Annotated in this window: 52 protein-coding genes (2 of these 52 running past the window's edge); 26 read left to right on the plus strand and 26 right to left on the minus strand. The window is 73.6% G+C overall.

The window, feature by feature from the left end; all coding sequences use genetic code 11:
- A protein-coding gene (locus ACIF8S_RS09590) for a Gfo/Idh/MocA family protein (protein ID WP_399998360.1) crosses the window boundary here: on the plus strand, positions 1–361 show its final stretch. Its footprint begins 803 nt before the window's first position; the window shows 361 of its 1,164 coding nt (coding positions 804–1,164); its start codon lies off the left edge, out of view; it ends in the stop codon at positions 359–361.
- Between the two features lie 24 nt (positions 362–385).
- Here the strand turns inward: ACIF8S_RS09590 and ACIF8S_RS09595 are convergent, their stop codons facing one another.
- Positions 386–961 (minus strand): TMEM175 family protein, encoded by a 576-nt coding sequence (locus tag ACIF8S_RS09595; RefSeq protein ID WP_399998500.1) that lies wholly within the window; start codon positions 959–961, stop codon positions 386–388.
- Between the two features lie 93 nt (positions 962–1,054).
- Complete coding sequence (locus ACIF8S_RS09600; RefSeq protein ID WP_399998362.1) at positions 1,055–2,089, minus strand: LacI family DNA-binding transcriptional regulator; 1,035 nt, start codon at positions 2,087–2,089, stop codon at positions 1,055–1,057.
- A 109-nt stretch (positions 2,090–2,198) separates the two neighbouring features.
- On the opposite strand from ACIF8S_RS09600, the gene ACIF8S_RS09605 reads away from it, so the two are divergent.
- Genes ACIF8S_RS09605 through ACIF8S_RS09620 form a run of 4 tightly spaced genes read left to right on the plus strand, consistent with a single transcriptional unit; the run spans position 2,199 to position 6,224 of the window.
- Positions 2,199–3,374 carry a phytanoyl-CoA dioxygenase family protein gene (locus tag ACIF8S_RS09605; protein WP_399998363.1) on the plus strand — a complete coding sequence of 392 codons (1,176 nt, stop codon included), beginning with the start codon at positions 2,199–2,201 and terminating at the stop codon, positions 3,372–3,374.
- Positions 3,375–3,401: 27 nt separating this feature from the next.
- Positions 3,402–4,178: an SDR family oxidoreductase gene (locus tag ACIF8S_RS09610; RefSeq protein WP_399998364.1), complete on the plus strand. Its 777-nt coding sequence runs from the start codon at positions 3,402–3,404 to the stop codon at positions 4,176–4,178.
- A 34-nt stretch (positions 4,179–4,212) separates the two neighbouring features.
- Positions 4,213–5,217, plus strand: a complete 1,005-nt coding sequence (locus ACIF8S_RS09615) for a Gfo/Idh/MocA family oxidoreductase (RefSeq protein ID WP_399998366.1) — start codon at positions 4,213–4,215, stop codon at positions 5,215–5,217.
- Positions 5,214–6,224 carry a Gfo/Idh/MocA family protein gene (locus ACIF8S_RS09620; RefSeq protein WP_399998367.1) on the plus strand — a complete coding sequence of 337 codons (1,011 nt, stop codon included), beginning with the start codon at positions 5,214–5,216 and terminating at the stop codon, positions 6,222–6,224. Before ACIF8S_RS09615 ends, ACIF8S_RS09620 begins: the two co-directional genes overlap by 4 nt.
- Positions 6,225–6,695: 471 nt before the next feature.
- Here the strand turns inward: ACIF8S_RS09620 and ACIF8S_RS09625 are convergent, their stop codons facing one another.
- Entirely contained in the window at positions 6,696–7,772 is a 1,077-nt protein-coding gene (locus ACIF8S_RS09625) for a WxL protein peptidoglycan domain-containing protein (RefSeq protein ID WP_399998368.1), read from the minus strand.
- A gap of 499 nt (positions 7,773–8,271) precedes the next feature.
- On the opposite strand from ACIF8S_RS09625, the gene ACIF8S_RS09630 reads away from it, so the two are divergent.
- Both ACIF8S_RS09630 and ACIF8S_RS09635 read left to right on the plus strand, forming a co-directional pair.
- Positions 8,272–8,874, plus strand: a complete 603-nt coding sequence (locus ACIF8S_RS09630) for a hypothetical protein (protein WP_399998369.1) — start codon at positions 8,272–8,274, stop codon at positions 8,872–8,874.
- A 199-nt stretch (positions 8,875–9,073) separates the two neighbouring features.
- The gene (locus tag ACIF8S_RS09635) at positions 9,074–10,141 is read left to right on the plus strand and encodes an RNA ligase (ATP) (RefSeq protein WP_399998371.1); all 1,068 of its coding nucleotides are present in this window, start codon (positions 9,074–9,076) and stop codon (positions 10,139–10,141) included.
- A gap of 29 nt (positions 10,142–10,170) precedes the next feature.
- Here ACIF8S_RS09635 and soxR read toward each other — a convergent pair whose 3' ends face one another.
- Positions 10,171–10,647, minus strand: a complete 477-nt coding sequence (gene soxR, locus ACIF8S_RS09640; RefSeq protein WP_399998372.1) for a redox-sensitive transcriptional activator SoxR — start codon at positions 10,645–10,647, stop codon at positions 10,171–10,173.
- Between the two features lie 131 nt (positions 10,648–10,778).
- Between soxR and ACIF8S_RS09645 the strand changes: the two genes are divergently transcribed.
- Positions 10,779–11,240 carry a MaoC family dehydratase gene (locus tag ACIF8S_RS09645; RefSeq protein WP_024885228.1) on the plus strand — a complete coding sequence of 154 codons (462 nt, stop codon included), beginning with the start codon at positions 10,779–10,781 and terminating at the stop codon, positions 11,238–11,240.
- Here the strand turns inward: ACIF8S_RS09645 and ACIF8S_RS09650 are convergent.
- The 3 genes from ACIF8S_RS09650 to ACIF8S_RS09660 form a co-directional block, all read right to left on the minus strand.
- Entirely contained in the window at positions 11,231–11,875 is a 645-nt protein-coding gene (locus ACIF8S_RS09650) for a TetR/AcrR family transcriptional regulator (protein WP_399998374.1), read from the minus strand. The two genes, ACIF8S_RS09645 and ACIF8S_RS09650, sit on opposite strands and share 10 nt — an antisense overlap.
- Positions 11,876–12,318: 443 nt before the next feature.
- Positions 12,319–12,606 (minus strand): YiaA/YiaB family inner membrane protein, encoded by a 288-nt coding sequence (locus ACIF8S_RS09655; RefSeq protein ID WP_349790677.1) that lies wholly within the window; start codon positions 12,604–12,606, stop codon positions 12,319–12,321.
- A gap of 73 nt (positions 12,607–12,679) precedes the next feature.
- The gene (locus tag ACIF8S_RS09660; RefSeq protein ID WP_399998376.1) at positions 12,680–13,831 is read right to left on the minus strand and encodes an acyl-CoA dehydrogenase family protein; all 1,152 of its coding nucleotides are present in this window, start codon (positions 13,829–13,831) and stop codon (positions 12,680–12,682) included.
- 97 nt (positions 13,832–13,928) lie between these two features.
- Here ACIF8S_RS09660 and ACIF8S_RS09665 point away from each other — a divergent pair, with 97 nt between their 5' ends.
- Together ACIF8S_RS09665 and ACIF8S_RS09670 are read left to right on the plus strand one after the other, a co-directional pair.
- Positions 13,929–14,570, plus strand: a complete 642-nt coding sequence (locus tag ACIF8S_RS09665) for a TetR/AcrR family transcriptional regulator (protein ID WP_399998377.1) — start codon at positions 13,929–13,931, stop codon at positions 14,568–14,570.
- A 75-nt stretch (positions 14,571–14,645) separates the two neighbouring features.
- A complete protein-coding gene (locus tag ACIF8S_RS09670; protein ID WP_399998378.1) occupies positions 14,646–15,356 on the plus strand; it encodes an ArsR/SmtB family transcription factor in 711 nt (236 codons plus the stop codon).
- Between the two features lie 533 nt (positions 15,357–15,889).
- Here ACIF8S_RS09670 and ACIF8S_RS09675 read toward each other — a convergent pair.
- The 8 genes from ACIF8S_RS09675 to ACIF8S_RS09710 all read right to left on the minus strand — a co-directional run bounded on the left by ACIF8S_RS09675 (position 15,890) and on the right by ACIF8S_RS09710 (position 26,527).
- Complete coding sequence (locus ACIF8S_RS09675; RefSeq protein ID WP_399998380.1) at positions 15,890–16,975, minus strand: Zn-dependent alcohol dehydrogenase; 1,086 nt, start codon at positions 16,973–16,975, stop codon at positions 15,890–15,892.
- A gap of 16 nt (positions 16,976–16,991) precedes the next feature.
- Positions 16,992–18,380, minus strand: coding sequence for an aldehyde dehydrogenase family protein (locus tag ACIF8S_RS09680; protein ID WP_399998381.1), 1,389 nt, complete (start codon positions 18,378–18,380; stop codon positions 16,992–16,994).
- A gap of 92 nt (positions 18,381–18,472) precedes the next feature.
- Positions 18,473–19,843, minus strand: coding sequence for an ABC transporter ATP-binding protein (locus ACIF8S_RS09685; RefSeq protein ID WP_399998383.1), 1,371 nt, complete (start codon positions 19,841–19,843; stop codon positions 18,473–18,475).
- 278 nt (positions 19,844–20,121) lie between these two features.
- Positions 20,122–21,360: an MFS transporter gene (locus tag ACIF8S_RS09690; protein ID WP_399998384.1), complete on the minus strand. Its 1,239-nt coding sequence runs from the start codon at positions 21,358–21,360 to the stop codon at positions 20,122–20,124.
- A gap of 43 nt (positions 21,361–21,403) precedes the next feature.
- Complete coding sequence (locus ACIF8S_RS09695) at positions 21,404–22,831, minus strand: CitMHS family transporter (RefSeq protein WP_399998386.1); 1,428 nt, start codon at positions 22,829–22,831, stop codon at positions 21,404–21,406.
- A gap of 135 nt (positions 22,832–22,966) precedes the next feature.
- Positions 22,967–25,231: a molybdopterin oxidoreductase family protein gene (locus ACIF8S_RS09700; protein WP_399998388.1), complete on the minus strand. Its 2,265-nt coding sequence runs from the start codon at positions 25,229–25,231 to the stop codon at positions 22,967–22,969.
- 103 nt (positions 25,232–25,334) lie between these two features.
- On the minus strand, positions 25,335–25,955 hold the full coding sequence (locus ACIF8S_RS09705; RefSeq protein WP_399998502.1) for a TetR family transcriptional regulator: 621 nt from the start codon (positions 25,953–25,955) through the stop codon (positions 25,335–25,337).
- Positions 25,955–26,527 (minus strand): hypothetical protein, encoded by a 573-nt coding sequence (locus tag ACIF8S_RS09710; protein WP_399998389.1) that lies wholly within the window; start codon positions 26,525–26,527, stop codon positions 25,955–25,957. Before ACIF8S_RS09710 ends, ACIF8S_RS09705 begins: the two co-directional genes overlap by 1 nt.
- A 189-nt stretch (positions 26,528–26,716) precedes the next feature.
- Between ACIF8S_RS09710 and hmgA the strand changes: the two genes are divergently transcribed.
- From hmgA to ACIF8S_RS09730, 4 genes are all read left to right on the plus strand, one after another.
- Positions 26,717–28,069 carry a homogentisate 1,2-dioxygenase gene (gene hmgA, locus ACIF8S_RS09715; RefSeq protein WP_399998390.1) on the plus strand — a complete coding sequence of 451 codons (1,353 nt, stop codon included), beginning with the start codon at positions 26,717–26,719 and terminating at the stop codon, positions 28,067–28,069.
- A gap of 27 nt (positions 28,070–28,096) precedes the next feature.
- A complete protein-coding gene (locus ACIF8S_RS09720; protein ID WP_399998391.1) occupies positions 28,097–28,846 on the plus strand; it encodes a GntR family transcriptional regulator in 750 nt (249 codons plus the stop codon).
- A 26-nt stretch (positions 28,847–28,872) separates the two neighbouring features.
- Entirely contained in the window at positions 28,873–30,072 is a 1,200-nt protein-coding gene (locus ACIF8S_RS09725) for a type ISP restriction/modification enzyme (RefSeq protein WP_399998393.1), read from the plus strand.
- Between the two features lie 178 nt (positions 30,073–30,250).
- The gene (locus ACIF8S_RS09730; RefSeq protein ID WP_399998395.1) at positions 30,251–31,780 is read left to right on the plus strand and encodes a discoidin domain-containing protein; all 1,530 of its coding nucleotides are present in this window, start codon (positions 30,251–30,253) and stop codon (positions 31,778–31,780) included.
- Positions 31,781–31,799: 19 nt separating this feature from the next.
- Here ACIF8S_RS09730 and ACIF8S_RS09735 read toward each other — a convergent pair whose 3' ends face one another.
- Entirely contained in the window at positions 31,800–32,513 is a 714-nt protein-coding gene (locus ACIF8S_RS09735) for a TetR/AcrR family transcriptional regulator (protein ID WP_399998397.1), read from the minus strand.
- Positions 32,514–32,576: 63 nt separating this feature from the next.
- On the opposite strand from ACIF8S_RS09735, the gene ACIF8S_RS09740 reads away from it, so the two are divergent.
- Both ACIF8S_RS09740 and ACIF8S_RS09745 read left to right on the plus strand, forming a co-directional pair.
- Positions 32,577–33,554 carry an ATP-binding cassette domain-containing protein gene (locus ACIF8S_RS09740; protein ID WP_399998398.1) on the plus strand — a complete coding sequence of 326 codons (978 nt, stop codon included), beginning with the start codon at positions 32,577–32,579 and terminating at the stop codon, positions 33,552–33,554.
- Positions 33,551–34,333: an ABC transporter permease gene (locus tag ACIF8S_RS09745; RefSeq protein WP_399998399.1), complete on the plus strand. Its 783-nt coding sequence runs from the start codon at positions 33,551–33,553 to the stop codon at positions 34,331–34,333. Before ACIF8S_RS09740 ends, ACIF8S_RS09745 begins: the two co-directional genes overlap by 4 nt.
- A gap of 271 nt (positions 34,334–34,604) precedes the next feature.
- Here ACIF8S_RS09745 and ACIF8S_RS09750 read toward each other — a convergent pair whose 3' ends face one another.
- From ACIF8S_RS09750 to ACIF8S_RS09760, 3 genes are all read right to left on the minus strand, one after another.
- Positions 34,605–34,877, minus strand: coding sequence for a hypothetical protein (locus tag ACIF8S_RS09750; RefSeq protein WP_024885250.1), 273 nt, complete (start codon positions 34,875–34,877; stop codon positions 34,605–34,607).
- Positions 34,878–35,003: 126 nt separating this feature from the next.
- Positions 35,004–35,816: an anti-sigma factor domain-containing protein gene (locus ACIF8S_RS09755; protein WP_399998400.1), complete on the minus strand. Its 813-nt coding sequence runs from the start codon at positions 35,814–35,816 to the stop codon at positions 35,004–35,006.
- Positions 35,813–36,355 (minus strand): sigma-70 family RNA polymerase sigma factor, encoded by a 543-nt coding sequence (locus tag ACIF8S_RS09760; protein ID WP_215212902.1) that lies wholly within the window; start codon positions 36,353–36,355, stop codon positions 35,813–35,815. The genes ACIF8S_RS09755 and ACIF8S_RS09760 overlap by 4 nt, the downstream gene beginning before the upstream one ends.
- A gap of 243 nt (positions 36,356–36,598) precedes the next feature.
- Between ACIF8S_RS09760 and ACIF8S_RS09765 the strand changes: the two genes are divergently transcribed.
- From ACIF8S_RS09765 to ACIF8S_RS09780, 4 genes are all read left to right on the plus strand, one after another.
- On the plus strand, positions 36,599–38,131 hold the full coding sequence (locus ACIF8S_RS09765) for a DUF4331 domain-containing protein (protein WP_399998403.1): 1,533 nt from the start codon (positions 36,599–36,601) through the stop codon (positions 38,129–38,131).
- 111 nt (positions 38,132–38,242) lie between these two features.
- Positions 38,243–40,006, plus strand: a complete 1,764-nt coding sequence (locus ACIF8S_RS09770; protein WP_399998404.1) for a hypothetical protein — start codon at positions 38,243–38,245, stop codon at positions 40,004–40,006.
- On the plus strand, positions 40,003–41,616 hold the full coding sequence (locus tag ACIF8S_RS09775; protein WP_399998405.1) for a nickel transporter: 1,614 nt from the start codon (positions 40,003–40,005) through the stop codon (positions 41,614–41,616). The genes ACIF8S_RS09770 and ACIF8S_RS09775 overlap by 4 nt, the downstream gene beginning before the upstream one ends.
- A gap of 78 nt (positions 41,617–41,694) precedes the next feature.
- The gene (locus ACIF8S_RS09780) at positions 41,695–43,335 is read left to right on the plus strand and encodes a serine/threonine-protein kinase (RefSeq protein ID WP_399998503.1); all 1,641 of its coding nucleotides are present in this window, start codon (positions 41,695–41,697) and stop codon (positions 43,333–43,335) included.
- A gap of 10 nt (positions 43,336–43,345) precedes the next feature.
- On the opposite strand, the gene ACIF8S_RS09785 is transcribed toward ACIF8S_RS09780, so the two are convergent.
- Positions 43,346–44,152, minus strand: a complete 807-nt coding sequence (locus ACIF8S_RS09785) for an SGNH/GDSL hydrolase family protein (RefSeq protein ID WP_399998406.1) — start codon at positions 44,150–44,152, stop codon at positions 43,346–43,348.
- Positions 44,153–44,321: 169 nt separating this feature from the next.
- Between ACIF8S_RS09785 and ACIF8S_RS09790 the strand changes: the two genes are divergently transcribed.
- Both ACIF8S_RS09790 and ACIF8S_RS09795 read left to right on the plus strand, forming a co-directional pair.
- Positions 44,322–45,416 carry a DUF5925 domain-containing protein gene (locus ACIF8S_RS09790; protein WP_399998407.1) on the plus strand — a complete coding sequence of 365 codons (1,095 nt, stop codon included), beginning with the start codon at positions 44,322–44,324 and terminating at the stop codon, positions 45,414–45,416.
- Between the two features lie 16 nt (positions 45,417–45,432).
- Complete coding sequence (locus ACIF8S_RS09795) at positions 45,433–46,170, plus strand: DUF72 domain-containing protein (protein ID WP_399998409.1); 738 nt, start codon at positions 45,433–45,435, stop codon at positions 46,168–46,170.
- Positions 46,171–46,303: 133 nt separating this feature from the next.
- On the opposite strand, the gene ACIF8S_RS09800 is transcribed toward ACIF8S_RS09795, so the two are convergent.
- The gene (locus ACIF8S_RS09800; protein WP_215212895.1) at positions 46,304–46,669 is read right to left on the minus strand and encodes a GntR family transcriptional regulator; all 366 of its coding nucleotides are present in this window, start codon (positions 46,667–46,669) and stop codon (positions 46,304–46,306) included.
- A 70-nt stretch (positions 46,670–46,739) separates the two neighbouring features.
- Here ACIF8S_RS09800 and ACIF8S_RS09805 point away from each other — a divergent pair, with 70 nt between their 5' ends.
- The gene (locus ACIF8S_RS09805; RefSeq protein WP_399998411.1) at positions 46,740–47,672 is read left to right on the plus strand and encodes a GNAT family N-acetyltransferase; all 933 of its coding nucleotides are present in this window, start codon (positions 46,740–46,742) and stop codon (positions 47,670–47,672) included.
- Entirely contained in the window at positions 47,653–48,171 is a 519-nt protein-coding gene (locus ACIF8S_RS09810) for a DUF402 domain-containing protein (RefSeq protein ID WP_399998413.1), read from the plus strand. The genes ACIF8S_RS09805 and ACIF8S_RS09810 overlap by 20 nt, the downstream gene beginning before the upstream one ends.
- A gap of 71 nt (positions 48,172–48,242) precedes the next feature.
- Here ACIF8S_RS09810 and ACIF8S_RS09815 read toward each other — a convergent pair whose 3' ends face one another.
- Positions 48,243–48,863, minus strand: coding sequence for a class I SAM-dependent methyltransferase (locus ACIF8S_RS09815; protein WP_399998414.1), 621 nt, complete (start codon positions 48,861–48,863; stop codon positions 48,243–48,245).
- Between the two features lie 138 nt (positions 48,864–49,001).
- Here ACIF8S_RS09815 and ACIF8S_RS09820 point away from each other — a divergent pair, with 138 nt between their 5' ends.
- Positions 49,002–49,136 (plus strand): hypothetical protein, encoded by a 135-nt coding sequence (locus tag ACIF8S_RS09820; protein WP_399998415.1) that lies wholly within the window; start codon positions 49,002–49,004, stop codon positions 49,134–49,136.
- 17 nt (positions 49,137–49,153) lie between these two features.
- Here ACIF8S_RS09820 and ACIF8S_RS09825 read toward each other — a convergent pair whose 3' ends face one another.
- Positions 49,154–49,630 (minus strand): GNAT family N-acetyltransferase, encoded by a 477-nt coding sequence (locus ACIF8S_RS09825; RefSeq protein WP_399998416.1) that lies wholly within the window; start codon positions 49,628–49,630, stop codon positions 49,154–49,156.
- A gap of 187 nt (positions 49,631–49,817) precedes the next feature.
- Here ACIF8S_RS09825 and ACIF8S_RS09830 point away from each other — a divergent pair, with 187 nt between their 5' ends.
- Positions 49,818–50,843: a lytic polysaccharide monooxygenase gene (locus ACIF8S_RS09830; RefSeq protein WP_399998418.1), complete on the plus strand. Its 1,026-nt coding sequence runs from the start codon at positions 49,818–49,820 to the stop codon at positions 50,841–50,843.
- A 74-nt stretch (positions 50,844–50,917) separates the two neighbouring features.
- Here ACIF8S_RS09830 and ACIF8S_RS09835 read toward each other — a convergent pair whose 3' ends face one another.
- From ACIF8S_RS09835 to ACIF8S_RS09845, 3 genes are all read right to left on the minus strand, one after another.
- Positions 50,918–51,781, minus strand: a complete 864-nt coding sequence (locus ACIF8S_RS09835) for a lipase family alpha/beta hydrolase (RefSeq protein ID WP_399998419.1) — start codon at positions 51,779–51,781, stop codon at positions 50,918–50,920.
- Positions 51,782–52,019: 238 nt separating this feature from the next.
- Positions 52,020–52,988, minus strand: a complete 969-nt coding sequence (locus tag ACIF8S_RS09840; RefSeq protein ID WP_399998420.1) for a DNA polymerase thumb domain-containing protein — start codon at positions 52,986–52,988, stop codon at positions 52,020–52,022.
- Positions 52,985–55,588, minus strand: partial view of a DNA polymerase III subunit alpha gene (locus ACIF8S_RS09845; protein WP_399998504.1) — the 3' portion only. Its footprint extends 975 nt past the window's final position; the window shows 2,604 of its 3,579 coding nt (coding positions 976–3,579); its start codon lies beyond the right edge, outside the window; the stop codon is at positions 52,985–52,987. The genes ACIF8S_RS09840 and ACIF8S_RS09845 overlap by 4 nt, the downstream gene beginning before the upstream one ends.

The raw sequence follows: 55,588 nt of genomic DNA on the forward strand, positions 1-55,588 counted from the left end.
CGGCGAGCAGAACAACTACGGCTTCGAGGTGCACGGCACCGAGGGCGCGGTGTTCTGGGACTTCCGCCGGATGAACGAGCTGGGGGTCAGCCGCGGCACCGGCTATCAGGACCAGCCGGTGAGCACCGTGTACGTCGGGCCGGGCGACGGGGAGTTCGGGGCGTTCCAGCCGGGCGCCGCGAACGCCATGGGGTACGACGACCTGAAGGTGATCGAGGCGTACCGCTTCTTGCGGTCGGTGGCCGAGGGCGTCCCGTACGGCGCCACGCTCGCCGACGCCGTGCGCAGCGCGGGCGTGCTGGACGCGATGGTGCGGTCGGCGGACAGCGGATCCTGGGTGACGGTGGACGCGCCGGCGTAACTCCCCCGCCCGGCACCACGGCACTCACCCCGCCGCCGCGTTCTCCTTCCGTCCCAGCCACACCTTGAGCGGCAGCAGCACCAGCCACCACCACATGGCGGCGGGCCCCACCAGCAGGGCCAGCGGAATGGTCACCACGAACACCACCACCGTGGCCCCGAGGTCGACGGCGTAGAGGAACTGGTCGCGGACGGGTTCGGCGCCGCCGCGCAGCCAGGGCCGGCGGGCGATGACGGCGGCGAGCGCGAGGTGGACGGCGCCGAGGGAGGCCACCGCCGCCGAGTAGACGACCACGGAGACGCGTTCGTCGCCGTACTCGGAGACCAGCGCGGTGGGGAACGGCAGCAGCGCGGCGAGGCCCAGGCCGAGGACGGTCAGTCCGATCACGTCGGGGTCGACCTGCCGCACCGGACGGAAGATCGCCCGCTGGTCGCGCCAGAAGCCGCCCAGCACCGCCAGACTGACGGCGTAGGCGCCCAGGTTGGGCAGGGTGTCGGCGAGCGCCTGGTGGAACTGCGCCGGGGCCAGGTCTCGCGGCACGGAGATGTCGAGGACCAGCAGGGTGATGGCGATGGCGAAGACGCCGTCGGAGAGCGCCACCAGTCGGTCGGGGCCGCCTTCCGTGATCGGTTTCCTCATGCGCACGACGGTAGGCACCGTGCACCCGGCGGACGGGGATACACGCCAGGCGGGTCACCCGCCCACGGCGGGGGCCGGCATGTTGTAGGGGGTCACCACCTGGATCGCGGACGGCAGGGTCGGTCCGGCGGGCGGCAGCGCGCCGTGGGCGCGCATCACCAGATGGCAGGCCTCGCGCAGGTCGTGGCGCAGGTCGTGGTGGAGGACGGCGGACAGCCGGTGCTCGCGCAGCAGCCGGGTGTTGTCGTGGTCGAGGTCGTGGGCGACGAAGACGGCGCACTCGCGTCCGGCGTCCTCGAAGGCGCGCAGGGTGGCGATGTTGCCGCCGCCGATCGAGTAGACGGCGCGGATCTCCGGGTCGCGTTCCAGGGCGGCGCGGACCAGGTCGTACTGGGTGGCGTCCAGGCCCTGGCCCTCGGCTATCTCGACCAGGGTGCGCGCGGGGTGCCGGGCGCGCATGGTGCTGCGGAAGCCCATCTCACGCTCCTCCTCGTTGCGGAAGAAGCCGCTGGAGAGGCTGGTGAGGACGTTGCCGGGACGGTCGCCGAGCCACTGCCCCATGAGGTAGGCGGCGGTGGCGCCCGCCGCCCGGTTGTCGCTGCCGACGTGGCCGACGCGGGCACTGACGGGCAGGTCCGTCACCAGGGTGACGACCGGGATGCCGGCCGCCGCGAGCCGGCCGACGGCGGCGGTGACCTCGGGGACGTCGGGTGCCTTGAGCAGCACGCCCTGTGAGCCGCGGCGGGCGATCCGGTCGAGGACGGCGACCAGTTCCTCCGCCGGGCCGGTCTCCCGGAAGTGGAAGCGGGAGCGCACCACCGCCGGGTGCAGGGAGGGCAGTTCGGCTTCCAGGGCGGCACGGACGGCCGTGGAGAACCGCTCGGGCGACTGCATGACGATGTCCACCATGAACGTCCGGCCGACCAGGCGGACCTGGGTGCGCTGCCGGTCCAGGTCGGCGATGGCCCGGTGCACCTCGCGCTCGGTGCTCTCGCGCACCCCGCCGCGGCCGTTGAGGACCCGGTCCACCGTGGCCTCGCTCAGTCCGGCCTGACGTGCGATTTCCCGGATCGGGAACGGGTGGCCCATGCGGCTGCTCCTGAGGGGTTTTTGATGGCTTCCTGATGGTGGTGCGAGGGGTTTGTTCTGACAAGAATGACATCACCCGCGTCGCTCCGTGACCCGAAGGGACGACTCCATGTCCGCATCGTCTTCCGTGCAGAACCCCGCGCCGGCCGCCTGGCTGTCGCAGCGGGACTGCGATATGGACGCCTTCCGCACCCTGGTCGAGCAGTCGACCGACGCCTCCGCCTACCCGCTGTCCTCCGCCGTCGAGCGTGACGTGCTGCTCTACGACGCCGAGCGGCTCGCGCTCGCCGACCGCCGCACCGCCCAGTCCGAGCTGGTGCGCGCCCTCGCCGACGGCCCCGGCATCGTGGTGATCCGCGGCGCCTTCTCCGACACCTCGGTGGTGGACCGGACCACCGCCGTGTTCGACGCCCTGATCGCCCAGCAGCGCGCCTCGGGCGCCACCGCCGGCGACCACTTCGCCAGGCCGGGCGCCAACGACCGGGTGTGGAACGCGCTGGAGAAGGCCGCCCTGCACGACCCGGAGGCGTTCGCCGACTACTACGCCAACGACATGATCGCCCTGGTGTCCACGGCCTGGCTGGGCCCCGGCTACCAGGTCACCTCGCAGGTCAACGTCGTCAATCCGGGCGGCGCCGCGCAGACGGTGCACCGCGACTACCACCTGGGTTTCCTCTCCGACGAGACCGCCGCCGCCTACCCGGCGCACGTGCACCGCCTCTCCCCCGTGCTCACCCTCCAGGGCGCCGTCGCCCACTGCGACATGCCGGTGGAGTCCGGGCCGACGATGTACCTGCCCCACTCGCAGAAGTTCGAGGCCGGCTACCTCGCCTGGCGGCTGCCCGAGTTCCAGGCGTACTTCGACGACCACCACATCCAGCTCCCCCTGGCCAAGGGCGACACGGTGTTCTTCAACCCGGCGCTGTTCCACGCCGCCGGGGCCAACCACTCGGCGGACATCCGGCGCGCCGCGAACCTCCTCCAGGTGTCCTCCGCGTTCGGCCGGGCCATGGAGACCGTGGACCGGGAGGCCGTGGTGGGCGCCGTCTACCCGGTGCTGCTGGCCCGCAGGGCCGAGGGCGCCTCGGACCAGTGGCTGGAGAACGTGATCGCGGCGAGCGCCGAGGGCTACCCCTTCCCCACCAACCTGGACAACGACCCGCCGGTCGACGGCCTCGCCCCGCCCTCGCAGGCCGACGTGGTACGCCAGGCGCTGCGCGAGATCTGGACCCCCCGAGCCCTGCGAGACGCACTGCGGGCCGCTGCCGCACGCCGCGCGAGCTGACCCGAAACCACCACCGGGAAGGACATCATGGGACTCCTCGACGACAAGGTCGTCCTCGTCAACGGCGGCAGCCAGGGTGTGGGGGCCGCCGTCGCACGGGCCGCGGTGCGCGAGGGCGCGGTCGTGGCGGTCAGCGGCCGCCGCCCGGAGCCGGGCGAGGCGCTGGTCGCCGAGCTGGCCGGGCAGGGCGGCAAGGCCATGTTCGTACGGGCCGACCTGGCCGACGCCGACCAGGCCAAGGACTCGGTCGCCCAGGTCGTCCAGGCGTACGGCCGCATCGACTGCCTGGTCAACTCCGCCGGACTGACCTCACGCGGCACCCTCCTCGACACCAGCCCCGACCTGTTCGACCAGCACATCGCGATCAATCTCAAGGCGCCGTTCTTCGCCATGCAGGCAGCGGTGGCGGACATGGTGCGGCGCGCCGAGCCGGGCACGATCGTCAACGTCATCACCTCGTCGGCCCACGGCGGACAGCCGTTCCTCGCGCCCTACGTCGCCGCCAAGGCGGGCCTGATGGGCCTCACCCGCAACGCGGCGCACGCCCACCGGTGGGACCGGATCCGGATCAACGGCCTGAACATCGGCTGGACCGCGACCGAGGGCGAGGACGCCACGCAGCGCACCTTCCACGGCGCCGGCGACGACTGGCGGAAGCAGGCCGCCGCACGGCTGCCGATGGGCAAGCTCGGCCAACCCGACGAGATCGCCGACTTCGTGGTCCTGCTGCTCTCCGACCGCTCAGGGGTGGTCACCGGCTCCGTCATCGACTGGGACCAGAACGTCCTCGGCGGCCTCGACTGATCTGCCCCTCCCCCTCACCAAGGAGCACCGCCCCATGCGCATCGGAATCCTCGGCCTCGGCCGCATCGGCGCCTTCCACGCCGAGACCCTGTCCGGGCTCGACGCCGTCGAGTCCCTCGTCGTCTCCGACCCGTTCGCGGACGCCGCGAAGGCCGCCGCGGAACGCTTCGGCGCGCAGGTCGCGGACTCCCCCGAGGCCCTGCTGGCGGCCGGGGTGGACGGCGTGGTCGTGGCCGCCGCGACCGACGCCCACCCGCACCTGATCACGGCCTGCGTGGAGGCGGGCGTCCCCGTCTTCTGCGAGAAGCCCGTCGCCCGCACCATGACCGAGGGCATCGAGGTACTGAAGGCCGTCGCCGGCCGGGACGTACCCGTCCAGATCGGCTACAACCGCCGCTTCGACGCCGGTTTCGTCGCCGCCCACGCGGCCGTCCACTCCGGTGAGCTGGGCACACTCCACACCGTACGCTCCACGACACTGGACCCGGCACCCCCGCCCGCCGCGTACATCGCCGCGTCCGGGGGCATCTTCCGGGACTGCTCGGTGCACGACTTCGACATCATCCGCTGGGTGACCGGCCGTGAGGTGACCGAGGTGTACGCGGTCGGAGGCAACCGGGGCGCCGACTTCATCAAGGAGGCGGGGGACGCCGACACCACCGGCGCGATTCTCACCCTGGACGACGGCACCATCGCGGTGGTGTCCAACAGCCGCCACAACGCCCGCGGTTACGACGTCCGCATGGAGATCCACGGCTTCACCGACTCCATCGCGGTGGGCCTCGAGGACAAGCTGCCGCTGCGCTCGGTCGAACCCGGCGTCGCCTTCCCGGCGGGCGTGCCGCACGACTTCTTCATGGACCGCTTCACCGACGCCTACCGCGCCGAACTCACTGCCTTCACCGAGGTGGTGGCGGGCTCCCGCCCGTCACCGTGCACGATCGAGGACGCACTCGAAGCGGGCTGGATCGCCGAGGCGTGCACACTGTCGCTGCGCGAACACCGCCCGGTCACGCTCGAGGAGGTACGGCAGGCATGAGCGAGTCCGCTCCACTGCGCATCGGAATCCTGGGGGCCGCTCGCATCACCGAGCGCTCCCTCGTCGCCCCGGCCCGGGCCGGCGACCACCGCCTGGTCGCGGTGGCCGCCCGCGACCGCTCCCGCGCCGAGGCGTTCGCGGCCGCGCACGGTGTGGAGCGGACGCACGGCTCCTACGCCGACCTGCTCGCCGACCCGGAGGTCGAGGTGGTCTACAACCCTCTCGCCAACGGACTCCACGGCCCCTGGAACCTGGCCGCGCTGGCGGCCGGCAAACACGTCCTGACGGAGAAGCCGTCGGCGAGCAACGCGGCGGAGGCCGAGGAAGTGATGCTGGCCGCGAGGGCGTCCGGCACCGTGTTCATGGAGGCCTTCCACTACCTCTTCCACCCGGTGACCCGGCGGCTGCACGAACTGCTGGCCTCCGGCGAGCTGGGCGAACTCCGCCACGCGGAGGCGATGGTGGCGATCCCCGCCCCCGAGCCCGAGGACCCGCGCTGGTCCCTGCGTCTTGCCGGCGGCGCCCTGATGGACCTCGGCTGCTACGGCCTGCACGCGCTGCGCGTGCTCGCCCCGTACGCAGGTGGCACGCCGCGCCCGGTGGCGGCGCGGGCCGGTGAGCGGGCGGGTGCGCCGGGCGTGGACGAGTGGCTGGACGCCGACCTGTCGTTCCCGGGGGGCGCCGGCGGCACGGCACGCTGCCACATGGCGTACGACCGCCTAGAGATGAGCCTGCGGATCGTCGGCACGCGGGGCGAGGCCACGGCGCCGAACTTCGTGCTGCCGCACCAGGACGACCGGGTCGTGATCCGCACCGGCGACGGCGAACGCACGGAGCACCTGGGCACGCGCTCGTCGTACGCGTACCAGCTGGATGCCTTCGCCGCCCGGGTACGTCACGGCACGCCCCTGCCCCTCGACGCGGACGACGCGGTGGCGACGATGCGGCTGATCGACGCGTGCTACACGGCCGCGGGACTCTCCCCACGGCCTCGCACCGCACCCTGACCTGACGCGCGGGCCGCAACCGGGGCCGGGAGGTTCGCGCACCTCGACACCGGCGTTGGTGCGGGCCGGGAGGGAGTTCGCGCAGCTCGGCGCCCACCGGGTGCCGCCGCGCCCACCCTCCCCCACTCTCGGCTCCGCTCGAGCGGGAGGTACCCCCATCGCCCTGGGGGCACCTCCCAGGCCCTTAAGGCACTGGGGGAGGCACGAATGCCCGCGATTTGCACGGCGTGTGCCGCCACCGGTGATGGTGTAGCCGCCGACGGCGGGGAGGGGACGGGGTGGGGGTGGGCGCCCGCAGCGGCTGGCGCGTCCGCGCCCTCCCCTATCCAATTGGCTTCATCGCGCCAGACCGAGGACGACCGCCCCCACCGCAGCCCCGCACCACCCACCCAGCTTGGGCGCTACGCCCGCCCCCACCACACCGCACCCCTGCGCCGCAGGCACACGACCTCAACCCCCACCGGCGCGACCTCAGCTCAGGGCTGCCTGTACCGCGTCGCGGACCAGGGCTGCCTCGCGGGCCTTGCGGCGGGTGCGGTTGCGGCGGGCGAGGAGCACGACAGCGACGACCGCCGCGAGCAGCAGCAGAACGATCAGCGCGAGCGTCCACGGCACGGCCCACGCCCCCACGCTCGCCTCGACCGGGTCGAGCGGCGTCGTGGACCCGGAGGCGTCCGTCAGCAGAGGCAGCACCGTCGCGGTGGCCGTGAGCCGGACCCCGGGCGCGACGTCCGGCACGGGCACCGTCACCTTCCACCGCTCCCCCGGCAGCAGCGCGGGCGTGTCGGGCAGGTCGCCCGCGGCCGTACGGAACCATCCGAACGGCCCCCGCACGGCAACCTCCTGCCGCCCCGAAAGCAGGGCGTTCCCCGTGTTGTGGACCGTGTAGGTGACGGTGGCCGAGCCCTTCGAGAAGGGACCCGCGCTGCCCTGGTAGTCGAGGTGCGCGTCCTCCACCGCGAGGCGCGGCTTCAGCTCGCCGCCGACCCGGACGGCGACACGGAGGCCGAGGCGCCGGTCGACGTTGATGCCGGCGGCGGTGTCGGCCTGCTTGAGGGAGGTGAGGAGACCGCCCACGTGGTCGCCGGGGGTGGCGTTACCCGGGACGGTGACGGTGAAGGGGACGTCGGCCGACTTCCCGGGCGGGACGGTGACGGCGGTGACCTTCGGGTGGGTCCACACGCCCACGCCGGTGGACTTCTTGTCGCGGGTGAGCAGGTCGAGCTGTCCGGCGTCGGTGGTGTAGCCGTCGGAGGCGTAGACGGCGAGCCGCAGCGGGGTCTTGCCGCGGTTGGTGACGACCATGGTGTCCTCGACCGTGCCGCCCGGGTTCACCGCGTAGCTGAAGCTGGAGCGGTCGTCGCCGTAGGCGTTGGCGCCGGTGCGGACCCGCCAGCTGACGTCGCCGTCAGCGGCCGCCGCGGGTGTCGGGTGCGCGCAGACGAGTGCGAGAGCCGTCAGCAGGCCGAGGACGGCGGCGCGAACAAGGACGGGGAGCCGAACGAGAAGGCGGGGTGGTGTCCGTCGAGAGACGGCGAGCACGTGCATGGGGGGTTCTCCAGGAGCGGGAGGCGGGGGGGGGGGGGGGGGGGGGGGGGGGGCCGCCCCCCCCCCCCCCCCCCCCCCCCCCCCCCCCCCCCCGCCGCCCCGGCGCCCCGGAAGACCACCTCACCACCACCATGACCTGCGGTTTCACAGCGGCACCCGGCGTCACGCGGCACCCCTCGTCCGGCCGCCCCGTGATCGGCGTGCATATCGGCGGAGTGTTCAGGAACCCGTGGAAGCCGCGGGGAGTTCTCAGAGCGTCGGGGAGAGTTCCTCCCCCGCCGGGAGAGCACGGAGTTCGTTACCGCCGGTATCCCCGCGGGCGACGACAACTGAAGCATGGGCCAAGGGAGTTGGCGAGACGCCCCCGCGGCCGGCTGAGGGGGGCCATCGGAAAAAGGATGGAGCCGAATCGCGTGCCGGCGCGTCTATTCGGCGACGTCCGTTCGACGACGCCGAAGTGACCGGATTACAGGTGCAGGTGTGACGGAGGTGCAGGACGATGGCCGGTTTCCGGAGTCTGGCGAGACAGGTCCGAGATCCCCGGTGCGATCTGGCGCTGCGGCGCTACTCGCTGCGCAAGTGCCTGGAGCGGTTCGCCCCGTACGGGCACCGGGCGACCTGGGACCATCTGTGCTCGCGGGCCGGGTTCGATCCCGAGGACCGCTCCGTCGACCCGGCGCGGCTCGTGGCCGCACTGGACGAACTGGAGGAGGCCCGGGCGGTCTGGCTGGCCTACGAGGTGGAGTTCGCCGAGCGCCGCAGGAAGGAGAAGCACGACGGTCTGCGCAGGCCGGGCAGCGTGGACGACTGGCACCGGATGACCTGGGGCGGTTTCGGGGTGGCCTGGTGCGACGACCCGCGGGTGCACCCGCGGGAGCCCCTGGCGGAGGTGCTGCGGCGGCTGATCGACGCCCTGGAGCGTGAGCCGGGCTCGTCCTGCCCCGTGTGCCGGGGGGAACGGCTCATGTGGCGGCACGACCTCGACCACGAACCCTCCACGGGCCCGGTGTGCACGGACTGCGGGATCCTGGTGCCGCGCCCCGTGCTGTCCACGGAGGCACTGGCGGAGGCCCGCCGGGCCAGGCTGCTGGTCTCGGCCTGAGAGCCGGGGCGGCGGAAGCGGCATGAGCGACGGGGGCAGCGAGGACGACGGAGGCCTCGGGGTCACGGGGGTGCGCCGGGGATGCCGCACCCCCTGGGCTCCGGGGACCGTAGCAGCTGGTAATCCGCTCGTTCCAGGGTTTTGTTCCGCGGACAGTTGGGGCGATGCATCGCACCCGATGGCCCGAGGAGCTGTCCCCATGTCGACGCTGCGCGTCACCGCCGAGATCCTGACCGTCCACGAACACCCGAACGCCGACGCCCTAGAACTGGCGCAGGTGGGCCTGTACCGGGCCGTCGTCGCCAAGGGCGCCTACCGCACGGGCGACGCCGCGGTGTACATCCCCGAGCAGTCCGTGCTGCCCACCGCGCTGATCGACGAGCTGGGCCTGACCGGCCGCCTGGCGGGCGCCAACCACGACCGGGTCAAGGCGGTCCGGCTGCGCGGTGAGCTGTCGCAGGGCATCGTGTGCCGGCCGAAGGCGCTCGCGGACGTCGACCTGGTGCGGGCCGCCGCGGACGGCACCGACTTCGCGGAGCTGCTCGGCGTCACCAAGTGGGTCCCGCCGGTCCCGCCGACCATGAGCGGCGAGGTGGAGTCGGCGCCCGACCTGCTGCCGTGGGTCGACATCGAGAACGTGCAGCGCTATCCCGGCATCTTCGCCCCCGGCGAGCCCGTGGTGCTCACCGAGAAGCTGCACGGCACGGCCTGCCTGCTCACCTACTGCGTGGAGCAGGACCGGGTGTACGTCTCCTCCAAGGGATTCGGCGCCAGGTCCCTCGCGCTGAAGGAGGACCCGCGCAACCTGTACTGGCGCGCGGTGCGCGGTCACGGCGTCGCCGAGGCCGCCGCCGACCTCGCCGGCCGGCTGGGCGCCAAGCGGGTCGGCATCTTCGGCGAGGTGTACGGCGCGGGCGTGCAGGACCTGTCGTACGGCGCCGACGGGCGGCGCGACACGCTCGGGTACGCCGTGTTCGACGTGTCGGCGGAGATAGACGGCGAGGTGCACTGGCTGGACGCGGCGGACCTGCTCGACGGCCGCCTGCCACTGGTGCCCCGGCTGTACACCGGCCCGTACGACAGCGAGCGGGTGCTGGAGTTCGCCAGTGGCCGGGAGACGGTGTCCGGACGGCGGCTGCACCTGCGGGAGGGCGTCGTCATCCGGCCGGCGGTCGAGCGCCACAGCCCGGCGACGGGCGGCCGCGCCATAGCCAAGGCCGTGAGCCCGGCGTACCTGACCCGTAAGGGCGGCACGGAGTACGAGTGAGCGACGGCGGCCGGGAGCGGGATCCGCCCTCAGCCGCCGGACCCCTTCCTCCGGCTCTCCGTCAACAGCCTGGAGCCGGTGAGACGCTCACCGAAGACGTCGTCCGGGTTGGACAGCACGCAGCCCTCCAGCGACAGACAGCCGCAGCCGATGCAGTCGGTGAGGTGGTCGCGCAGCCGGTTCAGCTGCCGGATGCGCTCGTCCAGCTCGGAGCGCCACGCCTCCGACAGCCGCGCCCAGTCGTCACGGGTGGGCGTACGCTCCTCGGGCAGCTCGGCGAGCGCCTCGCGGATCGTGGCGAGCGGGATGCCGACGCGCTGCGCGGCGCGGATGAAGGCGACCCGGCGCAGGGTGTCGCGGGTGTAGCGGCGCTGGTTCCCGGAGGTGCGCCGACTGCTGATCAGCCCCTTGGACTCGTAGAAGTGCAGGGCCGACACGGCGGCGCCGCTGCGGGCGGAGAGCTGCCCGACCGTGAGCTCGTGGATCTTCTCTGGAATCCGGTGCACTCCCCGAAGCCTACCGACCCCGTACGGCGCCCGGTCCGTTGACAGGGACCCCTCGGCCGACCATGCTAAGCAGTTGCTTAGGCATGCGCACGCGGATGCGCCTGCGACTACGTGACGCGAGAGGCCGGGACATGGCAGAGCCGAGGATCTTCACGTCCGTCGACGACCTGAAGGCGGCGGTGGGCGAGCAGCTGGGGTACACCGACTGGCTGGAGGTCGACCAGAAGCGGATCGACCTGTTCGCCGAGGCCACCGGGGACCACCAGTGGATCCACGTCGACCCGGAGAAGGCCGCCGCGGGGCCGTTCGGCACGACCATCGCGCACGGCTACCTGACGCTGTCGCTGCTGCCGCTGTTCGGCCCGCAGCTGCTGTCCGTCGAGGGCGTGAAGATGGGCGTCAACTACGGCACCAACAAGGTGCGCTTCCCGGCCCCCGTGCCGGTCGGCTCGCGGCTGCGCGCCACGGCGAGGATCAGCGCGGTCGACGAGGTGCCGGGCGGCGTCCAGGTGGCCACCGCCTTCACCGTCGAGCGCGAGGGCGGCGACAAGCCGGTGTGCGTCGCCGAGTCGGTGGCCCGCTACTACCTCTGAGCGGACCCGGCGCCCTTGGCCCCCACCATCCGGAGCACGAGGTCGGCGTAGAGCGCGCCGACCTCCTCGGGGGTGCGGGGCCCGTCGACGTTGAACCAGCGGGCCACGTCGATGCACAGGGAGAGCACGGCGAGCGTGGTGCCCGGTACGTCGGGGACGTCGAACTCGCCGGAGCGCACCCCGTCCTCGATGACGCCGCGCACCTCGGCGTCCACCTGCCGGCGCAGGCCGACGATCTCCGCACGGGCGTCGGGGCCGAGGGAATCGAGTTCGTACTGCACGACCCTGGCGGTCGTACGGCCACGCGCGTGCCAGCGGACGAAGGAGCTGACCGCCCCGGCGAGCCGCTCGGCCGCGGTGCCCTCCTCGCGGGCGGCGGTGCGCAGGATGTCCAGCGCCTTCTCGTGCCCGATCCGGCTGATGCGGTGGAGCAGCTCTTCCTTGGTCTTGTAGTGGATGTAGAGCGCGGCCGGGCTCATGCCGGCGCGGCCCGCGATGTCGCGGGTCGTCGTGGCGTGGTAGCCGCGCTCCGCGAAGGCCTCCACGGCGGCGAGCAGCAGCCGCCGGGCCGCGTCGGGCGTGACCTCACCCCACGGCTGCGCCTCACCGCCGGCCGTCTCCTCCGCCGTACTCATCGCTCACCCCATTCACTGGCAGGGACGACATCCTACCGGCAAGGGTGAGCGAGCGCTTAGGGCACGTCCGGCGGACGTGTCCTTCTTGGGTTGCCGGCACCATGGCGCTGCCGTCCCCCTGAACCATCCGGCGTGGGGGCCGGCTTTCCGCGGGACCCGACACTGACGGGGTGCCGGGTGCCGCCGCGCCCACCACTCCCCATCGCCCTGGGGGCACCTCCCAGGCCCTTAAGGCACTGGGGGAGGCACGACTGCCCGCAGCTAGGCGCTGCTGTGGTCGCCGACGGCGGGGAGGGGACGGGGTGGGGGTGGGGGTGGGCGCCCACAGCGGCTGGCGCGTCGGCACCCCGCACCCCACAAGCACACCTCATCGCGCCAGACCGAGGACGACCACCCCCACCCCGGCCCCGCACCACCACCCCACCGCAGGCGCCACGCGCACCTCAAAGCTTCTGCAGCGGGTCGTAGTCGGCCAGCATCTTCTCCAGCCGGGCCTGATCCACCCGGTTCACGATCTGCCCCGCCTCCTGCCGGTCACGGATGACCTTGGCCAGCGTGAAGGCGGAGGTGACGAGGTACAGGACCGCGATACCGAGGAACGCGCGGACCCAGGCGTCGGTCTCCAGGTTGAAGATGCCGACCGCGGTGGCCGTGATGGCCACTCCGAAGGACGCCACGGCCTGACCGTAGAAGGCCGCCGTACTCTGCTGCTTGACCGGTGTGTCGCTCATGGGGAAAAGAATCGGCCGACGCAACGTCGGCCACATCCGCACGGATACTCAGCCGGTACTCATCCCCCGCCCCTCAGAACGCCGAAACCCCCGTCAACGCCCGCCCGATGACCAGCTTCTGGATCTGACTGGTGCCCTCGTACAGCGTCATCACGCGTGCGTCCCGCAGTAGTTTGCCCGCCGGGTACTCGTCGATGTAGCCGTAACCACCGAACACCTGCAGCGCGTTGTTCGCGGCACGCACAGCCGCCTCCGACGCGAACAGCTTCGCCTTGGAGGACTCCACGGCGAACGGCTTCCCCCGGTCGATCAGATCGGCGACCCGCCAGGTCAGCAGCCGCGCCGCGTCCACGTCGACGGCGATGTCACTGATCAGCTCCTGCACCAGCTGGTGCCCCGCGATCGGCTTGCCGAACTGCTCCCGCTCCCCCGCGTAGCCCACCGCCGCGTCCAGCGCGGCCTGCGCGATGCCGACGCAGCCGGCCGCGACCGACATGCGCCCCTTGGCCAGGGCGGACATGGCGACCGAGAAACCACGCCCCTCCTCACCGAGCAGCGCCGACGCGGGCACCCGCACCCCGTCGAACACCAACTCGGCCGTGGCCTGCCCCCGCAGCCCCAGCTTCCCGTGCACGGTACGGCGCGTCAGCCCAGGGCTGTCCGTGGGCACCAGGAACGCGGACACGCCCTTGTGCCCCGGCGCGTCGGTGGACCGCGCGAACAGCAGCACCACGTCCGCCCACGTCCCGTTCGTGATGAACATCTTCGAGCCGTCGATGACGTACGCGTCACCGTCCCGCACCGCCCGCGTGGCGAGACTCCCCGCGTCGGAGCCGGTGCCCGGCTCGGTCAGACCGAAGCAGCCGACGTACTCACCGGAGGTCAGCCCCGGCAGCCAGGTCCGCTTCTGCTCCTCGTCGCCGTACGCCGCGATCGTCTTGGCGACCAGGCCGAGGGAGACGGAGACGATGCCGCGCACCGACGAGTCCCCGCGCCCCAGCTCCTCGGTGACCAGGCAGTACGCGAGATGGTCGCCGCCCGAGCCGCCGTACTCCTCGTCGATCGTCAGCCCGAGGAAGCCGACCTCGCCGAGCTTCTTCACGATGCCCCGGTCGACCTCCTCCGCACGGTCCCAGGCGGTGGCGTGCGGCGCCACCTCGCGCCGTACGAAGTCCCGGGCGAGCCGGCGTACGGCCTCCTGCTCGTCACTCAGCTCCAGGTTCATCCCGAGTCACCCCATGTGAGACGCGCGTGGTCGTGGTCGTTCGTGCACCAATAAATTAGCACTGCTAGTTTAGGGCCGCAGCCCTACTATGTGCGCCATGGCCCGACCGCGCAAGCCCTTGCTCAGCACCAACCGGATCGTCGAGACGGCGCGTGCGCTGGTGGACACGGAGGGGCTGGCCGCGGTGTCCACCCGCCGGCTGGCCGCCGAGCTCGGGGTGAGCGGGCCGTCGCTGTACAACCACTTCCGCACCAAGGACGAGATCCTGGAGGCGGTGGCCGACTCGGTGAGCGCGCTGGTCGACCTGTCGATGTTCGAGGACGGCCGGGACTGGCGGACGGCGCTGCACGACTGGGCGGTCTCCTACCGCGGCGCGCTGCGCGACCACCCGAACATCGTCCCCGTGCTGGCCCGCGGCCCCGGGCGGCGTCCCGCGGCGCTGCGGCTGGCCGACGCGGCCTACGGCGCGATGGTCGAGGCGGGCTGGCCGCCCGCCCAGGCGACGTCCATCGGCGCGCTGATGCGGTACTTCATCATGGGCTCGGCGCTCGGTTCGTTCGCCGGCGGCTTCGTGGACGACGCGAGCGCCTACGACCCCGCCGACTACCCGCACCTCGGGCAGGCGCACCTGCTGGCCGAGCAGCAGGAGAAGATCGACGAACGGGCCTTCGAAACCGGCCTCACCGCCCTGCTGGACGGCTTGGCCCTGCAGTACGAGCAGGTACGGCAGCACGGCTGAGCGTGCGCGACGGCGTCACCGGCCGCCCGGACGCTTCGGTCCGCACCGAACCGTCCCTGCCGCATGCTGGAGGGCATGACCTCGAAGGATCCCCGGGCAGCCGCGCTGGCCCGCCTCGCCGCACTGATCGCCGACGAGACCCGCGCCGGGTGCCTGCTGGCGCTGCTGGACGGGCGGGCATGGACGGCGGGCGAACTGGCCCGGCACTGCGGGGTCGCCGCGTCCACGCTCAGCGAGCACCTGGGCAAGCTGGTCGGCGGCGGGCTGCTGACCGAGGAACGGCAAGGGCGGCACCGGTACGTGCGGCTCGCGGACGCCCGGGTCGCGCAGCTCCTGGAGGACCTGACCGCGCAGATCGCGCCGGGCGCCGCCGAACCCCCGCGCGGGCTGCGGCAGTCGGGCGCCGGCTCCGCGATGGCGCGCGGCCGCACCTGCTACGACCACCTCGCCGGGCGGCTCGGCATCGCCGTCACCGACGCCCTCACCGCGCGGGGCCTGCTGCGCCAGGACACGGGGTTCGCGCTCACCGACGCGGGGCTGGGCTGGTTCGGCGCGCTGGGCATCGGCCTCGACCGCCGGGGCCGGCGCCCGCTGGTCCGCGCCTGCCTGGACTGGACGGAACGGCGCCCCCACCTCGCCGGGACGGCGGGCGCGGCCCTGTGCCGGTACGCCCTGGACGAGGGCTGGTGCGTCCGCATCGGCTCCGAGCGCGCGGTGAAGCTGACCGCCACCGGCGAACACGCCCTCGCCACCCACCTGGGACTCGACGCGGCCGCGCTCCGCTGAGGGATCGGCCCCACCCGCGGGTCCGCGGGAACTCCCCGGACAACTCCGGCTCGACCCGCCGCACGGCCCGCCGGCACCGTGTGGAGCGGTTCGCCACGGGCTTTCGCTCGCCGAGGGCGGGTGCGGCGACGTGGGGGCTGGTCGCGCAGTTCCCCCCGCCCCTGCGGGCGCGTCCGCAGCGGCGTGGGAAACGCTGAGGCTTCGAAGCCACCAGGGCGCGGCCTCCCTTGCCGCGCCCGGCCGTCGGGCACCTGCGGCAGCGTGGGGGTTGGTCGCGCAGTTCCCCGCGCCCCTGCGGGCGCCTCCGCAGCGGCGTGGGAAACGCTGAGGCTTCGAAGCCACCCTTGCCCCGCCCGGTCGTCGGGCACCTGCGGCAACGTGGGGGCTGATCGCGCAGTTCCCCCCGCCCCTGCGGGCGCCTCCGCAGCGGCGTGGAAAACGCTGAGGCTTCGAAGCCACCCTTGCCCCGCCCGGTCGTCGGGCACCTGCGGCAGCGTGGGGGCTGGTCGCGCAGTTCCCCGCGCCGGCGTGGTTCAGAACACGACGAGGGCGCGGCCCCCCTTGCCGGAGAGCATGGTGTCGAAGGCGGCCGGGATGCCGTCCAGGGTGATCCGTTCGGTGACCAGGGCGCCCAGGTCGAAGGCGCCGGAGCGGATGTGCCCCGCGAGGACCGGGAGATCGCGGGCGGGGTCGGAGTTGCCGTAGACGCAGCCGGAGAGGGTGCGGCCCCAGTGGAAGATCTCCAGGGCGTTGAAGGTGACCTGCTCGTCCTTGCCGCCGATACCGACGACCGTGGTACGTCCGCCGCGCCGGGTGGACTCCCAGGCGGTGCGGATGGTGCGGGCCCGGCCGACGCACTCGACGGCCACGTCCACGCCCTGCTTGCCGGTGAGGGAACGGATCTCCCGGGCGGTGGTGTCGGAGGCGACCACGTACTCGGTGGCGCCCGCGGCGCGGGCCAGTTCCTCCTTCTCCGGGGAGACGTCCACGGCGACGATCGTGGAGGCGCCCGCGATCCTCGCCGACTGGAGCGCGGCGAGGCCCACTCCCCCGACGCCGAACACGGCGACGGTCTCACCGGCGCGGACGCGGGCGGAGTGGTGGACCGCGCCGTAGCCGGTGAGCACGGCGCAGCCCAGCAGGGCGGCGTCGGCGAGGGGGACGCCGTCCGGGGCGGGCAGCACACAGGCCCCGGGCACCACGGTCTCCTCGGCGAATGCGGCCACGTTGAGGCCGGGGTGCAGATCGGTGCCGTCGTCGGCGCGGCGGGCGTGCACCCGGGCTGCGCCGTCCAGGGCGTGGGCGCACAGCCAGACCTCGCCGCGGACGCAGGCGGGGCAGCTGCCGCAGGAGGGCGCCCAGTTGAGGACGACCGCGTCGCCGGGGACGACATGGGTGATGTCCTCACCGACGGCGACGACGGTGCCGGCACCCTCGTGGCCGAGGACGGCCGGGACGGGCACGCGCATGGTGCCGTCGGACAGGGACAGGTCGGAGTGGCAGACCCCGGCGGCGGCGAGCCGGACACGGACCTCGCCGGGTCCGGGCTCGGGGAGGTCGATGCCGGTGACCTCGAGCGGGGCACCGACGGCGGGCAGAACGGCGGCACGTACGGCCATGGCTGTCATGACTCCCTTAGAACTGGAGGGACTTGGTCTGCAGGTACTCGGTCAGGCCGTGGGAGCCGAGTTCGCGCCCCACGCCGGACTGCTTGTAACCACCGAACGGCGCGAGCGGGTTGAAGCGGCCGCCGTTGATGTCCACCTGTCCGGTGTCCATGCGGCGGGCGAAGGCCACCGCCTCGGACTCGTCACCGGCCCAGACGGCGCCGGCCAGGCCGTACACGGTGCCGTTGGCGATGCGCAGGGCGTCCTCCTCGTCCTCGTAGCGCAGGACCGAGAGCACGGGGCCGAAGATCTCCTCCTGGGCGATGGTCATCTCCGGGGTGACGTCGGCGAAGACCGTGGGGCTGACGTGGAAGCCCTGCGGCTGCGGGGACTCGGGGCCGCCCGCGACCAGGCGGGCGCCCTCGGCGACGCCCTTCTCGATGTAGCCGCGCACCCGGTCCCGCTGCCGGGCGCTGACCAGGGGGCCGATGCGGTCGGCGTACTTGCCGGCGGCGGCCGCGGCGAGCTCCACGGCCTCGTCGTACCGGTCGCGGTGGACCAGCATGCGGGTCCAGGCGCTGCACGTCTGCCCGGAGTTGGACATCACGTTGGCGACGCCGACGTTGACGGCGCGGGCCAGGTCGGCACCGGGCAGGATGACGTTGGCGGACTTGCCGCCGAGTTCCAGGGCGACCTTCTTCACCATGCCGGTGGCGATCGCGCCGATCCGGCGGCCGACGGCGGTCGAGCCGGTGAAGGAGAGCAGGTCGACGCCCGGGTGCTCGGCGAGCGCCTGGCCTGCCACCGGGCCCAGGCCGGTGACCAGGTTGAACACGCCCGCCGGGACGCCGGCCTCGTGGACGCACTCGGCGAAGACCCGGGCGACCAGCGGGGTGTCCTCGGCGGGCTTGACGACCAGGGTGCAGCCGGCGGCGAGGGCGGGCGCGGCCTTGGCGACGATCTGGTGCAGCGGGTAGTTCCACGGGGTGATCGCGCCGACCACGCCGACGGGTTCGTGGAACACGGTCGAGTTGCCGATCTTCTCCTCGAAGGAGTACGTCGAGGCCAGCTCGGCGTAGGAGCCGGCGACCGCGACGGGCACACCGGCGTGGACGGTCTGCGACAGCTTCTCGGGCGCGCCGAGTTCCGCGGTGACCGTCGCGGCGATCTCGTCGCGGCGGGCGTGGAGCTGGTCCCGCAGGGCGGTGAGGCGGGCCGCGCGCTCGGCGGGCGGGGTGGCGGCCCAGCCGGGGAGGGCGGCGCGGGCGGCGCGTACGGCGGCGTCGACGTCCTCCCCGGTGCCCGCCGGGACGGTGGCGATCACCTGCTCGTCGGCCGGGTTCACCACCTCGATCACGTCCGGGCCGGCGGCGGGGCGCCAGGCGCCGTCGATGTACATGCCGTCGTATGCCTTCATCGCGCTTCCTCCGGGGCGGGGGCGTCCTGTGCGGACACCTAAACTAGCGATGTTAGTTTTTCCGCGCCAGGGGGTCGGCCGCGTGCCCCCGCTCACTCCTCCAGATCGGGCAGCCGGTCCGGGTTCGGGCAGATCCGCTGACCGTGCTGGTCGAAGACGAAGAGGTGCGCCAGATCGACCAGCAGCGGGACCTGCATGCCGTACCGCAGCCTGATGTCGGGGGTGGTGCGGACGATGAGGTCACCGGGCACGCGCGGCTCGGCGGAGGCGGTGGACGTGTCGGCGGGGCCCGGGCCGTCGGGTCCGTCCAGGGTGGCCACGGCGCCCGTGCGGACGGTGCTCGCGCGCAGGGCGCCCGCCCGCTCCCGGAGGCGTTCCAGCACCGTCGCGCCCTCACGGCGGCGGCGCCGGACGCCCGGACGGTCGGGGGCCGGCCGCGGTGCCTCCAGTTCGGGCACGACGGCGGGGCGGGAGCCGGTGTTGAAGTGCACCAGCACCTCGTGGCCCTGGAACTCCAGGTGTTCCACCAGACCGGTGAGGGCCACCTCGCCGGGGCGCGCGACGGACGGCTTGGCGATCCGCACGGCCTCGGACCTGAGGCCCACGATCACCTCGCGGCCCTGCTGCACCCGTAGCAACTGATGGTCCAGGGACAGCGGTTCGGGCAGTCGCAGGAACTGCTTGCCGAGGCTGATCGTCATCGCCCCGTCCAGGGGGGCGCGGACCAGCCCGCGCAGCAGATTGATGCGCGGGGTACCGATGAACGCGGCGACGAAGACGTTGTCGGGCAGGGAGTACACCGCGCGCGGTGTGCCGACCTGCTGGAGGACTCCGCCACGCAGGACGGCGACCCGGTCACCGAGCGACATCGCCTCGGACTGGTCGTGGGTGACGTAGACGGTGGTGACCCCCAACTGCCGGGTGAGCTGCGCGATCTCGGCCCGCACATGGTTGCGGAGCTTGGCGTCGAGGTTGGACAGCGGCTCGTCCATGAGGAACGCGGAGGGCCGGCGGGCGATGGCCCGGCCCATCGCGACCCGTTGGCGTTCGCCGCCGGAGAGCTGGGCGGGGAAGCGGTCGAGGAGGTCCTGGATGCCCAGCATGCGGGCGGTGGCGTCCACCTTGGGCGCCGGGTCGTCGCCGGGCGACTCGATGCGCAGGGGGAAGCCGATGTTGTCCCGGCTGGTCATGCTCGGGTACAGGGCGAAGTTCTGGAACACCATCGCCATGTCCCGGTCGGAGGGGGGCAGTTCGTTGGCGTACTCGCCGTCGAGGAAGAGGGTGCCCTCGTCGATCTCCTCCAGGCCCGCGATCATCCTGAGCACGGTGGACTTGCCGCAGCCGGACGGGCCGAGCAGCACGAGGAACTCGCCGGGGGTGATGGCCAGGGACAGCCGGTCGACCACGCGCACACCTCGCGCGTAGGACTTGCTCACGTCGTGCAGGGTGATGGCGCGTGTCATGAAGGTGCCCCCGGGGCTCATCAGGGCGCTGCTGCTCCGCGGTCGGACGCCTCGTGCGGGTCGTACGGGGCGTGTGAGTCACGGAAGCTAACGGAAAGTAGGCGGCCGGGGAAGACGGCGGACACGATCGGAGGGCTCTGTCCGCCGACTGAGAAAGCGGACGCATGTATGCGGGGCGGGGCCCGGCGGACGCCGTTCCGACGGGGCGGGTCCGGGTGCCGGCCGTCCCGGTCCGCCGGGTCGGATCGTGACCGTCGGGCAAGGTCACGGCATCGCGCTCACGGGGACCGGCGGGCCGTGGACCGTCCCCTTTCGGTGGTGTCGCGTCGGCCCGTCGGGGGTGCGTCCGGTGCGGGGGCGGGTGGGGTGCGGGCGGCGACCCCCGCGGACGCCAGCAGCAGGGCGCCCAGCATCACGAACGGCGCGGCCACGCCCGCGGCCCCGGCGACCAGGCCCGCCGCCGCGGGGGCGGCGACCTGGCCCAGCCGGTTGCCGGTCAGGCGCAGGGCGAGCGCGGTGGACCGGGCGGCGGCGGGCGCGGCCTGGACGACCGTCGTCATGGACAGCGGCTGGCCGACGCCCAGGCAGAAGCCGAGGGCGGCGAGGACCGTCGCCAGCACCCCCACCGGCACCGGCAGTGCGACGGCCGCGCACAGCAGCGCCGCGAGCAGGCAGGTGACCGTGAGCAGCGTCGTACGGCCGAGCAGCCGGAGCAGTGGGGTGAGGATCAGGCGGCAGGCGATCGTGGCCGCCGCGCGCAGGCTGAGCAGCAGGCCGACGACGGCCGGGTCGATCCCCCGGTGCTCGCCGACCACCGGGAGGTAGGCGGTGAGGATGTCGGTCGCCGACAGCACCGCCAGGCTGATCAGCATGCCCGCGGGGACGCCCCGGGCGCGCAGGATGCCCCGCACCGGCACCCGCTCGCCCGGTGCCGTACGGGGCCGCACCGCACCCGGTTCCTCGATGCGCCACAACGAGGTGAGCGCGAGGGCGCCGCCCGCTCCCGCCGCGATCAGGGCGAAGGCGCTGGTGCGGGTCATGTCCGCGCCGATCAGCGCCCCCGCGGCGACCGGTCCGGCCAGCTGGCCCAGCGACGCGCCGATGGTGAAGTGGCCGAAATTGCGGTCCTGTTCGTGCGGCGCCGACCGGCGGGCGACGAGCGACTGCGCGCCGATCACGAAGCACAGGTGTCCGAGGCCCATCACCCCGCTCCACAGGGCCATCGCCCCCAGCGACCCGGTGACGCCGCTCAGCGCGCACCCGGCGGAGATCAGGACCACGCCGATCGGCAGCAGAGGGGCGCAGCGCCCGTGGTCGGTGCGCCGGCCGAGCGGTACGGCGGCGAACAGCGGCAGCAGCGCGTAGACGCCGGCGATCACGCCGACCGCCCGCTCGTCCGCGCCGAGGGCCAGCGCCCGGTAGGAGACGGCCGGCCGGGCCATCGACACCGCCCCCTGCGCGAAGGAGAAGGCGATCACGAGCCGGAGCAGCCAGCCGCGGTTCCCACCGGGCGTCATGACGGATTCCTTCCAGGAGCGTGGGGGCTGAGGCGGCGCGCGGTCAGACCGTGCCGAAGAGGACTCCGGCCGCGAGGATCAACAGGCAGGTGAGAGCGGCCCACTTGACGACGAACCGGGTGTGGTCGCCGAACTCCACCTTGGCCATGCCGACGAGGACGTAGACGGCCGGGACGAGCGGGCTGGACATGTGCAGCGGCTGGCCGACGAGGGAGGCGCGGGCCATCTCCAGCGGGGTGACGCCGTGCGCCGCCCCGGCTTCGGCGAGCACGGGCAGGACACCGAAGTAGAAGCCGTCGTTGGACATGAAGTAGGTGAGCGGCAGGCTCAGCACGCCGGTGACCAGGGCCATGTGCGGACCCAGCCCGTCGGGGACGGTGTCCACCAGCCACCCCGCCATGTGGTCGACCATGCCGGTGCCCTGCAGGACGCCGGTGAAGACGGCGGCGGCGAAGACCATGCCGGAGACGTTCAGGACGTTGTCGGCGTGGGCGGCGATGCGGGCCTTCTGGTCGGGCAGGCGGGGGTAGTTGACGGAGAGCGCGAGCGCGGCGCCGAGCAGGAACAGCACGGGGATGGGCAGCCACTCCATGATCATGGCGGTGACGAGGACGCCCGTGAGCAGCGCGTTGAACCAGTACAGGCGCGGCCGCAGGGTGGGGCGGTCCGGGTCGAGCCCCTTGAGGTCGTCCTCGGCTCCCTTGAGGTCGTCGTCCTCGGCACCGTCCCCGGCGTGGTCCCCGGCACCCGTGTCCGTGCCGCCGCCCAACCGCCCCGGTCGGCCGGCCCCGTCGCCGCCGCCCGCGCCCACCAGGACGGTCTCCTTCGTGTCGACGAGCACCTCGTCGGACAGCAGCGTGCCCAGACGCCGCCGCTCCCGCAGCCCCAGCACGTAGGCGAGGCCGAGGACGCCCAGCAGGCCGACCAGCAGCGCTGGGATCATCGGGACGAAGATGTCGGCGGCGTCGAGCTTCAGCGCGGTGGCCGCGCGGGCCGTGGGGCCGCCCCAGGGAACGGTGTTCATCACGCCGTTGGCCATGGCGGCGACGCCCGTCATCACGACCAGGCTCATGCCCAGCCGCTTGTACAGGGGGTACATCGCCGAGACGGTGATCATGAAGGTGGTGGAGCCGTCGCCGTCCAGCGACACGATCGCGGCCAGCACGGCCGTGCCCACCACGATCCGCATCGGGTCCGCCTTGCAGAAGCGGAGGATCGCGCGGACCACCGGGTCGAAGAGCCCGACGTCGATCATCACGCCGAAGTAGACGATCGCGAACATCAGCATCGCCGCCGTCGGGGCGAGGCCGGACACTCCGTCGATGACGTAGTCGCCGAGGTGGGCGCCCTTGCCGACGGCCACGCAGAACAGCGCGGGGATCAGCACGAGCGCCGCGATCGGCGACATCTTCTTCGTCATGATCAGGACCAGGAAGGTCGCGATCATGACGAAGCCGAGGATGGTCAGCATGAATGGGACACCTAACGTTCGCCCTTGAACATCCGGCGAGGGCCGGCGGTGTGACGACGTTAGGTACGCCCGGGCGGCGCCAACAAGACGTGAGACCGTGAGCAATAAGCGCGAAACCCCAGGTCAGGCGTTTGCTCAGGTCAGCGCGGTGGCCGTTTCCTGCTCCTCGGCCGGCACGGGGGCCACCTCGACGGGGATGCCGTTGAGCACGGCGTTGCCCGACAGCGGGTCCAGGAGGCTGCCGTCGAGCAGCTGGTTGACGTTGACGCCGGGGGTCACGGAGGCGTGGCGGGTACGGGTGCCCGGCCGGTCGTGGCCCCAGCCGTGCGGCAGGCTCACCACGCCCCGGCGCACGGTGTCGGTGACCTCGGCGGGAGCGGTGACCTCTCCCCCGGCGCCCTTGATCCGCACCGGCTGTCCGTCCCGTACACCGAGGCGTTCGGCGTCGTCGGGGTGGAGGTGCAAGGTGCAGCGGTTGGAGCCCCCGGTGAGGGCGGGCACGTTGTGCAGCCAGCTGTTGTTGGAGCGCAGATGGCGGCGCCCGACGAGGACGAGACCGGCGGGGCGTTCGCGCAGGGCGGCCCGCAGCCGGGGCAGGTCGGCGGCGATCGGGGCGGGCAGCAGTTCCACCTTGCCGCTGCGGGTCTTCAGCGGCTGGGGCAGCCGGGGGCGCAGCGGCCCGAGGTCGATGCCGTGCGGGTGCGCGAGCAGCTTCTCCAGGGTGAGCCCGTCCGGGTCGGCACCGAAGCCGTCGCCGTAGGGGCCGAGGCGGAGCATCATGTCGAGGCGTCGCTCGGGGCCGTTGACACCGGTGAGCAGGCCGGCGAGTTCCTTCGGGTCGCGGCCGTGCACCGGGGAGTGCGGCTCGCCCACGGCCTTGCCGAGGGTCTGCCGGATCACCAGGTCGTCCACGGCGGAGGGGTCGGCGCCGTGCATGCCGGTCGCGGCGAGGACGAGCCGGGCGAGGATCTCGGTCTCGGCCATGCGGCCGGGTTCGAGGGGGACGGCGGGGCGGGTGTAGCGGACCTGGTTGCGCACGGCGAGGGTGTTGAACGCGAAGTCGTGGTGCGGGCTCTGGGCCGGCGGGGGCGGCGGCAGCACGACGTGCGCGTGGCGGGAGGTCTCGTTGAGGTACGGGTCGACGCTCACCATGAAGTCGAGGGAGGCCAGCGCCGTGTCGAGCCGGTCGCCGTCGGGGGCGGAGAGCACCGGGTTCGCGCCGACGGCGACGACGGCGCGGACCGGCGCGCCCTCGTCGGTGGGGGTGTCGATCTCCTCGGCGAGGGCGGACAACGGCAGTTCGCCCTTGGCCTCGGGATGGCGGCTCACCCGGGAGTGCCAGCGGCCGAGGGCGAAGCCGTGGCCGGGTCCGGCGGGGCGCGGGGTCCGGTCCGTGGCGGCCTGCGGGAAGAGCGCGCCGCCCGGCCGGTCCAGGTTGCCGGTGAGGATGTTGAGGACGTCGACGAGCCAGCTGGCGAGGGTGCCGTGCGGGACGGTGCAGCTGCCGATGCGGGCGTAGACGGCGGCGGTGGGGGCGGCGGCGAGCTCCCGGGCGAGGACGCGGATGGTGGCGGCGTCGACGTCACAGGCGCCGGCGACCGCTTCGGGGGTGAAGCTGGCGAGCGCGGGGGCCAGTTCGTCGACGCCGTCGAGGTGCGGCGCGGCGGCGCCGAGGTCGACGAGGTCCTCGTCGAACAGGGTGCGGGCGATCGCGGCGAGGAGCAGCGCGTCGGTGCCGGGGCGGACCGCGAGGTGCCGGTCGGCGAGGCGGGCGGTGCGGGTGCGGCGCGGGTCGACGACGGTGAGGGTGCCGCCGCGCGCCCTGAGCGCCTTGAGCCGGCCCGGGAAGTCGGGGGCGGTGCACAGACTGCCGTTGGACTCCAGCGGGTTGGCGCCGATGAGCAGCAGGTGGCCGGTGCGGTCCAGGTCGGGCACGGGGATGCGGTTGGCGTCGCCGAAGAGGAGCCCGCTGGAGACGTGCTTGGGCATCTGGTCGACGGTGGACGCGGTGAACACGCTGTGGGTGCCGAGCCCGCCGATCAGCAACGGCGGGTAGAGGGCGCCGGCCATGGTGTGGACGTTGGGGTTGCCGAGGACGACGCCGACGGCGTGCGGTCCGTGCCGCTCGACGACCCCGCGCAGTCCGGCGGCGACGGCGTCGAACGCCTCCTCCCAGGTGGCTTCGCGCAGTTCCCCGTCCACGCGGACGAGCGGGGTGCGCAGCCGGTCGGGGTCGGAGTCCACCTCGCCGAAGGCGGCGCCCTTGGGGCAGACGAACCCCTTGCTGAACACGTCGTCGCGGTCGCCGCGGGCGCCGGTGACCTTGCCGTCGTCGACGGTGAGGACCAGGCCGCAGGTGGCCTCGCACAGGGGGCAGATACGGAGAGCGGTGCGGGACACGGGTCCTCCCGGTACGGCGGCGTCGGTGACGCACGGACGGGCCGAGCATACCGACCGGTACGCATGGTGGGGAGGGCGTGCGGGGAACGGGGCCGGATCCGCGTCAGTCGAGCACGGGGGCCAGATACGCCCGGAGCATCGCGCGCAGCTCGCCGATGACCTTCTCGTCCCCTTCGGGCGCCACCCGGAAGGCCAGGTCGACCAGGGCGTCGGCGGTCTCGACGGCGACCAGGAAGGTGCGGCGCAGGTCCTCGTCGTCGGCGGCGCGGCCCAGGTAGCCGGCGAGCAGCGCGGCGAGCCGGCCGGCGACCCGGTGGTTGGGTTCGGCCCGGCGCGCGCCGACCGGGATCTGGTTGCCGAAGTCGACGAGGGAGAAGCCGGGGGCGGTGCGCTTCATGTCCAGGTAGGTGTCGAGCACGACGTCCGTGGCGTGCCGCCAGCCGCGGTCACCGGTGGCGGAGAGCCGCTCGGTGACGCGTTCGGTGAAGCGCTCCAGGTTGCGCTGGGCGAGCGCGTCGGCCATCTGGCGTTTGTTGCCGAAGAAGCGGTAGACGGAGCCGATGGGCACCCCGGCGCGCTCGGCGACCGCGCGGGTGCTCAGGTCGTCGTACCCGACCTCGTCGAGGAGGCCGGCGCAGGCGTCGAGGATCCTGGCCAGCCGTTCGGCGCTGCGCCGCTGCACGGGCGCCCGGCGGAGCGATGTCGGGTGGGACACGGGGGTCATCATGCCTGCCCGGGGCCGCCGGGTGAACCGGGGCCCGCGGCGATCGGTTCCACGCTCGGCTCCACGGTCGGTTCCTGCCCCGACAGCGTGATGTCGGCGGTGCTCTCCACCGGCTCGCCGTCGACGGCCCACACCGAGCCGTCGTCGGCGTACAGCCGGGCGGTGACGTGGTGGGTGCCGCGCGACACGGTGCCGGGGGCCAGGTGGTACTCGGGGGTGCGCAGCAGGGCGACGCGGCGGCCGTTCACCTCCAGGTGCGCCAGACCCCGGCCGGCCTCCGCGCGCCGGCCGGTCCCGTCGGGCGAGAAGCGGAAGTTGCGCACCCGCAGCCGGACGTCCCAGCCGCCCTCGGCGTCGGGGGCGACCTCCACGGTGACCCGGGGGGCGCCCTCCTCGTCCACCTCGCGGTAGGGGCGGCCGTCCTTGTCGCGCTCGTCGAGGAGCCGGCCCACGGGTGAGGACGACACCTCGTCCGGCCCCTGGCCGGCTCCGGTGTCGCAGCCCGCGGTCCCGGCCAAAAACGCGACACAGACCGCGAGCGCGGGGATGATCGGCTTCCGCGTCCACGTCATGCCCGGGAGCGTAGAACAGCGGTCCGAACGCGCGAATCCCCCTGAAGTCGGGTTCCGTGTACTCCGTGGAGGGGACGGGACGGAGGGGAGGACGGGCCCGGGGGCCGAGATCGCGCGGCACCCTTGCGCCGGTGAAACCGCAATCCTACGGTGTTCCATAGGAATCGGCTCGGCAAGGGAGCAGCGGACATGAGCGACGGGGCCACCGCCCGCGTGAGCACAGCGGATCGCGAGGAGGCACGCAAGATCGCCGAAGGGCTGGAGCATCTCTCCGGCTTCGGCAACGAGCACAGCTCGGAGGCGGTACCGGGCGCCCTGCCCGTGGGGCGCAACTCTCCGCAGCGCGCGCCGCTCGGGCTGTACGCCGAGCAGTTGAGCGGTTCCGCCTTCACCGAGCCGCGGGCGGAGAACCGCCGCTCCTGGCTGTACCGGATCCGTCCGTCGGCCGCCCACCCGGCGTTCACCCGCACCGGCAACGGCGGCCTGCGCACGGCGCCCTTCACCCAGACGGTGCCCGATCCCAACCGCCTGCGCTGGAACCCGCTGCCCGAGCCGGCCGGGGACACGGACTTCCTGGCCGGCCTGTGGACACTGGGCGGCAACGGCGACGTCACCCAGCGCAGCGGCATGGCGGTGCACCTGTACCACGCCAACGCCTCGATGGAGCGGGTGTTCAGCGACGCCGACGGTGAGCTGCTGATCGTCCCGGAGCGCGGCGGGCTGCTGCTGCGCACGGAGTTCGGGCTGCTGCATGTGGAGCCCGGACACATCGCGCTGATCCCTCGTGGAGTGCGGTTCCGTGTGGAGCTGTTGAATGAGTCGGCGCGCGGTTATGTGTGCGAGAACTATGGGGCGCCGTTCCGGCTGCCCGACCTGGGCCCGATCGGCGCCAACGGGCTCGCCAACGCCCGGGACTTCCGGGCACCGGTGGCCGCGTACGAGGACGTCGAGGGCCCGGTGGAGGTGGTCAACAAGTACTGCGGCAACCTCTGGACGGCCACGTACGACCACTCCCCGCTGGATGTCGTCGCCTGGCACGGCAACCATGTGCCGTACGCCTATGACCTGCGCCGTTTCAATGTGATGGGCACCATTTCGTACGACCACCCGGACCCGTCGATCTTCACCGTGCTGACGTCTCCGAGCGACACCCCCGGGCTGGCCGGGGTGGACTTCGTGGTGTTCGCCCCGCGCTGGCTGGTCGGCGAGGACACCTTCCGTCCGCCGTACTTCCACCGGAACGTGATGAGCGAGTACATGGGCCTGATCGAGGGCGCGTACGACGCGAAGGCGGAGGGGTTCGTGCCGGGCGGCGGCTCGCTGCACAACATGATGTCGGCGCACGGCCCGGACCGGGAGACGTTCGACCGCGCGAGCGCGGCGGAGCTGCGTCCGCAGAAGATCGACAACGGCCTGGCGTTCATGTTCGAGACGCGCTGGCCGGTGTCCCTCACCCCCCAGGCGGCGCGGGCGGAGCACCTGCAGCAGGGCTACGACGACGTGTGGCAGGGCCTGGAGCGTCACTTCCGGCCATTGCACTGACCGTTCTCCGACCGGTACGGATAGCGCGTGACCTCCTTCGCCCCGGACTCGATCGTCCTGAACCGCAAGTTGCCGCTCTGGTATCAGGTGTCGCAGTCGCTGCGCGCCTCGATCCTCGGCCGCTCGCCCCACGACCCGCTGCGCCTGCCCACCGAGGAACAGCTGGCCGGGCACTACGGGGTGAGCGTGCTGACCATGCGGCAGGCACTGAAGGAGCTGGAGGACGAGGGACTGATCACGCGTCACCGCCGGCGCGGCACGTTCATCGAGCCGGACGCCCTGCGGGGCGCCCCGGTGCGGCTGCTGGGCTCGGTCGACGCGATCGTGGCCCAGCAGTCCGGCATGACGACCGAGCTGCTGGAGCACGGTCCGGCGCCGGTGCCGGCGGAGTTCGCCGAGCACTTCCCGGGCCTGTCGGAGACGGCCGCCTACCACCGGCTGCGCTGCGACGAGAAGACCGGCGAGCCGACCAACCACGCCCGTAACTACGTGCGTCCCGAACTGGCCGCGCGGATCGATCCGGAGGCTCTGGTCCGGTGGCCGATGACGAAGGTGCTGCGGGACGCCGTCGGCGCGGACATCGGCCGCATCACGGACACGGTGGAGGCGCGGCTCGCGGACCCGGAGACGGCCCGGCTGCTGCGGGTCCCGCTGCTCAGCCCGATCCTGCACTACACCGGCGTCACCTACGACTCCGGCGGACGGCCCCTGGACGTCGCCGTCATCCACTACCGGGGTGACCGCTTCTCCTTCACGGTGACCCTGGACGCCACCTGATCCGCCCGGCGCCGTCAGGTCGTACGATGCCCAGCGTGACGCACGACGACGCTCCGCTGCTGGCGGACCTCATGCCGTGGTCCGTCGCACCGCCGCGGCTCGGCCGGGGGTGGCCGGCGGCCCCCGACGCGGCGTCCCTGAAGGCCCGCTGGGACACCCTGGTGAAGGCCGCGGGACCGGACCGGGAGGCCCTGTTCCGGCCGACGCGCTCCCGGACCCCGCACACGGCGGTCGGCCAGCTGCCCGGGCAGGACGGCGGCACGGAGCGGCTGGCCCGCGCCACGGGACCGTGCCCGGAGCCGGTGCGGGTGCTGCGCGGCCCGTTCGACGAGCAGTGGCTGATCCCGGACCAGCGGCTGATCGACGCGCCCCGCCCCGAGCTGTGGCGGGTGGCGGACGCGCATCAGGTGTTCGCCGTCGAGACGGCCGCCCCCCGCTCCTCGGGCCCGGACACGCCCCACGGCCCTCCGCTGCTCGCCACGTCCCTCCTCCCGGTCCTGGGCACCGGCCGGATCCGTCCGCTGTACCGCCGGCCGGGCGCCGCCGAGCCCAATCTGGCACCGGGGCTGACGGAGCACCTCGCCGGGCGGCTGGGGCTGGAGGTCTCCCCCGTCGACGTCCTCGCCTGGGCGACGGCCGTGGCCCGCCCGGCCCCGAACGGCCTCGCCGTGCCGCTCACCGCCGACCCGGACACCTGGCGGCGCGGGGTGTCGCTGGGCCGCCGGCTGCTGTGGCTGATGCGCCGCGACGGGGAGCGCCCCAGGCTGCCGGGCGGCCGCCGCCCGTACGTGCGCGCCCCGCTGCCGGCCCGGCCGGCCGCTCTCGCCTACGACGGGGACGAGGAGGCGCTGTTCCTGGGCGAGGGCAGGATCTCCCCCGTGCCGCGGGAGGCCTGGGACTTCGAGGCCGGGGGCGTGCGGGTGCTGGAGGAGTGGTTCGCGGCCCGCACCCAGCCGGCCGAGCCGGGCACCCTGGCGGCGATCCGGCCGGCCGACTGGCCGCAGGGCTGGACGTCGGAGCTGCTGGAGCTGGTCACGGTCCTCGCCCTGCTCGCCGAACTTCGGCCGTCGCGGGAGGAGTTGACGGGTCAGCCGGTCCCCGCCCCGGTCACCGTCGCCGACCTGCGCACGGCGGGCGTCCTTCCCGTACCGGCCGCCGCCCGCCGCCCCGCCTCGGTCCTGGACGCCCGCGAGGAGGGCCCGGAGGGACAGCTCGCGCTGATCTGAGGCAGCGCCTGTGCACGGCGGCGACGCACGGTACCGGGCGAGGGCCCGGGTGACCGCCTGTGCGCCGTGGGGTCGCGGCGCTCTCCGACGCATTGTCAGTTCGGCGCACTAGGGTCCCGCTCACGGTCGTCGCACGGACGGCCGCCCTGCCGGCCGGACATCAGGAGCTGCTGCACCCATGGGATTCGAGGCGACCTACGCGGACTTCTCCGCCGACCCGGTCCGACTGGCCAACGCCGACGTCAGGCCGCGCGGGGCCCGGTTCGCCGGGTCGCACCTGGCGCTGGGCGCGGGCGGGAGCGTGACCCTGGAGTTCGAGGTGGCGGACCCGGAGGACGTTCCGCAGGTGACCCTGACCGTCACCGCGCTGGTGTCCAAGGCCGGCAGGTCGCTGGGGTACGCCCCGATGGACGTGTTCCTGCAGGGTGAGCCGGTGGCCGTGAACCTGACCGTGCCCGGGGGCGGGGACCTTCCGCAGGACAACGTCTTCGCCGTCCCCGGGCATCTGCTGAAGCCGGGCACCAACACCCTGGAGATACGCTCCTCGGCCGAGGCGCGCACCATGCTCCGGCTCTACCGGGTCACGCTCGACCCCGTGTGGGAGCACGGCCGTTCGGAGCGTGCCCGGACGGAGGCGGCCGCCCGCGACTCGGTGTTCGCCTACCGTACGGAACTGCGGCCCGCCCACTCCTCCTCCGCGCACTGGCGGCCGGCGCCGCGGCTGCTGTTCCACGTCGACCGGGGCGAGCACGCGCTGCCCGCACAGCTCGGCTGGCGCGGCACCGACGGCGCCGAGACCGCCGTCAGTTTCCAGGCGAACATGTCCGACTTCCACGGCTGCCGCCGTGACGCGGACGGCACGGTCCACGAGTACCGGGGACGCGTCGTCGGCCGCTGGGCCTATCCGGAGGGCGTCGACCAGGTTCCGGCGGAGTCCCTGCACCGGTTCCACACCGAGGAGGGCTGGGGCGGCGGCTGGCACCGCTCCCACGAACTGCGGCTGCTGGTGGACGACGGCGGGGCCGCGCCGGAGCGTGTGACCTGGCGGGACCAGCGGGGCAACTCCGGTGTGGTCGTGCTGCACACGCTGGAGGACGAGGCCGAGGTGACCGAGGCCGAGGCGAGCGACGAGCACGTCGCGGCGGGCGAGGTCGCCCACAACCTCCTCGACGACTCCCGCGGCAAGTGGCTGGCGGGCGACGACACCGCGCTGCTCGACTTCGCGCTGGCCCGCCCGGCCACCGTCACCTCGTACGTCCTCGTGTCGGCGAACGACTTCCCCGACCGTGACCCCCAGGACTGGGCCCTCCACGGCTCCGACGACGGCCGCACCTGGACACCGCTGGACTCCCGCACGGGTGAGACGTTCGACCGCCGGTACCAGGCGCGGGAGTTCTTCCTGCGCGGCGCGCCCAAGACCCACCGCCACCTCCGTCTGGAGATCACCCGCAACGGCGGCGCGCACGAGACCCAGCTCGCCCAGATCCGCTTCCTCGAGGGTCCGGCCGGTCAGGGTTTCACCGGCTACTACCAGCGTCATGACGAGGGCCCCATCGGCTACCGCGGCACCCCCGTCGCCGCCTCGTCCCCCACCGGTCTCCCCGCCGCCGCTTCCCGCGTCGCCTCGGACCTGGAGACGGCCGTGGCGAGCCTCGCCGAGACGGCACAGACGCTGGCCGCCCTGGCGGCACGACTGCGCACGCACTGACACCGGGCCCGCGTGGGGTTCAGTGGCGGGGGTCGAAGCCGTTCAGGACCCGGGTGAGGGCACGTTCGAAGACCGCCTCCAGGTCGATCGGGCCCGGGTCCTCGGCGAAGGCCGCCGCCATCCTCGGATACGCGCCGCTCGCGACGCGGGACATCAGATAGGCGCTGCGGACCGCGTCCTCCCGCTCCTGCGACCAGGGCAGCGAGCGGGTGCGTTCGGCGGTGGCCAGCTCGTTGGAGACGTACGTCGTCACGACGCCGTTCAGCATCGCGATCAGCTCCAGCTTGGTGCCCTGCGGGCCGGGCATCGGGTCCAGGCAGGCCAGGCAGTGCTCCAGGTAGCGCAGGGAGTTGGGGCTGAAGCCGTAGACCGGTGACATCAGCCGCGGCAGCCACGGGTGGCGGTGCATCAGCGACCGGCTCTGGTGGGCGACCCGCAGCATGTCGGCGCGCCAGTCACCGCTCGGCTCCCACAGTTCGTGCTCGGCGGCGACCGCGTCGACCATCAGCTCGTGCAGGTCCTCCTTGCGGGGGACGTAGTTGTACAGCGACATGGTGCCGCAGCCCAGCTCGGCGGCGACGCGGCGCATGGAGACCGCGTCCAGGCCCTCGGCGTCGGCGACCCGCACAGCGGCGGCCGCGATGTCGGCGCGGCTGTACGCCGGCCTGGGCCCACGGCCGCTGCGCTCGGGGCGCGCCCAGATCACTTCGGGTTCGGCCGCTCGGCCCGCCATCGGTCATCACCTCGCTCACCATCGTAGTTACGTACACCGTACGTAGTGCGCTATGGTCACCCCATGACTACTACGTACGCTGTACTTAGTGAGGGCCTGGAGAAGCGCTTCGGTGCCGTGCGTGCCCTGCGCGGGCTGGATCTGGCGGTGGCCGAGGGCACGGTGTGCGGGCTGCTCGGCCCCAACGGCGCGGGCAAGACGACGGCGGTCCGGCTGCTGACCACGCTGCTGCGCCCCGACGCGGGGTCCGCGCGGGTCGCGGGCCACGACCTGCTGCGCGAGGCCGCCGCCGTACGGCGGCGGATTAGCGTCACCGGGCAGGACACGTCGATCGACGGGGACCTCACCGGCCGGGAGAACCTGCGGCTGTTCGCGCGGCTGCACCGGGCGCGGGGCGCGGCCGCCCGCGCCGACGAACTGCTCGCCCGCTTCGGACTGACGGAGGCGGCCGGCCGTCCCGCCTCCACCTGGTCGGGAGGCATGCGGCGGCGGCTGGACCTCGCGGTGAGCCTGGTCCGGCGGCCCGAGGTGCTGTTCCTGGACGAGCCGACGACCGGGCTCGACCCGGCCGGCCGCAACCTGGTCCGGGAGGTGGTCCGGGAGCTGACCGGCGACGGCACGACGGTGCTGCTGACCACCCAGTACCTGGAGGAGGCAGACCAGCTGGCCGACGACATCGCGCTGGTCGACCGGGGCCGGGTCGCGCACACCGGCTCACCGGCCGAGCTGAAGGCCCTGGTGGGGACGCATGCCGAGGTGGTGGTGGCGGACGGCCACGCCCTGGAGGCGGCGGCCGGGGTGCTGGACCGGCTCACCGGATCGCGGCCCTCGCTGGACCGCGAACGGCACACGGTCGGCGCGGTCACCCGCGACCCCACGCTCACCCTGCCGCACCTGGTGCGCACGCTGGACGCGGCCGGCGTGCCGCTGCTCGACGCGAGCCTCAGACCGCCGACCCTCGACGACGTGTTCCTGCGGCTGACCGAACCGCCGGCCGACCCGGCGGACCTCCCCCACGGCGACAAGGAGCGTGCCGCTTGAGCACGTTGGCGTACGACGGCACCGCGATGCTGGGCCGGCAGCTGCGGCGGATGCGGAACAACCCGGGGCTGCTGATCCTCACCCAGACGATGCCGGTGAGCATGCTGCTGTTCTTCGGCTACGTCTTCGGCAGCGCGCTCGCCGTGCCGGGCGCCGGGTACCGGTCCTTCCTGGTGCCGGGGCTGCTGGTCGCGACGGCGGCGGGCGGTGTGATGACCGGCATGTTCCAGTCGGCGCAGGACGTGCACCGCGGGGTGACGGACCGGTTCCGGACGCTGCCGATGAGCCGGGCGGCCGTGCCGGCGGGCCAGGCGGTCGCCGACGTCCTGGTCACGGCGGCGGGGTCGGTGCCGTTCCTGCTGGTGGGGCTCGCGGTGGGCTGGCGGGTGGAGGGCGGCGTGCTGGAGGCGGCGGGCGCCGTCGGTCTGCTGCTGCTGTTCCGGTTCGCGTGCGTGTGGGCCGGCATCTACCTGGGTCTGCTGACGCGGAACGAGGAGGCGGCCGGTCAGCTGGGCGGGGCGACCTTCCTGCTGCCGCTGCTGTCGAGCGCCTACATCCCGACGGCGGGGCTGCCGGACGGGCTGCGCACGGTGGCGGAGTGGAATCCGATCAGCGCGGTGGCGACGGCGCTGCGGGATCTGTTCGGCAACGCTCCGGTACCTCAGGGTTCGGCCTGGCCGACGGCGCACCCGGTCGCGGGGTCACTGGCCTGGTGTGCGGTGCTGCTCGCGGTGTTCGTTCCGCTCGCGGTACGGCAGTACGCGCACGGGAAGCGGTGACGGGAGAGGCGCCGGGCGCGTGGGGACGGCGACGAGGTCCCTGGTCACGCCGGGTGCGCGCGGGGGTCACGGCAGCACCGGGTCCGCGGTGGGTGCGCGGGCGGGAGGGCCGCTGAACCGGGCCCTGCGGTCGCGGCCGGGTGGGATCGGTGGCGACGGCAGGGTGAGGTGCCGGGGATTGTGTGGACCGGCGGAACGGGGCGGTGGGCCGTGGGGACGGCGAGCGGGCGGGCGCGCCGCGCCGGGACGGGTGGACCGTCCGGCGCGGACGCTACCGGCTGCCGAACAGGGAGCGGCGCAGTCGGCGCAGCGGGGCGAAGAGCGAGACGCGGCTCGTGCGGGCCCGCGCGCCCCTGGTGCCGTGGTGCGCGCTGTCACGCGCGGTCAGCTCACGCATGAGCGACGTCGCCTCGGCCGTCTCCCGCTGCGGGACCGCCGGCCCCGCGAGGACCGAGAGATGGCGGTCGAGACGCGAACTGCTCGCGCTGCTGCCGCAGGTGATCGCAGGGACCCTGGCCCTACTGCGCACTGTTATCTGTTCCATGTCACTCCCCACCCGTACGACTCCACCCGGCCCGGGCAGGGTAACCCTATCGCCCCATACGGGCACCCGTGTATCGAGGTCACAGGATTCACCTTCCCCGTAAGGGTGTTGACGAACACTCGACGATTACTCTCCGAATCCGACCGTTTTCAGGGCGAGTTGGACGATGGGCTGGCCGGTGGGTTGTGGAGAGCCGCCGTCCGGTTCGACGGTTACCGCGAGTGACGTCGCCGAGGTGTCGAGACCGGACGCGACCAAGGGCGTGTCGCCCTGGAAGAGGCCCAGGGAGCGGGGCCGGCCGTCCTGGTCCATGAGCCAGAGCTGGCGCACACGTCCGTTCGGAGGGTCGCCGTATCCGCCCAGAGTGACGACGGCACCGCGAGCCGATACGGAAGCGATCACTCCGAATGTGCGGCCGCGTGCGTCCCGGCCGCTGCTCGCGCGGGCGTCGGGGGCCGCGAGAACGTGGGCGATCTCACGTGTCCGGTCGCGTGCGGCGTTCAGTTCGTCCCGGGTCCGGTCCGCCTGCACCCCGAACAGCGCGGCGACGACGAGTGCCGCGGCGGCGGTGGCCGTGGCGAACGGCACGAACAGCGGGCGGCGTTCCCGGACGCGCGGCGGAGGTGCCGAGCCCCAGACGTGCGGCGGCAGCCGCGGTTCGCGCGCACGGGAGTCCGCCTGCGGCGCGGGTTCCTGGGCGGTGGTGCGCACGGCGGCGAGGACCCGGTCCCGCAGGGCGGGCGGCGCGGGCGCGGCCGTGGACCACGCCAGCCGGACGGCGTCCTCGGCGAGGTCGCGCACCTCGGCGGCACACCGGGCGCAGGACCTCAGGTGCTTCTCGAAGCGGACCCGCTCGGCGGGTTCCAGGGCGTCGAGGGCGTAGGGGGCGGCGAGCGAGTGCAGGTCCTCCCGGGAGAACAGCCGGCCGAACGGACTCATGCCGCGCCTCCCAGACAGTTCCGGAGGCGGGTGAGCCCGTCCCGCATACGGGTCTTGACGGTGCCCAGCGGCAGTTTGAGCCGCTCGGCCACCTCCCGGTAGGTGTAGCCGTCGTAGTAGGCGAGCGTCACCGACTGGCGCTGCAGTGCGGTGAGCCGGTCCAGACAGCGGCGCACCCACTCGCGTTCGAGTCCGGCCTCGACCTCCTCGGCGACCTGGTCGAAGGCGGGGCCGTGGCCGCGCCGGGCCTCGCGCTGCTCGCGCTCGCCCGCCGCGCGGACGCTGCGCACCCGGTCGACGGCGCGGCGGTGGGCCAGGGTGAGCACCCAGGACAGCGCGCTGCCCCGGCCCGGGTCGAACCGCGCGGCGGAGCGCCAGAGTTCGAGCAGCACCTCCTGGGCCACCTCCTCGGACTGGGCCGGGTCCCGCACCACGCGCCGCACCAGCCCGTACACCGGTCCGGAGACCAGCCCGTAGAGATCCTCGAACGCCTTCTGGTCGCCGCCGGCCACCTGGATCAGCAGCTGATCCGCCTCCAACGCCCCTCCCCCTTCCCCGGCCCGCCGGACCGTCCGGTCGCACACGGCATGCGCAGCGAGCGCGCCTCCGGATGGGAAGTACGGATCACGGGGCCGAAAACGCGGGTCGGCGGGGAGAAATGCTACGGGCGCGGTGGCCGTCGGGGAGGGGTGCGGGAACAAGTTCACGGTTCGGCCAATCCGGCCCGCCCGGGGCTCCGAATCCCAGTGCGTCAAGGCAAGTCGGCACTGAGGACGGACGGCATGACACCTAACTCCAGGACCCCTGCGGGGCGCAGGGGCCTCGCGACCCTGATCTGTGGTGCGCTGGCCGCCGGGGGGCTCGCAGCCGCCGGCGCGTCCGCGCTGGAACCCGAGGCGGCCTCCGCCTCCTCCCACCGGGAGGCCCCGCTGATCTCGGGCACCCCGCAGTACGACAACACGGACCTGTACGCGTTCGTCAGTCCCGACAAGCCGGACACGACGACGATCATCGCGAACTGGATCCCCTTCGAGGAGCCGGCCGGGGGGCCGAACTTCTTCACGTTCGCGGAGGACGCGCAGTACGACATCCACATCGACAACAACGGTGACGCCCAGGGCGAGCTGCTGTTCCGCTACACCTTCGAGACCCACGTGAAGAACGAGAAGACGTTCCTGTACAACACCGGGCCGGTCACCGCCCTGGACGACCCGGACCTCAACGTCACGCAGACCTACGACGTCGAGCTGCTGAAGCTGAAGAACCAGCACGCGGTGTCCCGTACGAAGATCGCGCACGACGTGCCGGTGGCCCCGTCGAACGTCGGCAAGGCGTCCATGCCGGACTACGACACCCTGCGCGAACAGGCGGTGCGTGAACTGGCGGGCGGCACGACCACGTTCGCCGGGCAGGCCGACGACCCGTTCTTCCTGGACCTGCGGGTCTTCGACCTGCTGTACGGCGGGAACCTCTCCGAGGTCGGCAACGACACCCTCAAGGGCTACAACGTCAACTCCGTCGCGCTGCAGGTGCCGACGCACCTGATCACCGAGTCGGCGGACCAGCCGGTGGTCGGCATCTGGTCCACCACCCAGCGGGAGAACGCCGAGGGGCATCTCGTGCAGGTGTCCCGGCTGGGCAACCCGCTGGTGAACGAGGTCGTCAACCCGATCGGGGACAAGGACACGTTCAACGCGTCCGCGCCGTGGGACGACGCGCAGTTCCTGAAGAACGTCACCGAGCCGGAGCTGCCGAAGCTGATCGAGGCGATCTACAAGATCCCCGCGCCGAAGGAGCCGCGCGAGGACCTGGTCGACGTGTTCCTCAAGGGCGTGGAGGGCCTCAACCAGCCGCCGCATGTGCGCCCTTCGGAGATGCTGCGCCTCAACACCTCGATCGAGCCGGCCGCGAAGCCGAAGCGGCTGGGTGTCCTGGACGGCGACACCGCCGGCTTCCCCAACGGGCGCCGGCTGACGGACGACGTCGTCGACGCCGCGCTCCAGGTCGTCGAGGGGGAACTGGTCGGGGCGAAGAACGACCTGGGGGACGCGGTCGACGCCAACGACAAGGAGTTCGGCGCGGCCTTCCCCTACCTGGCGAACCCCACGGAAGGGTCGCGCGGCCCGCTCGCCAAGGGCGTCGACAGCGGCAACGACGTGCGCAACCAGCTGGGTGACGCGCTGCGGCCCGCCGGGGCGGACGGCACGAGCGACACCGTCCTCGTCGCCGCGTCCGCGGGCGCGGGAGCGGGCGGACTGCTGCTGATCGGCGTGGCGCTGATGTGGTGGCGGCGGATGCGACGCCGGGCGTACTGACCGCCGCCCCGGATCCCCCGGGCGGCCGGCACGTCCGGCCGCCCCCACCGACAGGCGCGGCCCTCCCGTCCCCCCACGTCAGGGCCGCGCCGCCGACCACCGAGGAGAGCCATGGCCCCGCGCACGAACGACCCGGCCCGCGAAGGCGGCCACCCCGCCGCCGCCCCGGCCCCCCGGGGCGGACCGGCGCAGGACACCCCACGCGCGGGCGTGGGGGGCGAGGACGCGCCGGACGCCCCACGCCCGGGCGCCGGGGGCGAGGACGCGCCGGACGGTCCGCGCCCGGCCCCCCGCGAGGGGGATGCCCCGGACAGCCCGCACCCGGCAGGGGAGCACAGGCCCGCGCCGCACCGGCCCGCCGAGGGCGTGCCGGCGGATGCCCACGGACACCCGGCCGTCCCGCAACCGGCCGCCGACGCGCCGCGACCCGGTGACGGGGCAGAGGTGTCGGCCGCGGGCGGCGGTGGGGGCGAGCGGGTGGTCGTCGCCCTGCGGCGGTTCGCCGCTGCTGCGCGGCGGGGGCGGGGGCCGCATCTGGTGTCGTGTGCCGTGCTGCTCGCGGTGGCGATGACCGCCGGAGCCGTCGCCGTGGGGGGCGACGGGCGGGACACGGCCCGGGCGGCGGCGCCCGCGGCCGGGCCGGTGACCGCCGGGATGCTCACCGGGGGTGGCCTCGACACGGCGATCCGCTCCTTGCGGGCCCATCTGCACGCCCAGCCCAAGGACTTCGGCGCCTGGGCCACCCTGGGCCTCGTCCACGTCGAGCGGGCGCGCACCGACGGGGACCCCACCCGCTACGCCCCCGCCGAAGAGGCCCTCGGCCGTTCCCTCGCCCTGCGTCCCGGCAACGACCAGGCGCTCGCCGGCCAGGCCGCCCTCGCCGCCGCCCGCCACGACTTCCCCGGCGCCCTGGAGTACGCCGACCGCGCCCTGGCACAGAACCCGTACAGCGAGCGCGCCTTGTGCTCCCGGATCGACGCCCTGGTGGAACTCGGCCGGTACGAGGAGGCGGAGCGGGCCACGCGGGTCGCCGACCGCAGGCGTCCGGGCGTACCCGTGTTCACGCGGTACGCCTACGTGCGGGAGCTGCGCGGTGACGTGACCACCGCCCGGCGGGTGCTGCACCGCGCGCTCGACGGCGCCGCCTCCGCCGCGGACGTGGCGTACGTCGCGACCGCGCTGGGCAACCTCGAACGCGGCCAGGGCCGGTACCCGGCGGCCCTTCACCACTACGCGCGGGCGCTCGCGGCGGACGACGCCCACCTCCCCGCCTTGGAGGGCCGGGCGCGCGCCCAGTCGGCGGGCGGCGACCGCGCGGGCGCCGTCCGCACGCTGGAGCAGGTCGTCGCCCGCTCCCCGTTGCCCGGACCGCTGGTCGCCCTCGGTGAGCTGTACGAGGCCCGCGGCGGCCCCGGAGACCGCGCGAGGGCGCGGGAGCAGTACGCCCTGGTCGACGCCTGGACCGCGCTGGCCCGGGCCGGGGGCGTCGACGCCGACCTGGACACCGCGCTCGCCGCCGCCGACCACGGGGACACCGCCGAGGCGCTGCGCGCGGCCCGTGCCGAGTGGGGCCGCCGGCACACCGTGCACACGGCGGACGCACTCGCCTGGGCCCTGCACCGGTCCGGCCGCTCCGCGGAGGCCCTTCCCTACGCCCGTCGCGCCACGGCCACCGGCTACCGCGACGCCGCCTTCCTCTACCACCGGGGCATGATCGAGCGGGCCGCCGGCCACCACCGCGCCGCCCACGCCTCCCTCACCGCCGCCCTGGAGCTGAACCCGGGCTTCTCCCCGCTCGGCGCCCGTGCGGCACGCGCCGCGCTGGAGGAACTGACGGAACGGACGGGCCTGACGGAACGGGAGGCGGCACGGTGACCCCGCTCCGCTCCGCCGCCGCCGGCGCCGCGGTCCTCACCGCCGCCGGGGCGCTCGCCCTGGGCCCGGCCGCCGGGGCGAGCGCGCACCCGCTCGGCAACTTCACCGTCAACCGCTACGACGGACTGGTGGCGGCGCCCGGCGAACTGCGCGTGCACCACGTCGAGGACCTCGCCGAGATCCCCGCCACCCAGGCCGGTCCTGACCTCACCCGGCTGGGCCGGGACGCCTGGGCCCGGCAGCGGTGCGCGACGGCCGCGCGGGACAGCGCGGTACGTGCCGACGGGCGCCCGGCGCCGCTCACGGTGCGCTCCGCCCGCGTGCGGGTGAACCCCGGTCAGGCGGGCCTGGACACCCTGCGCGTGGAGTGCCGGCTGACCGCGTCCCTCCCCCGGCACCGTACGGTCGGCGTCGGATTCCGCGCGGCGGGCGAAGAATCCGGCCCCGGCTGGCGGGAGATCACGGCGCGGGGCGACCGTACGACGCTCACCGCCTCGGACGTACCGGAGGACTCCCTCTCCGCCCGGCTGACCCGCTACCCGGAGCGGCGGCTCACGTCCCCGCCCGACACCCGGACCGCGACCCTGCGCGTCCGGCCGGGCGGCCCGGCACTGGCGGCGGACGGGGCGGACGAGGCGGACGCTCCGGCCGCCGCCGTGCTGCCCCGGGGCGCCGACCGCTGGACCCGTGCGCTGGACGACCTCGTCGCCCGGCGCGACCTGACCGCCGGTCTCGCGGCGTCGGCCTTGCTGCTCGCGGTGGTCCTCGGCGCGATGCACGCGCTCGCCCCGGGCCACGGCAAGACGCTGATGGCCGCGACCGCGGCGGCCCGCGGGAGCGGGGCCCGGCTCCGTGACGTGCTGCCGATGGCCGCCTCCGTGACGGTGACCCACACCCTCGGTGTGATCGCCCTGGGCCTGATGGTGACGGCCGGCTCCGCCGCCGCGCCCTCGGTGGTCGCGTGGCTGGGCATCGCCGGCGGCGCCCTGGTCACCCTGGCCGGCGCCCAGCTGGTACGCCGCGCCTGGCGCCACCACCGCAACCAGGCCCACGGGCACGCGCATACCCACGAGCACGGGCCCGGGCATACACACGGGCACGGGCCTGGGCATACACACGAGCACGAGCACGGGCACGACAGCACCCACGCACACGACCGCGATCACCCCCACAGCCACGACCACCCCCACGGCGACGCGCACCCCCACCCCCACACCCCCCTCACGCACACCCACGTCGGCCGTACCCACACCCACCCCACCGCGCCCACCCTCCGCGGCACGATCCTGCTCGGCTTCGCCGGCGGGCTGGTGCCGAGCCCGTCCGCCGTCGTCGTGCTGGTCGGCGCCGCCGCCCTCGGCCACGCCTGGTTCGGGCTGCTGCTCGTCGTCGCGTACGGCGTCGGACTGGCCCTCACCCTCACCGCCGCCGGCTACGCGGTGGTGCGGGCGGGCGGGGGCGTGTCCCGGCTGCTGGCCCGGCGCCCGCGCTGGACGAGCGCGCCGTGGGCGGCGCTGGTGCGCCGGAGCGCGCCCCTCGCTTCGGCGTGCGTCGTCCTCGTCCTGGGGGCCGGATTGGTGTTCAGGGGGGCGGCATCCGCACTCGGCTGAGCTACTTTCATGAGGAAAGGGTGAATTCGCCCGGACGCGAATGGGGGCGCCGTGTCCGAAGAACCGGGCAGTGAGCGGATGATCGCCGGCCGCTACCGGCTGCTGTCGCCGCTGGGCGAGGGCGGCATGGGCACCGTGTGGCGGGCCCGCGACGAGGTGCTGAACCGCGAGGTCGCGGTGAAGGAGGTGCGCGCCCCGGCCGGGTTGCCGGCGTCCGACGTGGAGCGGATGTACGCCCGTCTGGAACGGGAGGCGTGGGCGGCGGCCCGGATCACCGACCGCAACGTGGTCACCGTGTACGACGTGGCTACGGAGGACGGACGGCCGTGGATCGTCATGGAGCTGGTGCGCGGTCTGTCGCTGGCGGAGGTGCTGGAGGCCGAGGGCCCGCTGTCGCCGCGGCGGGCGGCGCACATCGGCGCGGAGGTGCTGGCCGCGCTGAGTGCCGCGCACGCTGCGGGAGTGCTGCACCGGGACGTGAAGCCCGCCAACGTGCTGATCGCGAACGACGGCCGGGTGGTGCTCACGGACTTCGGGATCGCCACGGTCGAGGGCAGCTCCGCGCTGACCATGACGGGCGAGGTCGTCGGGTCGCCGGAGTTCCTCGCGCCGGAGCGGGCGTTGGGCCGTACCCCGGGCCCGGAGTCGGACCTGTGGTCGCTCGGTGTGCTGCTGTACGCGGCGGTCGAGGGCCGGTCCCCGTTCCGGCAGGACACCCCGCTGAGCACGCTGCGGGCGATCGTCGACGAGGAACTGCCGCCGCCCCGCCGGGCGGGTCCGCTCGGGCCGGTGATCGAGAAGCTGCTGCGCAAGGACCCCGCCGGACGGCTGCCGGCCGGCCAGGTGTTGCAGGATCTGCGGGTCGTCGGCGCCGGGGGCTCGCCGGGCGCGGACCCGGGGCGTACGGCCTCGTCGTACGCCCCGACGGTGGCCGCGCTTCCGCCGTCGTACTCCGGGACACCGGCGCCGGCCTCAGCGGCACCGGTCGCGGGGACGCCCGTGACGGGGACGCCGACGGCCGTCACGTCGCCCGCCGCCCCGTCCGGGCGCGGTCGCCGGGGTGCCGTGCTGCTGGTCGCGGGGGTGGTGCTGCTGGCGCTCGCGCTGGCCGGGCTGACGTACGCGCTGCTGAACCAGGACGACGGTGGACCGGAGGCCGGGGGCGGCGGGGCCAGTTCGCCCGCCCGGAGCGGCACCGACGGCGAGGGCGCCGGCGGGACGGGACGCACAGGTGACCCGGCCACCTCCTCGTCCTCGGCGGACGACGGGGACGACGGGGACGGTGGCGGCGACGGGCACGAAGGGGAGACCACTCCCCCGGCGCTCACCGTGTCCGTCACGGTGACCGGCGCGCACACGGAGTACTCCGGGGCCTGTCCGCCGCCGGAGGACGGGGCGCCCGCGTTCACGGCGACGTTCACGGTGAACCGGCTGCCCGCCGAGGTCTCCTACCGCTGGGCGGCCGAGGACGGTTCGGTGGTGGACCGCGGCTGGCGGACCCTGTCGTTCCCCGCGGACGGCGGGCGGACGCGGCAGGACACGGTGGTGGTGCGGACGTACGCGGAGAGCGGGACGTTCCACAGCCGGATCGGGGTCGAGGTGCGCGAGCCGGTGCGGGCGACGTCGAAGACCGTGCCGTTCTCGGTGGTGTGCGAGACGGAGACCCCGCCGGACGGGGCCTCCGCTTCGGCGTCCGGTGCGGACGGCGGCGGGTACTGAACCCGCGGGGTCAGGCCGCCGAGTCGAGCACGGGGAGGTAGCCACCGGACTGTCCGGAGGCCTTCGGGTGGTACGAGTTGCCGATGTTCAGCCAGTCCACGCTGTGCAGCCAGGAGTCGCCGGAGCAGATCTCGTGGCCGGTGAACGTGGTACGGACGTCACCGAAGGTGAAGCCGTACGCCCGGGAGCGCTGGGCGATGGCGGTGTTGAGGTGGTCGGAGGCGTCGTTGATCGCCTTCCGCTTGGTCTCGGAGAGGCCGATGCAGGTGGCGCCGAGCCGGTAGAAGCGGGGGTAACCGAGCACCACGACGTGGGCGTTGGGGGCGCGGTCGCGGATGGCCGTGTAGACGCCGTCGAGCCTGCCGGGCAGCGTCGAGTCGACGAAGGCACGGGCGGTGGCGATGCGGGAGAGGCAGGAGCTGTCGGACTGGAGCACACAGGTCGTCATGACGTCGGCGAAACCGGCGTCGTTGCCGCCGATGCTGATCGAGACGAGGGCGGTGCCCGCGGAGAGCGGGCCGAGCTGCCCGGAGAGGACATCACCCGTTCGGGCGCCCGAGCAGGCGGTGAAGGAGAAGGACGAGGGTGAGTGGGCGGCCGCCCAGAGGTAGGGGTGGGCCTTCGTGCTGCGCTTGCAGTCGCCGCTGGAGGAGATGTAACTGCCGGCGCCGACACCGGAGGAGTAGGAGTCGCCGAGGGCCACGTACGGCCCGGGGGCCGCCTGTGGTGACGCGTGCGCCGCGGCCGCCCCGGTGAGGGCGGTGGTGACGGCGAGGAGGAGCGTGCCGAGGAAGAGGACAAGTCGGGAACGTCTCATGGAACCTCCCTTTAGCAGGATCTCTGCCTCAACCGTCGTACCGCCTACGCGTGTTGAGTGGAAGTGTTCATGCCAAAACTATTACCGTTGAGTACCGGACAAACACCCGCGCACCGGCGCACCCGGCAAATCGGGTGCACGGGACCCGCGCGTGACCGATCATGGCGACATGTCCTCCCACCCGCACGACGCACTGCCGATCCGGCTCAACGTCGACGACAACGACTCCCCGTCCGACGTCGTCGACGCGCTGTTCCTCGGCCGTTTCGCGACGGGCGAGCAGCCCTTCTCGCACGCCGTCTCCATCGACCGGGTGCGCTCCGGTGCGACCCTGCTGCCCCCGCACGCCCGGGTGCTGCGGCTCGCCAAGGACGACGACCGCAGCGCCACCCTGGCCGAGGGTGACGGCTGGACGCTGCTGATCTCCCGCTGGAGCCGGGGCGCCGACGTCACGGTGACCGCGACCAGCGCCGAACTGGCCGCCAAGGTCCTGGACGAGGCCACCGAGGGCGCGGCGGACGAACCCGAACCGCAGCCGGAGAACGTCACCATGGGGTTCTGGTACGTCTCCCCGCGCCGCGGCCCGCACCGCACCACCCGGCAGATCGCGGCCGGCACCTGGGAGGAGATCCGGCCCAACTACACGGCTCCGGTCGCCGACGCGATGGACCGTCTGATGAAGACCACCCCCGAGGACATCTCGGGCCGGCTGCTCCTGCTGCACGGCCCGCCGGGCACCGGCAAGACCTCCGCGCTGCGCACCCTGGCCCGGTCCTGGCGGGACTGGTGCCAGGTGGACTGCGTCCTGGACCCCGAGCGGCTCTTCTCCGACGTCGGCTACCTCATGGACATCGCGATCGGCGAGGAGGACGCGTCCGGCAAGAACCGCTGGCGGCTGCTGCTCCTGGAGGACTGCGACGAGCTGATCCGGGGCGAGGCCAAGCACACGGCGGGTCAGGCGCTGTCCCGGCTGCTGAACCTGACGGACGGTCTGCTCGGCCAGGGCCGCAACGTGCTGGTGGGCGTCACCACCAACGAGGACCTGGAGCGCCTGCACCCGGCCGTGGTGCGTCCGGGCCGCTGCCTGGCCCGGATCGAGGTGGGCCCGCTGACCCGCACGGAGGCGGTGAACTGGCTGGGCCGCGTGGAAGGCGTCGGACGCGAGGGGGCGAGCCTGGCCGAGCTGTACGCCCTGCGCCGGGGCACCTCCCCGACCTCCCTGCCGGAACCGCGCGGCGACGCGGACGCGGGCCTGTACCTGTAACAGCCGGGAGGGCCGCATGCCGCTGCTGGTCGGGACCTCGGGATGGCAGTACAAGGACTGGCGCGGGGTGCTGTACCCGCCCGGTCTGCCGGTACGGCTGTGGCTGGAGGAGTACGCGGCCGCCTTCGCCACCGTCGAGGTCAACAACGCCTTCTACCGGCTGCCGTCCCGGGAGACCTTCGAGTCCTGGCGGGTGCGCACCCCGCCGGGCTTCGTCGTCGCGCTCAAGGCCAGCCGCTACCTGACGCACATCAAGCGGCTGCGGGACCCCGAGGAGCCGGTGGAGCGCCTGATGGACCGGGCCGCCTGCCTCGGCGACCGGCTGGGCCCCGTCCTCCTCCAGCTCCCGCCGACGCTCCGGGCGGATCCCGCGCTGCTGGACGCCTGCCTGCGCCGCTTCCCCGCGTCGACGCGGGTGGCGGTCGAGCCGCGCCATCCGTCGTGGTGGACACCGCAGGTGCGGGCGGTGTTGGAGGCCCGGGGCGCCGCGCTGTGCTGGGCCGACGTGCTGTCCCGCCCCGTCACCCCGCTGTGGCGCACCACGGACTGGGGCTACGTGCGCTTCCACCAGGGCCGCGCCCACCCCTGGCCCCACTACGGCCGCCAGGCCCTGCGCACCTGGCTGGACCGCATCACCACCACCTGGCCGGCAAGCGCGGACGTCCACGCCTACTTCAACAACGACCCCAACGCGGCAGCGGTCCACAACGCCAGAACATTGATGAACATGACGCCCCCCACGCCCCACCCCTGAACGCCCACCCCACCCCCTCAAGGGGCGCGGGGAACTGCGCGCTCAACCCCCACCACCCGCAGCCAACCCCGAATCGCACCACCCCAGGGGCGCGGGCCCCCAGCCCCCACCCACCCGCAGCCGCCACGCGACCTCACCCAGAAACCGCCCGCAACGCATCCCTGACAGCGGCCAGCGCCACCTCCTCCCCCACCCCCAACCGCCGAACCCGCTCGGCGAATACCTCCGCCGCCGCGGCAACCTCCCGCTCCGCCGCCGACCCCACCGCAGCGATCACCGTCCCGTTGCGCCCCCGGGTCTCGATCACCCCGTCCGCCTCGAGCGCCCGGTACGCCTTCGCCACCGTGTTCGCCGCGAGGCCGAGCGTCTCGGCCAGCCCTCGCACCGTCGGCAGCCGGTACCCCACGGGCAGCGCCCCCGACCGCGCCTGCTCGGAGATCTGCGCCCGCACCTGCTCGTACGGCGGCGCCCCGTCCTCGATATGGATCTGCACACTCACGCCGCGATTCTCGCGCACCCCCGGAAAAATGGGAGGCACCCCGCCTCACTTCCTCGTAGCGTCCGCCCACATGACTGTGACCGTCCGCGATCTCCGCCCCGACGCCCGGGCAGACCTGGAAGGCTTCGCCCGCGTACGGCAGGCCGCCCTGCCGTTCGTCCTCGTCACCCCGGAGTCCCTCGCCCACGACCTCACCCATCTGCACCCCGACGCCCACTACCGCCCCCTCGTGGCCGTGGACGACGAGGGCGAGGTGATCGGCACGGCCCAGGTGCACCTGACCTATGACAGCACCGTGCCGGGCCAGGCCAACCTCAACGTCTACGTGCACCCCCGGCACACCCGCCGGGGCGCGGGAACGCTGCTGGTGCGCGCCGCCGAGGAGCACCTGGCCGCGCACGGGGCGGCCAGGCTGTTCGCCTGGGTGCTGGACGAGCCCGGCAACCGCGCGTTCGCCGAACGGCACGGCTACCGGGCGAGCCGCTCCGCGCACTTCCTGCGTCTGGACCTCGCGCACGGCACGCTGCCCCCGCTCCAGGACCCGCCGCCCGGCGTGGAGCTGCGTCCGGGCTCGGACTACGCCGACGACCCCCGCCCGCTGTTCGCGCTGGACGCGGAGACCACGGCGGACGAACCGAGCGACGTGGACACCGAGTTCACCGACTACGAGGCGTGGCTCAGGGAGACCTGGCAGCACCCGCTGTTCAGCCCCGAGCTGACCACGGTGGCCCTGGTCGACGGCCGTCCCGCCGCGTTCTCCGCGGCCCGCACGGACGGCGGCACCCGGTACGGCACGGTCATGACGGGGACGGCCCGCGCCCACCGCGGCCGGGGCCTGGCCAAGCTCGCCAAGAACGACTCGCTGCACCGCGCCCGCGCCGCCGGGCTCACGGATGCCTTCACCGGCAACGACACCGGGAACGGCCCGATGATCGCGATCAACAAGTGGTTCGGCTACGAAGTCTGCGGTACGGAGGTGCGGTATGTCCGCGAGCTCGGCTGACCCGGCCCTCCCGGCCGGCGGTCCGGCCACGGTGGAGGTGGTCCTCGTCAAGGCGGGCCGCACGAAGATCCGGTACCCGGCGGCCCTGCTCGCCGACGACGGCACCCGGGTCAGTGTGCGCGCCCCCTGGGCGGGCGAGGGCGTGCGCGACTTCGGCTTCGTCCGGTTCGAGCCCGGGGACGTCTTCACGGAGCACTACTGGCGCGACCGCTGGTACTCCGTGAAGGAGGTGCGCACCTCCGCGGGGACCCTCAAGGGCCACTACTGCGACGTCACCCGTCCGGCCGAGGTGTCCGCCGGGCGCCTGCTCGTCGAGGACCTCGACCTGGACCTGTGGGTGTCCGCGGACGGCACGGACGTACGGCGGCTGGACGAGGACGAGTTCGCGGCGAGCGGTCTGTCCACGGCGGACCCGGCCGCCGCGTCGGCGGCGGTGGCCGCCCTCGACGAACTCGACGCCCTGGCCCGGGGGGCCGGCCTCGCGACCCTGCTCGGCTGAGACACCGCCGGACCGGTTCGGTCCCGCACGGCGACCGGACCCGTTCAGCTCCGTAAGGAGACCGGACCGGTTCAGTCCCGCAGGGCGACCACCGCGTACCGCTCGTCGTCGACCTCGCGCCCCCACAGCGCGGGGTCCCCGGACAGCCGCTCCACGCGCACCCGCGCGGCGAGCGGGGCGAGGAGGGCGGTGAGCCGGTCCGCGGGTATCCCGGCCGGGCTCACGGTCCCCCACACCCCCTCGACCAGCACGAGCCGCCCGCCCGGCCGCAGCAGGTCGCGCCAGCGCCGCAAAACCCGGTCCGGCTCGGGCAGCGTCCACAGCACGTGCCGGACGAGGACGGCGTCGTAGCGCTCGCCGTCGACGGGAGGGGCCGCCGCGTCGCCGGTGAGGAACACCGCGTGGCGCCCGGCGAGCTTCTGCCGGGCCAGCGCCACCATGGCCGGGGACCGGTCGACGCCGGTGACCCGGTGGCCCTGCTCGGAGGCGAGGAGGGAGAGGCTGCCGGTGCCGCAGCCGAGGTCGAGGACGTCGCCGGGACGGCCCGGCAGCCAGTCCTTCAGCCGTGCGGCCCAGGCGGCGCGCACCGCCGGGTCGCGCAGTCCGTGGTCCGGCTCCTCGTCGAAGGAGGCCGCCCGCGCGTCCCAGTCGACACCGCCGGCATCCGTCCCGTCACCGTGATCTGTGGTCATGGGCTCAGAGTGACACCTGCCACTGACAGTCGATTCGTGACCGGTACCACAGACACGACGGGACGGATGAGGAACTCTCCCCCGAAAGGTTCACCGCCGTGGGAACGGGTGACCCGGTGGGCCTTCGAGGAGGCAGCCATGCGCCGCGTCACCGTGCGGAAGCCCTCGAGGAGGACGGACACCCGTCGGGCCCGCGAGGAGGCCGACGAGCGTCCCGCGGAGCGCCCCGAGGTCCGCAAGGACGTCGCCCGCACCTGGTGGCCCGACGGCTGAACGCCCCCGCGCGAGGCTCAGCCCAGCCGCTTGCGGTAGTGGATCCGGTCGTACGGCCCGGTCGTCCCGCGCTCGACGGCCTCGTAGCCGAATCTCGGGTAGATCCTCTGGTTCTCCCACATCATGGCGTTCGTGAAGAGCCTGATCTCGGGCAGTCCGAGCGCCCGTGCCCGGTCCTCCGCGAACTCCAGCAGCAGCCGCCCCAGCCCGGTGCCCCGCGCGTCGGGGCGGACGGCGACGACGTCCAGGTACAGGTGGTCCGGGCGCGGCTCCAGGACGACCAGCCCGGCCACCCGTACGGGCCCGCCCCCGCCCTCGTCCGGGATCTCCGCGACGAACACCCGCCCCGCGGCCACGTTCGCCGCGTGGTCCGCCTCCATGGGCACCGGTACCACTCCGATGCGGGCGATGTAGGGCCGGAAGGCCGCGTCGACCACCGCCCGCACGGCCGGTACGTCGGCGGCGACGGCCGGTCTGATCCGCGCGTTCGTCATGTCCGCACCGTACCTACCTGATCCCAGTCCGAACGCTTCCTTAAAGCGACCATAAGGATCTCCCCGCACCGCCCTCACCGGGCGATTTCCGGGTTTCACGGGGCTACGTTCTGAGCCACCCCCCACGGGATCCCCCGGGTTCACCCCCAGAGATCCGCCGTTCGTCGTGTCGAGGAGTTGCTGCCCCATGTCCGCACGCCGCAAGGCCGCTGTCGCCGCCATGGCTCTCGCCCCGCTCGCCCTCACCGGACTGTCCGCCGCGCCGGCCGCCGCCCACGGTTCGATGGGCGACCCGGTCAGCCGGGTCTTCCAGTGCTTCGGCGAGGGGCCCGAGAACCCGACGTCGGAGGCGTGCGAGGCGGCGGTCGCGGCGGGCGGCACCCAGGCGCTGTACGACTGGAACGGCGTCCGCATCGGTGACGCCGGCGGACGCCACCAGGAGCTCATCCCGGACGGCAAGCTGTGCAGCGCCGGGAACGAGGCGTTCAAGGGACTCGACCTGGCCCGCGCCGACTGGCCGGCGACGAGCGTGTCCGGCGGCGACCACACCTTCAAGTACCGGGTGACGGCCCCGCACAAGGGCACCTTCACGGTGTACATCACCAAGCCCGGCTACGACCCGGCCCAGCCGCTGGCCTGGGACGACCTGGACCTGACGAACCCGGTGGCGACGTCCACCGACCCGGCCGCGGTCGACGGTTTCTACACCTTCTCCGGCACCCTGCCCGAGCGCTCCGGCAAGCAGCTGCTGTACGCGGTGTGGCAGCGCTCGGACAGCCCGGAGGCGTTCTACTCCTGCTCGGACGTCACCTTCGGCGGCGCGCAGGCCGGTGGGGGCGGGACCGGCGGCGGTGAGGCGGACGGCGGTGAGGCACCCGCGGAGGCGGAGACCCCGAAGGAGGCGCCCGCCTCGGCACCGGCGGCCTCCGCCCCGTCCGAGGAGCAGATCGAGACCGGTGCGGAGAAGTCGACGGTCGAGAACCACGGGCACGGTGACGACGACCCCGCCACCACGGCCGACCCGGTCGCGGCGGACGCCGGCACGGGCAACGAGCTGAAGGCGGCCGGCGGCGGGCAGAACCTGGCGGAGACCGGCGGGGACGCGGGGACGCCGTATCTGATGATCGGCGGGGCCGCGGCGCTGGCGCTCGGCTCGGCCGCGCTGTTCGCCTCGGCGCGGCGGCGCACGGCGACCGGGCGGCACGGCCGCTGAACCGGCGGCGGGTCCCTGCCCGGCGGCTCAGGCCGGACAGGGACCCGCCGCTTTTCCCATGCAGATGACACGTGTCAGCTGAACACGGAGGCGCAGGTGGTCCGTTTCGCGTGGGCCGGATCGAGGGCGTTCGCCACCTCGTGGAAGGCGATCCGGTCGAGCAGCCCGATCGCCAGGTGCTCGGACAGGTCGACCGGACAGAGGTCCTGAAGCACCACGTTCCGCACGTTCGGCCCGGTCAGGAAGGCACTGCGGTACGGGGTGACGACCTGGTCGTACCGGGTGGCGATGACGGTGTAGCGGACGCCGGGCACGGTGTCGCCGCCTGCGTTGAGCTTGGTGAGGAAGGCGGAGCCGGCGACCTGGTCGGCGAGGGCGGGGGTGGCCTCGCTCAGCAGGTCCTCGGCGCCGGGGAAGTACGGCAGGAGCGCGGTGAGGCCGCCGAGGGTGGTGCCGTGGTTGCTGGGCGCGATGCCGACGAGGGCGTTCACCTCGGCGGCGCCGCCGAGGAACTTGAGGTAGTAACGGGGCATCATGCCACCCTGGGAGTGGCCGACGATGTCGGCCTTCGCGGCGCCGGTCGCGGCGCGCACCCGGTCGACGTAGGCGTCGAGCTGCTCGGCGGACTTCTCGACGGGGCCGAGACCGTGGAAGAAGGGGACGCCGGGGAGTTGGCCGTAGTCGAGGGAGAAGACGCAGTAGCCGCGGTTCTTCAGATAGGGCGCGAGGCCCAGCCAGTTGTCGACGGAGTTGCCGAAGGTGCCGTGGACCAGGACGACGGGGCGGGGGTGGGCGGCGGAGGGCTTGCAGGTGAAGTCGTTCCAGCCGGAGCCGGGCGCGGCGGCGGCCTGTGCGCTCGCGGCGGTGGGGACGGTGACGGCGGCCGCGGCCAGCAGGAACGCGGCCAGCGGTCTGATCACCCGCTTCCAGGGCAGCATCGTGTGATCTCCTTGCGGCTCAAGGGGAAGGGTGGGGTCCTACGCCCTGTGATCCGGATCACGGGATGCTGTTCACTCATCAAGTTACGGGCGAGTAGGAAAAGCCGGAAGTTACGGGTCGGTAAAAACTCTCCCCGTCACCACACGATCACCCACCACCGCCTGATAGGGCGTCACCAAGCAGGACGAATCCCCCCACCGGGCGCGATGCGCGCCAACTGAGCCCGCCCCCTTCAGGTCAGGCGGCCAGCGTGCCCGGGATCACCGCGTGCGGGCCGAACTTCGCCCGGAGCCGGTCCGCGACCTCCTCGATCCTGCGCACCTTCTCGTCCACCGGGTCGAAGGTGAGCTGGTGGGAGGCCTGTTCGGCGGGGTCGAGACCCTCCGCGCGCAGCACCACCGCGCGCACCCGGGCGCGCTGCAGACCGAGCGCCTCGTACAGGCCGTACGCCGCCCTGGTGAGCGCGGGCGAGTGCGCGGTCGGCTCGGGGAGCGTGCGGGTGCGGGTGGTCGCCGACCGGTCGGCGTAGCGGACGGTGAGGGTGAGGCCGCGGCAGACCTGGTCCAGCGCGCGCAGCCGGGCGCCCAGTTCCTCGGCGGCCGAGAGCAGGGCGCGGCGGTGCCGGCCGGGGTCCAGTTCGTCGCGGGTGAAGGGGCGTTCGGTGGCCAGTGACCGGGAGACGGCGTCGGGCACGACCCGGCCGCGGTCGACGCCGTTCGCCTTCTCGTGCAGCTCGCGTCCGGCGCGGGCGCCCACCAGCCGCTGGAGCGTGGACAGCGGGGCGGCGGCGACCCGGCCGAGGGTGTCCAGGCCGTACTCGCACAGGGTGCGGGCGGTCTTGGTGCCCACGCCGGGCAGCGCGACGACGGGCTGTCCGGCGAGGAACTCCCGCACCTCGTCCCCGTCCACCGCGCGGGTCAGCCCCGGCCGGGCCTCCCGCAGCGCCATGCGGGCCAGCATCGGGCCGGGACCGGCTCCGATCACGCAGTCGACGCCGTGCAGGGCGAGGGCGCGCACCCGGATCACCGAGGCCAGTTCCACCGCGGTGCGCCCGAAGTACCGTTCGGCGCCGCGCAGATCGGCCAGCGCGCCGTCCGGCGGCAGGGCCTGCACGACGGGGGTGAACTCCTCCAGCAGGCCGATCAGCCCCGGCAGGGCCGCCTCGTACATCGGCGGCAGCTGGAAACGTACGCAGAGAATGGTCATCCCGCACTCCCCGGACTCTGGTGCCACAACTTCCTTCCCACCGCGGGCCCTTCGCCCGCGGGGCGCAGATCGGCCCAAGGGTGCATCTCGTACCCCGTGGGCATGCGGATCGTCCGCTCCTCCATCGGGTCCCGGGCCGCCGAACCGGCCGGCGCGGGCAGCCCGTCCGAACCGGCCAGCCGCCTGCGGGCCGGGGCGGCCTCGTCGTCGGCGGCCCCGGAGCCGTTGCCGGCCGGGGCGGCGAGCCGCGCGGCGACCCCTTCCAGTCCCTCCTCCCGCCGGATCTCCAGCAGGTCGGCGAGGTTCCAGGCGGCGGAGCCGACCACGCTGAAGCTGCGCGGGCCGCGCCGCTGCACCACCCCGCGCACCAGCAGCAGCCAGGAGTGGAAGACGGTGTGGGCGCAGGTGTCGTGCGAGTCGTCGAAGAAGGCGAGGTCGACCAGGCCCGTGCCGTCGTCCAGGGTGGAGAAGATGACCCGCCGCCCGGAGCGGATCGGCGGGGTCTGGGTGGCCGCCTTGGCACCCGCGACCAGCACCGTCTCCCCGTGCCGCAGTTCGCGCAGCCGCCGCGCGGAGACCACGCCCAGCTCCTTGAGGAAGGTGCCGTGGTCGTCCATCAGATGGCGGGAGGCGTCCATGGACAGCACGCCGAGTTCGGCGCTGAGCTTCTCCGGCTCGGTGAGGTCGGGCAGCCCGGCGGAGGCGGTCCGCCGGCCGCCGGACAGCGGGAGCTGGTCGCCGCGTCCGCCGCGGGCGCCGCGGTGCAGTTCGGTCAGGTGCAGTTGCAGGTCGCGGCGGTTGGCGCCGAACGCGTCCAGCGCGCCGACCTGGGCGAGCCGCCCGGCGAGCGGGCGGCTGGGCCGGGCCCGCTCCCAGAAGTCGAGCAGCGAGGCGTACGGCTGCCCCTCGGCGATCCGCTCCGCCTCGGCCTCGCTGATGCCGTGCACGTCGGAGAGCGCCAGGCGCAGGCCCCACACCTGCTTCCCGTCCTTCGAGTCGCCCTTCGGCGCCCCCTTCACATCCCCTGATGCGGACTTCACATCCCCCGATTCAGACACCAGTTCGATCCTGTGTGCGACCCCCGACCTGTTCACGTCCAGCGGCAGCACCGGCACCCCCCGCCTCCGCGCGTCCGCCAGCAGCAGCCGCTTCGGGTACATCCCGGGGTCGTGGGTGAGCAGCCCGGCGTAGAAGGCGGCCGGATGGTGCGCTTTCAGCCACGCCGACTGGTACGTCGGTACGGCGAAGGCGACCGCGTGCGCCTTGCAGAAGCCGTAGGAGCCGAAGGCCTCGACGATCTCCCAGGTGCGCTGAATCGTTTCCGTGTCATAGCCGCGGGCCGCCGCGTGCTGCGCGAACCACACCTTGATGCGCCCCTGCGACTCCGGGTCGGACAGCCCGCGCCGCACCCGGTCCGCCTCGCCGCGCCCGCAGCCGGTCAGCACCGAGACGATGTCGATGACCTGCTCGTGGAAGACCACGACCCCGTACGTCCCCTTCAGCGCCTCCTCCAGGTCCGGGTGCGGGTAGCGCACCGGGGCCCGCCCGTGCCGCGCCTCGATGAACGGCCGCACCATGTCGGCGGCGACCGGCCCGGGCCGGAACAGGGAGATGTCCACGACCAGGTCGTGGAAGGTGGCCGGCTGGAGCCGCCCGACCAGGTCCCGCTGGCCGGGCGACTCGATCTGGAAGCAGCCGAGCGTCTCGGTCGACCGGATCAGCCCGTACGTCGCCGGATCACCCTCCGGCACCGCGTCCAGGTCGATCCGCTCCCCCGTCGCCCGCTCCACCTCGGTGACCGCGTGTGCCATCGCCGACTGCATCCGCACACCCAGCACGTCCAGCTTGAGCAGCCCGAGGTCCTCCACGTCGTCCTTGTCGAACTGCGCCATCGGGAAGCCCTCGCCGCTGGTCGGCATGACCGGTGTGCGGGACAGCAGGGAGGCGTCGGACAGCAGCACCCCGCAGGGATGCATGGCGACACCGCGCGGGAGCGCGTCGAGGGCCTCGACCAGCTCCCACAGCCTGCCGTACTTCTCCTTCTCCCCCGCCAGCTGCCTCAGTTCGGGCAGTTCCTCGAGCGCCGCGCGGGCGTCCCGGGCGCGGATGTGCGGGAAGGACTTGGCCACCCGGTCGATCTCGGCCGGGTCCATGGACAGGGCCGCGCCGACGTCCCGGATGGCGTGGCGTACGCGGTAGGTCTCCGGCATGGCGACCGTGGCGACCCGCTCGGTGCCGAACCGGCCGATGATCGCGCGGTACACCTCCAGCCGCCGCGCCGACTCCACGTCGATGTCGATGTCCGGCAGCACCACCCGTTCCTTGGACAGGAAGCGCTCCATCAGCAGCCCGTGCTCGACCGGGTCGGCGTGCGCGATGCCGAGCAGGTGGTTGACCAGGGAGCCGGCGCCGGAGCCCCGCGCGGCGACCCGGATCCCCATGTCCCGTACGTCGTCGACGACCTGGGAGACGGTGAGGAAGTAGGAGGCGAAGCCGTGGTGGGCGATGATGTCCAGCTCGCGGTGCATCCGCTCCCAGTACTCCCGGCGGCGGTCGTAGCCGCGCAGCACCATGCCCGCGGTCGCGCGGGAGGCCAGTGC

This window comes from Streptomyces sp. NPDC085937 (assembly GCF_044540535.1).
Lineage (GTDB): Bacteria > Actinomycetota > Actinomycetes > Streptomycetales > Streptomycetaceae > Streptomyces.

Bases quoted from the DNA above. Each gene is read 5' to 3' on its own strand.
- ACIF8S_RS09710 (WP_399998389.1), bottom strand. From the start codon at position 26,527: ATGACGTGGACGCGGAAGCCGATCATCCCCGCGCTCGCGGTCTGTGTC.
- ACIF8S_RS09645 (WP_024885228.1), top strand. From the start codon at position 10,779: ATGGCAGAGCCGAGGATCTTCACGTCCGTCGACGACCTGAAGGCGGCG.
- hmgA (WP_399998390.1), top strand. From the start codon at position 26,717: ATGAGCGACGGGGCCACCGCCCGCGTGAGCACAGCGGATCGCGAGGAG.
- ACIF8S_RS09615 (WP_399998366.1), top strand. From the start codon at position 4,213: ATGCGCATCGGAATCCTCGGCCTCGGCCGCATCGGCGCCTTCCACGCC.
- ACIF8S_RS09790 (WP_399998407.1), top strand. From the start codon at position 44,322: ATGTCCTCCCACCCGCACGACGCACTGCCGATCCGGCTCAACGTCGAC.
- ACIF8S_RS09735 (WP_399998397.1), bottom strand. From the start codon at position 32,513: ATGGCGGGCCGAGCGGCCGAACCCGAAGTGATCTGGGCGCGCCCCGAG.
- ACIF8S_RS09605 (WP_399998363.1), top strand. From the start codon at position 2,199: ATGTCCGCATCGTCTTCCGTGCAGAACCCCGCGCCGGCCGCCTGGCTG.
- ACIF8S_RS09730 (WP_399998395.1), top strand. From the start codon at position 30,251: ATGGGATTCGAGGCGACCTACGCGGACTTCTCCGCCGACCCGGTCCGA.
- ACIF8S_RS09770 (WP_399998404.1), top strand. From the start codon at position 38,243: ATGGCCCCGCGCACGAACGACCCGGCCCGCGAAGGCGGCCACCCCGCC.
- ACIF8S_RS09680 (WP_399998381.1), bottom strand. From the start codon at position 18,380: ATGAAGGCATACGACGGCATGTACATCGACGGCGCCTGGCGCCCCGCC.
- ACIF8S_RS09780 (WP_399998503.1), top strand. From the start codon at position 41,695: ATGATCGCCGGCCGCTACCGGCTGCTGTCGCCGCTGGGCGAGGGCGGC.
- ACIF8S_RS09805 (WP_399998411.1), top strand. From the start codon at position 46,740: ATGACTGTGACCGTCCGCGATCTCCGCCCCGACGCCCGGGCAGACCTG.
- ACIF8S_RS09725 (WP_399998393.1), top strand. From the start codon at position 28,873: ATGCCCAGCGTGACGCACGACGACGCTCCGCTGCTGGCGGACCTCATG.
- ACIF8S_RS09655 (WP_349790677.1), bottom strand. From the start codon at position 12,606: ATGAGCGACACACCGGTCAAGCAGCAGAGTACGGCGGCCTTCTACGGT.
- ACIF8S_RS09685 (WP_399998383.1), bottom strand. From the start codon at position 19,843: ATGACACGCGCCATCACCCTGCACGACGTGAGCAAGTCCTACGCGCGA.
- ACIF8S_RS09765 (WP_399998403.1), top strand. From the start codon at position 36,599: ATGACACCTAACTCCAGGACCCCTGCGGGGCGCAGGGGCCTCGCGACC.
- ACIF8S_RS09835 (WP_399998419.1), bottom strand. From the start codon at position 51,781: ATGCTGCCCTGGAAGCGGGTGATCAGACCGCTGGCCGCGTTCCTGCTG.
- ACIF8S_RS09690 (WP_399998384.1), bottom strand. From the start codon at position 21,360: ATGACGCCCGGTGGGAACCGCGGCTGGCTGCTCCGGCTCGTGATCGCC.
- ACIF8S_RS09755 (WP_399998400.1), bottom strand. From the start codon at position 35,816: ATGAGTCCGTTCGGCCGGCTGTTCTCCCGGGAGGACCTGCACTCGCTC.
- ACIF8S_RS09840 (WP_399998420.1), bottom strand. From the start codon at position 52,988: ATGACCATTCTCTGCGTACGTTTCCAGCTGCCGCCGATGTACGAGGCG.
- ACIF8S_RS09625 (WP_399998368.1), bottom strand. From the start codon at position 7,772: ATGCACGTGCTCGCCGTCTCTCGACGGACACCACCCCGCCTTCTCGTT.
- ACIF8S_RS09750 (WP_024885250.1), bottom strand. From the start codon at position 34,877: ATGGAACAGATAACAGTGCGCAGTAGGGCCAGGGTCCCTGCGATCACC.
- ACIF8S_RS09670 (WP_399998378.1), top strand. From the start codon at position 14,646: ATGACCTCGAAGGATCCCCGGGCAGCCGCGCTGGCCCGCCTCGCCGCA.
- ACIF8S_RS09815 (WP_399998414.1), bottom strand. From the start codon at position 48,863: ATGACCACAGATCACGGTGACGGGACGGATGCCGGCGGTGTCGACTGG.
- ACIF8S_RS09650 (WP_399998374.1), bottom strand. From the start codon at position 11,875: ATGAGTACGGCGGAGGAGACGGCCGGCGGTGAGGCGCAGCCGTGGGGT.
- ACIF8S_RS09635 (WP_399998371.1), top strand. From the start codon at position 9,074: ATGTCGACGCTGCGCGTCACCGCCGAGATCCTGACCGTCCACGAACAC.
- ACIF8S_RS09675 (WP_399998380.1), bottom strand. From the start codon at position 16,975: ATGGCCGTACGTGCCGCCGTTCTGCCCGCCGTCGGTGCCCCGCTCGAG.
- ACIF8S_RS09810 (WP_399998413.1), top strand. From the start codon at position 47,653: ATGTCCGCGAGCTCGGCTGACCCGGCCCTCCCGGCCGGCGGTCCGGCC.
- ACIF8S_RS09610 (WP_399998364.1), top strand. From the start codon at position 3,402: ATGGGACTCCTCGACGACAAGGTCGTCCTCGTCAACGGCGGCAGCCAG.
- ACIF8S_RS09660 (WP_399998376.1), bottom strand. From the start codon at position 13,831: ATGAACCTGGAGCTGAGTGACGAGCAGGAGGCCGTACGCCGGCTCGCC.
- ACIF8S_RS09600 (WP_399998362.1), bottom strand. From the start codon at position 2,089: ATGGGCCACCCGTTCCCGATCCGGGAAATCGCACGTCAGGCCGGACTG.
- ACIF8S_RS09820 (WP_399998415.1), top strand. From the start codon at position 49,002: ATGCGCCGCGTCACCGTGCGGAAGCCCTCGAGGAGGACGGACACCCGT.
- ACIF8S_RS09630 (WP_399998369.1), top strand. From the start codon at position 8,272: ATGGCCGGTTTCCGGAGTCTGGCGAGACAGGTCCGAGATCCCCGGTGC.
- ACIF8S_RS09830 (WP_399998418.1), top strand. From the start codon at position 49,818: ATGTCCGCACGCCGCAAGGCCGCTGTCGCCGCCATGGCTCTCGCCCCG.
- ACIF8S_RS09705 (WP_399998502.1), bottom strand. From the start codon at position 25,955: ATGACCCCCGTGTCCCACCCGACATCGCTCCGCCGGGCGCCCGTGCAG.
- ACIF8S_RS09695 (WP_399998386.1), bottom strand. From the start codon at position 22,831: ATGCTGACCATCCTCGGCTTCGTCATGATCGCGACCTTCCTGGTCCTG.
- ACIF8S_RS09795 (WP_399998409.1), top strand. From the start codon at position 45,433: ATGCCGCTGCTGGTCGGGACCTCGGGATGGCAGTACAAGGACTGGCGC.
- ACIF8S_RS09785 (WP_399998406.1), bottom strand. From the start codon at position 44,152: ATGAGACGTTCCCGACTTGTCCTCTTCCTCGGCACGCTCCTCCTCGCC.
- ACIF8S_RS09740 (WP_399998398.1), top strand. From the start codon at position 32,577: ATGACTACTACGTACGCTGTACTTAGTGAGGGCCTGGAGAAGCGCTTC.
- ACIF8S_RS09825 (WP_399998416.1), bottom strand. From the start codon at position 49,630: ATGACGAACGCGCGGATCAGACCGGCCGTCGCCGCCGACGTACCGGCC.
- ACIF8S_RS09620 (WP_399998367.1), top strand. From the start codon at position 5,214: ATGAGCGAGTCCGCTCCACTGCGCATCGGAATCCTGGGGGCCGCTCGC.
- ACIF8S_RS09665 (WP_399998377.1), top strand. From the start codon at position 13,929: ATGGCCCGACCGCGCAAGCCCTTGCTCAGCACCAACCGGATCGTCGAG.